The 57,671-nt window shown below is 48.8% G+C and carries 53 protein-coding genes and 2 tRNA genes (2 of these 55 only partly in view); 47 read left to right on the plus strand and 8 right to left on the minus strand.

Annotation, left to right across the window (positions count from 1 at the left end):
• Positions 1 to 674: the 3' end of an ATP-dependent helicase gene (locus BQ7367_RS10680; RefSeq protein WP_072525420.1), read on the plus strand. Its footprint begins 1,159 nt before the window's first position; 674 of the gene's 1,833 nt are visible here — the last part of the coding sequence; its start codon lies off the left edge, out of view; its stop codon occupies positions 672 to 674.
• 47 nt (positions 675 to 721) lie between these two features.
• On the opposite strand, the gene BQ7367_RS10685 is transcribed toward BQ7367_RS10680, so the two are convergent.
• Positions 722 to 1,027, minus strand: coding sequence for a DUF1292 domain-containing protein (locus BQ7367_RS10685; protein WP_072525421.1), 306 nt, complete (start codon positions 1,025 to 1,027; stop codon positions 722 to 724).
• Between the two features lie 174 nt (positions 1,028 to 1,201).
• Here BQ7367_RS10685 and BQ7367_RS10690 point away from each other — a divergent pair, with 174 nt between their 5' ends.
• The 3 genes from BQ7367_RS10690 to BQ7367_RS10700 are packed head-to-tail and all read left to right on the plus strand — an operon-like array spanning position 1,202 to position 4,476.
• Positions 1,202 to 2,200 carry a substrate-binding domain-containing protein gene (locus tag BQ7367_RS10690; RefSeq protein ID WP_072525422.1) on the plus strand — a complete coding sequence of 333 codons (999 nt, stop codon included), beginning with the start codon at positions 1,202 to 1,204 and terminating at the stop codon, positions 2,198 to 2,200.
• Positions 2,201 to 2,213: 13 nt separating this feature from the next.
• Entirely contained in the window at positions 2,214 to 3,977 is a 1,764-nt protein-coding gene (locus BQ7367_RS10695) for an alpha-amylase family glycosyl hydrolase (protein WP_072526184.1), read from the plus strand.
• Complete coding sequence (locus tag BQ7367_RS10700) at positions 3,937 to 4,476, plus strand: DUF5662 family protein (RefSeq protein WP_072525423.1); 540 nt, start codon at positions 3,937 to 3,939, stop codon at positions 4,474 to 4,476. The genes BQ7367_RS10695 and BQ7367_RS10700 overlap by 41 nt, the downstream gene beginning before the upstream one ends.
• A 68-nt stretch (positions 4,477 to 4,544) precedes the next feature.
• Here BQ7367_RS10700 and BQ7367_RS10705 read toward each other — a convergent pair whose 3' ends face one another.
• A complete protein-coding gene (locus BQ7367_RS10705; RefSeq protein WP_072525424.1) occupies positions 4,545 to 5,024 on the minus strand; it encodes an S-ribosylhomocysteine lyase in 480 nt (159 codons plus the stop codon).
• 157 nt (positions 5,025 to 5,181) lie between these two features.
• On the opposite strand from BQ7367_RS10705, the gene BQ7367_RS10710 reads away from it, so the two are divergent.
• From BQ7367_RS10710 to BQ7367_RS10735, 6 genes are all read left to right on the plus strand, one after another.
• Positions 5,182 to 5,826: a histidine phosphatase family protein gene (locus BQ7367_RS10710; protein WP_072525425.1), complete on the plus strand. Its 645-nt coding sequence runs from the start codon at positions 5,182 to 5,184 to the stop codon at positions 5,824 to 5,826.
• Positions 5,827 to 6,112: 286 nt separating this feature from the next.
• The gene (recA, locus tag BQ7367_RS10715) at positions 6,113 to 7,216 is read left to right on the plus strand and encodes a recombinase RecA (RefSeq protein WP_072525426.1); all 1,104 of its coding nucleotides are present in this window, start codon (positions 6,113 to 6,115) and stop codon (positions 7,214 to 7,216) included.
• A gap of 2 nt (positions 7,217 to 7,218) precedes the next feature.
• Positions 7,219 to 7,845 carry a regulatory protein RecX gene (locus BQ7367_RS10720; protein ID WP_072525427.1) on the plus strand — a complete coding sequence of 209 codons (627 nt, stop codon included), beginning with the start codon at positions 7,219 to 7,221 and terminating at the stop codon, positions 7,843 to 7,845.
• Between the two features lie 81 nt (positions 7,846 to 7,926).
• Positions 7,927 to 9,486 carry a ribonuclease Y gene (rny, locus tag BQ7367_RS10725; RefSeq protein WP_072525428.1) on the plus strand — a complete coding sequence of 520 codons (1,560 nt, stop codon included), beginning with the start codon at positions 7,927 to 7,929 and terminating at the stop codon, positions 9,484 to 9,486.
• Positions 9,487 to 9,586: 100 nt separating this feature from the next.
• Positions 9,587 to 10,126, plus strand: a complete 540-nt coding sequence (locus BQ7367_RS10730; RefSeq protein WP_072525429.1) for an NUDIX hydrolase — start codon at positions 9,587 to 9,589, stop codon at positions 10,124 to 10,126.
• 56 nt (positions 10,127 to 10,182) lie between these two features.
• On the plus strand, positions 10,183 to 10,722 hold the full coding sequence (locus BQ7367_RS10735) for a stage II sporulation protein M (protein ID WP_072525430.1): 540 nt from the start codon (positions 10,183 to 10,185) through the stop codon (positions 10,720 to 10,722).
• On the opposite strand, the gene BQ7367_RS10740 is transcribed toward BQ7367_RS10735, so the two are convergent.
• A complete protein-coding gene (locus BQ7367_RS10740; protein WP_072525431.1) occupies positions 10,712 to 12,064 on the minus strand; it encodes a putative polysaccharide biosynthesis protein in 1,353 nt (450 codons plus the stop codon). The two genes, BQ7367_RS10735 and BQ7367_RS10740, sit on opposite strands and share 11 nt — an antisense overlap.
• Before the next feature lie 161 nt (positions 12,065 to 12,225).
• Here BQ7367_RS10740 and BQ7367_RS10745 point away from each other — a divergent pair, with 161 nt between their 5' ends.
• From BQ7367_RS10745 to tpiA, 8 genes are all read left to right on the plus strand, one after another.
• Complete coding sequence (locus BQ7367_RS10745) at positions 12,226 to 12,681, plus strand: RrF2 family transcriptional regulator (RefSeq protein ID WP_072525432.1); 456 nt, start codon at positions 12,226 to 12,228, stop codon at positions 12,679 to 12,681.
• A gap of 18 nt (positions 12,682 to 12,699) precedes the next feature.
• Positions 12,700 to 13,884: a cysteine desulfurase NifS gene (gene nifS, locus BQ7367_RS10750; protein ID WP_072525433.1), complete on the plus strand. Its 1,185-nt coding sequence runs from the start codon at positions 12,700 to 12,702 to the stop codon at positions 13,882 to 13,884.
• 19 nt (positions 13,885 to 13,903) lie between these two features.
• Positions 13,904 to 14,347 (plus strand): Fe-S cluster assembly scaffold protein NifU, encoded by a 444-nt coding sequence (nifU, locus tag BQ7367_RS10755; RefSeq protein WP_072525434.1) that lies wholly within the window; start codon positions 13,904 to 13,906, stop codon positions 14,345 to 14,347.
• Entirely contained in the window at positions 14,347 to 15,429 is a 1,083-nt protein-coding gene (gene mnmA, locus BQ7367_RS10760; protein WP_072525435.1) for a tRNA 2-thiouridine(34) synthase MnmA, read from the plus strand. The genes nifU and mnmA overlap by 1 nt, the downstream gene beginning before the upstream one ends.
• On the plus strand, positions 15,426 to 16,250 hold the full coding sequence (locus tag BQ7367_RS10765) for a histidinol-phosphatase HisJ family protein (protein ID WP_072525436.1): 825 nt from the start codon (positions 15,426 to 15,428) through the stop codon (positions 16,248 to 16,250). The genes mnmA and BQ7367_RS10765 overlap by 4 nt, the downstream gene beginning before the upstream one ends.
• A 188-nt stretch (positions 16,251 to 16,438) precedes the next feature.
• Complete coding sequence (gene gap / locus BQ7367_RS10770) at positions 16,439 to 17,458, plus strand: type I glyceraldehyde-3-phosphate dehydrogenase (protein WP_072525437.1); 1,020 nt, start codon at positions 16,439 to 16,441, stop codon at positions 17,456 to 17,458.
• Positions 17,459 to 17,622: 164 nt separating this feature from the next.
• The gene (locus BQ7367_RS10775; RefSeq protein ID WP_072525438.1) at positions 17,623 to 18,822 is read left to right on the plus strand and encodes a phosphoglycerate kinase; all 1,200 of its coding nucleotides are present in this window, start codon (positions 17,623 to 17,625) and stop codon (positions 18,820 to 18,822) included.
• A gap of 175 nt (positions 18,823 to 18,997) precedes the next feature.
• Complete coding sequence (gene tpiA, locus BQ7367_RS10780) at positions 18,998 to 19,747, plus strand: triose-phosphate isomerase (protein WP_072525439.1); 750 nt, start codon at positions 18,998 to 19,000, stop codon at positions 19,745 to 19,747.
• Between the two features lie 111 nt (positions 19,748 to 19,858).
• Here tpiA and BQ7367_RS10785 read toward each other — a convergent pair whose 3' ends face one another.
• Entirely contained in the window at positions 19,859 to 21,388 is a 1,530-nt protein-coding gene (locus BQ7367_RS10785) for a nuclease-related domain-containing protein (protein WP_159431655.1), read from the minus strand.
• 306 nt (positions 21,389 to 21,694) lie between these two features.
• Here BQ7367_RS10785 and gpmI point away from each other — a divergent pair, with 306 nt between their 5' ends.
• The 4 genes from gpmI to BQ7367_RS10805 all read left to right on the plus strand — a co-directional run bounded on the left by gpmI (position 21,695) and on the right by BQ7367_RS10805 (position 24,995).
• Complete coding sequence (gpmI, locus tag BQ7367_RS10790; RefSeq protein ID WP_072525441.1) at positions 21,695 to 23,233, plus strand: 2,3-bisphosphoglycerate-independent phosphoglycerate mutase; 1,539 nt, start codon at positions 21,695 to 21,697, stop codon at positions 23,231 to 23,233.
• A 152-nt stretch (positions 23,234 to 23,385) separates the two neighbouring features.
• Positions 23,386 to 23,889, plus strand: a complete 504-nt coding sequence (locus BQ7367_RS10795) for a GreA/GreB family elongation factor (RefSeq protein ID WP_072525442.1) — start codon at positions 23,386 to 23,388, stop codon at positions 23,887 to 23,889.
• A gap of 54 nt (positions 23,890 to 23,943) precedes the next feature.
• Complete coding sequence (locus BQ7367_RS10800; protein ID WP_072525443.1) at positions 23,944 to 24,591, plus strand: HAD hydrolase-like protein; 648 nt, start codon at positions 23,944 to 23,946, stop codon at positions 24,589 to 24,591.
• Positions 24,592 to 24,749: 158 nt separating this feature from the next.
• Positions 24,750 to 24,995 (plus strand): hypothetical protein, encoded by a 246-nt coding sequence (locus BQ7367_RS10805; RefSeq protein ID WP_072525444.1) that lies wholly within the window; start codon positions 24,750 to 24,752, stop codon positions 24,993 to 24,995.
• A 71-nt stretch (positions 24,996 to 25,066) separates the two neighbouring features.
• On the opposite strand, the gene BQ7367_RS10810 is transcribed toward BQ7367_RS10805, so the two are convergent.
• Both BQ7367_RS10810 and BQ7367_RS10815 read right to left on the minus strand, forming a co-directional pair.
• Positions 25,067 to 29,314 (minus strand): 2-hydroxyacyl-CoA dehydratase, encoded by a 4,248-nt coding sequence (locus BQ7367_RS10810; protein WP_072525445.1) that lies wholly within the window; start codon positions 29,312 to 29,314, stop codon positions 25,067 to 25,069.
• Positions 29,315 to 29,639: 325 nt separating this feature from the next.
• On the minus strand, positions 29,640 to 31,388 hold the full coding sequence (locus BQ7367_RS10815; protein WP_072524224.1) for an IS1634 family transposase: 1,749 nt from the start codon (positions 31,386 to 31,388) through the stop codon (positions 29,640 to 29,642).
• Between the two features lie 362 nt (positions 31,389 to 31,750).
• Between BQ7367_RS10815 and BQ7367_RS10820 the strand changes: the two genes are divergently transcribed.
• The 5 genes from BQ7367_RS10820 to BQ7367_RS10840 all read left to right on the plus strand — a co-directional run bounded on the left by BQ7367_RS10820 (position 31,751) and on the right by BQ7367_RS10840 (position 36,881).
• Entirely contained in the window at positions 31,751 to 32,596 is an 846-nt protein-coding gene (locus BQ7367_RS10820) for a rhomboid family intramembrane serine protease (RefSeq protein ID WP_072525446.1), read from the plus strand.
• A 79-nt stretch (positions 32,597 to 32,675) separates the two neighbouring features.
• Positions 32,676 to 34,115 (plus strand): pyruvate kinase, encoded by a 1,440-nt coding sequence (pyk, locus tag BQ7367_RS10825; RefSeq protein ID WP_072525447.1) that lies wholly within the window; start codon positions 32,676 to 32,678, stop codon positions 34,113 to 34,115.
• 46 nt (positions 34,116 to 34,161) lie between these two features.
• Positions 34,162 to 35,469, plus strand: coding sequence for a diaminopimelate decarboxylase (locus tag BQ7367_RS10830; RefSeq protein WP_072525448.1), 1,308 nt, complete (start codon positions 34,162 to 34,164; stop codon positions 35,467 to 35,469).
• Positions 35,470 to 35,558: 89 nt separating this feature from the next.
• Positions 35,559 to 35,641 (plus strand) — tRNA-Leu (locus tag BQ7367_RS10835).
• 112 nt (positions 35,642 to 35,753) lie between these two features.
• On the plus strand, positions 35,754 to 36,881 hold the full coding sequence (locus tag BQ7367_RS10840) for an aldo/keto reductase (RefSeq protein ID WP_072525449.1): 1,128 nt from the start codon (positions 35,754 to 35,756) through the stop codon (positions 36,879 to 36,881).
• Here the strand turns inward: BQ7367_RS10840 and BQ7367_RS10845 are convergent.
• Positions 36,859 to 37,488: an HAD family hydrolase gene (locus BQ7367_RS10845; RefSeq protein WP_072525450.1), complete on the minus strand. Its 630-nt coding sequence runs from the start codon at positions 37,486 to 37,488 to the stop codon at positions 36,859 to 36,861. The two genes, BQ7367_RS10840 and BQ7367_RS10845, sit on opposite strands and share 23 nt — an antisense overlap.
• A gap of 137 nt (positions 37,489 to 37,625) precedes the next feature.
• Between BQ7367_RS10845 and polA the strand changes: the two genes are divergently transcribed.
• The 6 genes from polA to BQ7367_RS10875 are packed head-to-tail and all read left to right on the plus strand — an operon-like array spanning position 37,626 to position 44,250.
• Positions 37,626 to 40,241: a DNA polymerase I gene (gene polA / locus BQ7367_RS10850; RefSeq protein WP_072525451.1), complete on the plus strand. Its 2,616-nt coding sequence runs from the start codon at positions 37,626 to 37,628 to the stop codon at positions 40,239 to 40,241.
• Between the two features lie 47 nt (positions 40,242 to 40,288).
• Complete coding sequence (gene coaE, locus BQ7367_RS10855; protein WP_072525452.1) at positions 40,289 to 40,873, plus strand: dephospho-CoA kinase; 585 nt, start codon at positions 40,289 to 40,291, stop codon at positions 40,871 to 40,873.
• A complete protein-coding gene (locus BQ7367_RS10860) occupies positions 40,870 to 41,667 on the plus strand; it encodes an MBL fold metallo-hydrolase (RefSeq protein ID WP_072525453.1) in 798 nt (265 codons plus the stop codon). The genes coaE and BQ7367_RS10860 overlap by 4 nt, the downstream gene beginning before the upstream one ends.
• 17 nt (positions 41,668 to 41,684) lie before the next feature.
• Positions 41,685 to 41,957, plus strand: a complete 273-nt coding sequence (locus BQ7367_RS10865) for an ACT domain-containing protein (protein WP_072525454.1) — start codon at positions 41,685 to 41,687, stop codon at positions 41,955 to 41,957.
• Positions 41,958 to 42,016: 59 nt separating this feature from the next.
• Positions 42,017 to 43,381 (plus strand): PFL family protein, encoded by a 1,365-nt coding sequence (locus tag BQ7367_RS10870; protein WP_072525455.1) that lies wholly within the window; start codon positions 42,017 to 42,019, stop codon positions 43,379 to 43,381.
• Positions 43,382 to 43,392: 11 nt separating this feature from the next.
• Positions 43,393 to 44,250, plus strand: a complete 858-nt coding sequence (locus BQ7367_RS10875; RefSeq protein ID WP_072525456.1) for a DegV family protein — start codon at positions 43,393 to 43,395, stop codon at positions 44,248 to 44,250.
• Between the two features lie 653 nt (positions 44,251 to 44,903).
• Here BQ7367_RS10875 and BQ7367_RS10880 read toward each other — a convergent pair.
• A complete protein-coding gene (locus BQ7367_RS10880) occupies positions 44,904 to 46,229 on the minus strand; it encodes a sodium-dependent transporter (protein ID WP_072525457.1) in 1,326 nt (441 codons plus the stop codon).
• A gap of 430 nt (positions 46,230 to 46,659) precedes the next feature.
• On the opposite strand from BQ7367_RS10880, the gene infC reads away from it, so the two are divergent.
• The 14 genes from infC to BQ7367_RS10955 all read left to right on the plus strand — a co-directional run.
• The gene (gene infC / locus BQ7367_RS10885) at positions 46,660 to 47,154 is read left to right on the plus strand and encodes a translation initiation factor IF-3 (RefSeq protein WP_072525458.1); all 495 of its coding nucleotides are present in this window, start codon (positions 46,660 to 46,662) and stop codon (positions 47,152 to 47,154) included.
• A 58-nt stretch (positions 47,155 to 47,212) separates the two neighbouring features.
• Entirely contained in the window at positions 47,213 to 47,410 is a 198-nt protein-coding gene (rpmI, locus tag BQ7367_RS10890; protein WP_004846382.1) for a 50S ribosomal protein L35, read from the plus strand.
• Positions 47,411 to 47,483: 73 nt separating this feature from the next.
• Complete coding sequence (gene rplT / locus BQ7367_RS10895; RefSeq protein ID WP_072525459.1) at positions 47,484 to 47,840, plus strand: 50S ribosomal protein L20; 357 nt, start codon at positions 47,484 to 47,486, stop codon at positions 47,838 to 47,840.
• A 126-nt stretch (positions 47,841 to 47,966) separates the two neighbouring features.
• Positions 47,967 to 48,986 carry a DUF2804 domain-containing protein gene (locus BQ7367_RS10900; RefSeq protein ID WP_072525460.1) on the plus strand — a complete coding sequence of 340 codons (1,020 nt, stop codon included), beginning with the start codon at positions 47,967 to 47,969 and terminating at the stop codon, positions 48,984 to 48,986.
• A 69-nt stretch (positions 48,987 to 49,055) separates the two neighbouring features.
• The gene (locus tag BQ7367_RS10905; RefSeq protein WP_072525461.1) at positions 49,056 to 49,547 is read left to right on the plus strand and encodes an RNA polymerase sigma factor; all 492 of its coding nucleotides are present in this window, start codon (positions 49,056 to 49,058) and stop codon (positions 49,545 to 49,547) included.
• Positions 49,544 to 50,218: a zf-HC2 domain-containing protein gene (locus BQ7367_RS10910; protein WP_072525462.1), complete on the plus strand. Its 675-nt coding sequence runs from the start codon at positions 49,544 to 49,546 to the stop codon at positions 50,216 to 50,218. The genes BQ7367_RS10905 and BQ7367_RS10910 overlap by 4 nt, the downstream gene beginning before the upstream one ends.
• A gap of 388 nt (positions 50,219 to 50,606) precedes the next feature.
• Positions 50,607 to 51,980 carry a TrpB-like pyridoxal phosphate-dependent enzyme gene (locus tag BQ7367_RS10915; protein ID WP_072525463.1) on the plus strand — a complete coding sequence of 458 codons (1,374 nt, stop codon included), beginning with the start codon at positions 50,607 to 50,609 and terminating at the stop codon, positions 51,978 to 51,980.
• A gap of 94 nt (positions 51,981 to 52,074) precedes the next feature.
• Positions 52,075 to 52,158: transfer RNA gene (locus BQ7367_RS10920), tRNA-Leu, on the plus strand.
• 486 nt (positions 52,159 to 52,644) lie between these two features.
• A complete protein-coding gene (gene ltrA / locus BQ7367_RS10930) occupies positions 52,645 to 54,036 on the plus strand; it encodes a group II intron reverse transcriptase/maturase (RefSeq protein ID WP_072525465.1) in 1,392 nt (463 codons plus the stop codon).
• A 347-nt stretch (positions 54,037 to 54,383) separates the two neighbouring features.
• Positions 54,384 to 56,117 (plus strand): phosphoenolpyruvate--protein phosphotransferase, encoded by a 1,734-nt coding sequence (gene ptsP / locus BQ7367_RS10935; RefSeq protein WP_072525466.1) that lies wholly within the window; start codon positions 54,384 to 54,386, stop codon positions 56,115 to 56,117.
• A gap of 18 nt (positions 56,118 to 56,135) precedes the next feature.
• Positions 56,136 to 56,402, plus strand: coding sequence for an HPr family phosphocarrier protein (locus tag BQ7367_RS10940; RefSeq protein WP_072525467.1), 267 nt, complete (start codon positions 56,136 to 56,138; stop codon positions 56,400 to 56,402).
• Between the two features lie 21 nt (positions 56,403 to 56,423).
• Positions 56,424 to 56,693, plus strand: coding sequence for a preprotein translocase subunit YajC (locus tag BQ7367_RS10945; RefSeq protein ID WP_072525468.1), 270 nt, complete (start codon positions 56,424 to 56,426; stop codon positions 56,691 to 56,693).
• A 15-nt stretch (positions 56,694 to 56,708) separates the two neighbouring features.
• Entirely contained in the window at positions 56,709 to 57,113 is a 405-nt protein-coding gene (locus BQ7367_RS10950; protein WP_072525469.1) for a preprotein translocase subunit YajC, read from the plus strand.
• Positions 57,114 to 57,176: 63 nt separating this feature from the next.
• Positions 57,177 to 57,671, plus strand: partial view of a DeoR/GlpR family DNA-binding transcription regulator gene (locus BQ7367_RS10955; protein WP_072525470.1) — the 5' portion only. 309 nt of this gene lie beyond the right edge of the window; the window shows 495 of its 804 coding nt (coding positions 1-495); the start codon lies at positions 57,177 to 57,179; its stop codon lies off the right edge, out of view.

A 57,671-nucleotide genomic window follows, 5' to 3' on the forward strand; every position in this document is an offset into this window, starting at 1 on the left:
GACTGGCGATGGGGAGGGAAGACCGCAGGGATTTCCTGCGGGTTATGAACCGTCCAAAGCGGTATTTAGGCAGGGACTGTCTGACAGAGGGAGAGCCTTTTTTCGAGGCGGCACGGACGTTTTACTGCGACAAAAACTGGATGCTGGACCGCATCGATCAGTTTGAGTGGGATCTGAAAATGCTTTCTTGCATGGCTCCCTATGCCGCTGTGCAATATATCAGGAAACGGATCGGATATGACGATTTCCTGAAAGACTATGCCTATATCCACAAGTTGGAACTCTCAGTACTCCGGGAAGTGGCCGCAGAGATCACAGAGGCTGCGAAGCCGTTTTCATCCATAGAAGAATGGTTTGGCCACGTAGAAGAATATTCAGAAGCACTGCGGAAAAAAGAGAGAGAAAAAGGCGAGGACGAAAAGGGCGTGCGTCTGATGACGCTTCACGGTTCCAAAGGACTGGAGTTTCATACAGTTTATCTCGTGGGAGCAAATGAAGGGAATATGCCATATAAAAGAGCGGAATCAGAACAGGAGACGGAAGAAGAAAGGAGACTTTTCTACGTGGGAATGACAAGAGCGAAGGAAATGCTCAGGATCTGTTATGTCAGAACAAAAAACGGGAAAGAGGTCTCTCCTTCCCGTTTTGTAGAGGAACTCCTGGAAGATATTTGACAGGAACAGGCGTATGTCCGACATCCCGTCAGGATATTTAGCATGGATCAGTCCAGATCGTCCAGATCAATATCCTCCATGTCAAGTTGTTCCAGCCAGTCGTTGAATACATCGGACACCCGTTCAAATTCATCGTCGTCTTGGATGTTTTCGAGGCCTGGCTCTTCGTCTTCTCCATTGTCAGTTAAACGGTAGAGATACACCTGGCCATCATCGTTGTCTCCACTTTCATCCAGAGGAAGCAGAGCGATATACTGACGGTTGTCTGCCTCAAAGATGGTAAGGACAGCGCACTCCAGTTCTTCATCATTATCCAGTGTCAGAGTGACAGTGAGTGATTCATTTTCGTTCATATGACGTTCTCCTCATAAATGTAATAAATTGTAATAACCTGTATCCTGATGGTATCAGAAAGAAACCGAAAAAGCAAGATGAAACTATCCCGGCAATCTATTGACATTCCTATGAAACAAGTTAGAATGGAAGAGTGGGAAACATCGGAATAATACGGTAAAGGGGTATTTTTGATGAAGAAGACGATGCTCAGGCTTCTGCCTCTTGCAGTGTTTGCGGCAGTGTTTATGGCCGGATGCAAAAAAAATGTGGGAACGCCTGAGGATAATCCGGTAATAGAAGAGCCGACGGAGGAAGAATTGGAACAGGAGGAAAAGACGGACAATCTGTTCGGGTTTACCTGCCCGGATTTGACGGATCCGTTTTATGATACTCTTAAGGAAGCGATCCGGACAGACCTGGAAGAGCAGGGAGGCAGGATTCTGGTAAAAGATGCAGCCCGGGATGCAGACAGTCAGGAAGAGCAGATACGGGAAATGATCGAAGAGGGGATAGACGGGGTTTTCCTCTGCCCGGTAGATCCAGAAAAGATAACGCCGTCCCTGGAGATGCTCAGAGAAGCTGAGATTCCTGTTATCAATCTGGAAACAGAGGTTGAAAACACAGATCTTATCGATGCTTTTATCGGATCCGACAACTATAACGCCGGCCGCGTGTGCGGAGAAGATCTGCTGGAACAGAGACCGGACGGAGGAAGGATCGTGATCGTTGAAAGGTCGGATTCCACCCCTTTGAATGAGAGGATCACAGGGTTTGAAGAGGCAATTACAAACAAAGGGTTTGAAGTAGTAAAACGAATCACGGCGGATGAACAATGTGAAAATGTAAAGGCAAAGATGCAGATACTTCTTTCGGAAGGAGAAGAGTTTGACGCGGTTATGTGCGGCAGTGACCGTATGGCGGTAAAAGTGCTGGAAGCGCTGAACGGGGCATCCTGTAATCCTCTGGTTTACAGTGTAGACGGATCCCCGGAAATAAAACAGGCCCTGGCGGATCCGTTCAGCCCTATGGAGGGAGTGGGAGCGCGTTCGCCCATTAATATGGGTAAGACTGCGGTAAAAGCAGCTTTGGCCTTACTGGACGGCGGTGTTTATGAGAAAGAGTCTTACATAGAAACATTTTTTATCAACAAGGACAATGTTGAGATGTATGGAACGGACGGCTGGCAATGAGAAAGGACAGAAAATGAAGAAAGTGACAGGATGCCCGCAGCCTTTTGGGGCGGCAGTTAACGGGGGGAAAATTAATTTTGCGGTTCAGGTATCTGCAGGGAAAACCTGTGATCTTCTGCTTTATAAAAAAGGGGAAGACCAGCCGGAAACGGTTTTCCCCTTGCCGGAAGAAGAAGGGATCGGAGAAGTCCGTTTTCTGGCAGTGGAGGGGATCGATCCCTCTCAATATGAATATAATTACAGGATAGACGGAAAGGTCTGTACGGATCCCTATGTCCGGGAGATTTCCGGCCGGGAGACTTTCGGCGTGAGAGGCGGGGCGAGGGAGCATCAGATCCGGGGAAAACTGATGTCTTCTTACTATGACTGGGAGGGGGATAAAAGACTACATCTTCCCTGGAATGAAGTAGTGGCCTACAGCCTGCATGTGAGAGGATTTACAAAACACAGCTCTTCAAAAGTCCGCCACAGGGGGACCTATCTCGGGCTCATAGAAAAACTTCCTTATTTGAAGGAGCTTGGGATCAATCAGATTCAGTGTATGCCGGTCTATGAATTTGATGAATGCGCGAAGGCAAAGATTAATTACTGGGGATATGGACCGGCTCTTTATTTTGCGCCCAAATCTTCCTACGCGGCGGGAGCTTCCGCGGTAACTGAGCTGAAGGATATGGTGAAGGCCTGTCACCGGGAAGGAATCGAAGTTGTACTGGAGATGCCATTTACAGAGGGAATACAGGCTCATACTGTAATGGAATGTCTCCGGTTTTATATGATGGAATACCATGTGGATGGATTTGTAGTCAATCCATATATTGTCTCATGGGATATGCTCCGGGAAGATCCTCTGTTAAAAGATATCAAGCTGCTCCGGAAAGACGACGCGTTCCAGAATATCATGCGCCGCTTTTTAAAGGGCGATGAGAATATGGTGAATGATGTCATCGGAGCTTTGAAACACAATTCGGCAGATGACGGAAAGTGCAACTATATGACAGGCCATACAGGGTTCACCCTGTGGGATCTTGTATCCTATGACTGCAGGCACAATGAGGCCAATGGAGAAAATAATATGGACGGGCCGGAGTATAATTACAGTTGGAATTGCGGAGCTGAAGGACCCAGCCGGAAACGGGCCGTGTTAAATCTGAGAAAAAACCAGGTCAGGAATGCTTTCCAGCTGCTGCTGACAGCTCAGGGGACACCCTGCCTTCTTGCCGGAGATGAGTTCTATAATACGCAGAAAGGCAATAATAATGTGTACTGTCAGGATAATGAGACCGGCTGGGTAGACTGGAGCAGGCTGAAGACAGATGATTCGCTCTTCCGCTATGTGAAAGCACTGATCCGTTTTCGGGAGGAACACCCGTGTCTGCGTCAGAAAGAAGAACTAAAAGGCCTGGACCGCACGGCATGCGGCATGCCGGACGTATCCTATCACGGCGAGAGTGCCTGGCAGGTTCAGTCAGAGGTGTCCAGCCGGCAGCTGGGCGTACTGTATTCCGGGTCCGGTGTGGAGGACGGTGAATGTTTCGTGGCGTACAATATGCACTGGCTGCCTCATATCTACGCGCTGCCGTCTCCGGGAAAGAACAGAGAATGGTATCTGGTGTCGGATACGGAAAAAGGAATTCTGAAAGCTCCCTGTCTTCTGGAAGATCAGAAGGCAGTCCGGGTGAAAGAACGCGGAATCTCTCTGCTTGTCAGCAGAGAAAAAGGATCAGACAGGAGAGAACATGAAAGCGATACAACATTTTCGGACGATCACCAGGCATAAACTGCTGGTCATGAAAGAATGCTTCCGGGTCGGACTCTATCGCCAGGGGCTTCTTCATGACCTGTCTAAATACAGTTTTACAGAATTTCGGATCGGATGCAGGTATTATCAGGGAAACCGGAGCCCCAATAACGCGGAGCGGGAGGAGCGGGGACTTTCAACAGCCTGGCTGCATCATAAAGGAAGAAACAGGCATCATTATGAGTATTGGATCGACTATAGCCTGGACGGCACCGGAAAGCTGGCGGGAATGAAAATGCCGGTCCGCTATGTCGTGGAAATGTTCCTGGACCGGATCGCGGCCAGTAAGGTATACAAGGGGGAAAAATATAAGGACAGCGATCCTCTTACATATTATCTGAACGGGAAAGCCGGGGAACTGATGCATCCGGATACACGGATCCTGTTAGAACAACTGCTGTATATGCTGGATGAGCAGGGAGAGGAAAAGACATATCAGTATATCCGGCAGAAGGTCCTGAAAAAGAAGAGACGATGATCCACGGTCCGGCAGGTCCGGAGAAATCGGACCGCCGCCTGACCTCAGACATCTGGGAACGCTGACGTTTATTCCGGATATTGAAGCTGATCTTCCCGGATATGGATCAGCACATCTGAGAGAAATTTCTGTGCCAGATATCTGGCCATGGGCAGGTTCATATCCAGATAATTGCCGCAGTCGCGGGCAGACGCGCCGGGAATCACCCCGTCATAAGAAGCGATGAAGGAAAACATTTCCTGCATCAGGGGGACAATGTCAGAAGACGAGAAGTCTCCGGCCATAAGCAGGTAAAAACCGGTCCGGCATCCCATGGGGCCAAAGTAGAGTATCCGGTCTTGATATGTTTCGTGATTCCTCAGGAAAGTTGCCCCCAGATGCTCTATTGTATGGATCTCGGCAGTATTCATGACGGGTTCCTCGTTGGGGCTGGTCATACGGATATCAAATGTGGTTATGACCGCGCTGTCCACAGTATCCTTTCTGGAGACATAAATGCCGGGGACAAGGCGGATGTGATCCACGGTAAAGCTTGTGATCTTTTTCATAGTCTGCATAATTCCTTTCAGGAGTTCTTTTTTGTCTATTATATCCCTGTACGGGAAAAAGGACAAGGATAATCGGCATTGACGAAAGCGCTGACGGGCGGGTATACTTGGAGGAGCGGAAAATGATCCGTTCAAAGTGTGAGAGGAGACAGATATAATGATGTTATATATTGTACGCCACGGAGAGACCGGCTGGAACCGTATCAGCAGAGTGCAGGGCCACACGGATGTGCCTCTGAACGATCATGGCAGGCGCCTCGCCGAGGAAACGGCAGAGGGTATGAGAGATATTCCTCTGGATCTGGGTCTGACAAGTCCTCTGTCCAGAGCGAAAGAAACCGCGGAAATCATCCTGAGAGGGCGGAATATCCCTCTTCTGGAAGATGACCGGCTGATGGAGATCGGATTCGGGAGTTATGAGGGACTGATCCATGGAGGTGAGGACAGAGATCCCCGAAGCCCTCTGTTTGACCTGTTTTTTACGGATACATACAGATATGTTCCGCCGGAAGGAGCAGAGACTCTGGAACAGCTTTATGAGAGGACAGGAGATTTCCTTCGAGAGATGTGCCAAAGGAAGGATCTGGAAGGAAAAAATATTCTTGTATCCACCCACGGCGCTGCTATGACAGCAATGTTAAACCGTATCAAGAACAGGATGTATACCGGGAATTTCTGGCCGGGAAGCGTGCCGCCCAACTGTTCTGTCACGATGGTTGAAGTAAAAGAGGGCAGGATGGAGATCGTAAAAGAAGGAGAAATCTATTATAAGGAAAAAGTACAGAACCGGAAGTCCGTGTGATGTCTGTTTTCCAGATTTGATAAAGGCAGGATGAAAGAGCAAGGCAATGATTTCTTTCATCCTGTTGTTTTCTCTTTTTTGATGTGTTATGTTGATTTAGGGCATCTCAAAAATCTGTTTTATTATCATCCGGCATTTCATGACATATCCAAAGAAAAGTCCGTTTTAACGTACATGTAAAAATGTATAATCAAAAAGTAAAAATGTTGTTGACATTTTACAAACGATATAATACTATATTAACAGATACGAACAACTGTTCGATATTGAGAAGGAGAATGGAATTATGGCAGGAAATGACGAAAAGAAAAAGGCATTGGATGCGGCAATCGCCAAGCTCGAGAAAGATTTTGGGAAAGGCACGGTTATGAAACTCGGTGAATCAGGCGCTCACGTTGCGGTAGAGACTGTTCCTACAGGATGTCTGAGCCTTGATCTTGCGTTGGGCCTGGGCGGTATCCCCAAGGGGCGTGTTATAGAAATATATGGACCGGAGTCCAGCGGTAAGACAACGGTGGCGCTCCATATGATTGCGGAAGTTCAGAAACGGGGCGGGATCGCAGGTTTTATTGACGCGGAGCATGCGATGGATCCGGTTTATGCGAAAAATATCGGGGTAGATATTGATGAACTTTATATTTCCCAGCCCGACAGCGGGGATCAGGCGCTGGAGATCGCCGAGACGATGGCGCGTTCCGGTGCTATTGATATTATTGTTATCGACTCAGTGGCGGCTCTTGTGCCGAAACAGGAGATCGAAGGGGATATGGGGGACAGTCATGTGGGGCTTCAGGCAAGGCTTATGTCTCAGGCTTTGCGGAAACTGACGCCGGTGATCAGCAAGTCTGACTGTGTGGTTATTTTTATCAATCAGCTCCGCGAGAAAGTGGGAGTAATGTTTGGCAATCCGGAGACGACAACCGGGGGGCGTGCGCTGAAGTTTTACGCGTCGGTGCGTATGGATGTAAGAAGGATAGAAACACTCAAACAAAGCGGAGAGATGGTAGGAAACCGGACCCGTATCAAGATCGTGAAGAACAAGATCGCGCCGCCATTCAAGGAGGCAGAATTTGACATCATGTTTGGAAAAGGCATTTCAAAGGCGGGAGATATCCTGGATCTTGCTGCCGGGATTGATCTGATCAGAAAGAGCGGGGCATGGTATGCCTACGAGGGAGAAAAGATCGGACAGGGCAGGGAGAACGCGAAGGCATATCTGGAAGATCATCCCGAACTGATGGAGGAACTGGACCGGAAAGTGCGTGAACATTACCATCTTACCGGTGGAGAGAAAGAGGATGTACAGGACAGCGGGTCAAAAAGCCCGGCGGCCGGTTCAGAGAAGGGCTCGGCAGCAGATACAGGTCTTTCCGGTAAAGGCGGGAAATAAAAGTGAATGTCACAAAGATAGAACAGGTTACCAGAACGAAATTCAAAGTGTATCTGGACGGAGCGTTTGCTTTTGTGCTCTACAAAGGGGAGCTGTCCCGGTTCGGGGTCTGTGAAGGCCGTGAGCTTCCGGACGATGTGGCAGAGAAGATCCGGCGGGAGGTTATATTAAAAAGAGCGAAATTGCGGGCTATGCATCTGTTGGAGGATATGGACCGTACTGAGGCGGGACTGAGAGAAAAACTCAGGCACAGCCTCTATCCGGAGGAAGCTGTAAACGCGGCCGTAGAGTATGTCAGGTCTTTCGGATATCTGGATGATGCCCGTTACGCGGAGAATTTTATCAGGAGCAGGCAGAAAAAGAAGAGCAGCAGAGAGATCCGGGCGGCGCTTTTGCAAAAGGGACTGACCTGTGAACAGATTGACCGGGCATTTGAGGCCTGCCGCGAAGGAGAAGATGAACATGCCGCGGAGCGGTCCGCGATCCGCGCTGTTCTGGAGAAAAAGAGGTTTGATCCTGCCGGGACTGATGAGGCGGAGATGAGAAAGATATATGGATATCTGGCCCGGAAGGGGTTCGGTTATGATACAGTCCGTCAAGTAATACAAAACTATGATGAGAATGCTTGACATTGTTGTGAAAACAGTATAAAATTTAACTGTTGTATTTAAATATTATGTACAATGAAAATTAAATAAGGAGGTGCTCCTGTGCAATTAAGTTTAGGCTTATGTATAGTAATTGCCGTAGCCCTCGCGTTGATAGTTGGGATCATTTCTCATTTTGTGACGGTTTCCAATCTGAAGAAAAATGCTCAGAGCAAGATCGGAAATGCCGAGGCAAAAGCAAGAGAGATCATCGACGATGCTGTGAAAACTGCTGAGACAACGAAAAAGGAAGCTCTTTTGGAAGTTAAGGAAGAGTCTATCAAGACAAAGAATGATCTTGAGAAAGAGACAAAGGAAAGAAGAGCGGAATTGCAGCGCTATGAAAAAAGAGTGCTTGCAAAAGAAGAAGCAGTGGATAAGCGGTCTGACATTCTGGAACACAGGGAGTCAAAGCTTACAGCAAAGGAAGAACAACTTCGCCAGCGTGAGGCCAGAGCAGAAGAACTGAGTCAGAAACGTGTACAGGAACTGGAACGAATCTCAGGACTTACCTCCGAACAGGCAAAAGAATATCTGTTGAAAACTGTTGAAGAAGATGTAAAGCATGACACTGCGAAAATGATCAGGGAGCTGGAGGCGCAGGCGAAAGAGGAAGCGGACAAGAAAGCGAAAGAATATGTTGTCAACGCGATCCAGAGATGCGCGGCTGATCATGTCGCGGAGACAACGATCTCCGTTGTACAGCTTCCCAGCGATGAAATGAAAGGACGTATCATTGGACGTGAGGGAAGGAATATCCGGACACTTGAGACGTTGACAGGAGTAGAACTGATCATCGACGATACTCCGGAAGCGGTCGTTCTGTCCGGGTTTGATCCGATCCGGCGGGAAGTCGCGAGGATCGCTCTCGAGAGGCTGATCGTGGATGGCAGGATCCATCCGGCCAGAATCGAGGAGATGGTGGAGAAAGCTCAGAAGGAAGTAGATGCCATGATCCGTGAAGAAGGAGAGGCAGCCGCGCTGGAGGTCGGTGTGCCCGGCATCCATCCGGAACTGATCCGGCTTCTGGGCCGCATGAAATTCAGAACAAGCTACGGACAGAATGCACTGAAGCATTCCATTGAAGTAGCACAGCTTGCAGGTCTCCTTGCAGGGGAGATCGGCATTGACGTCAGGATGGCCAAGCGTGCAGGTCTTCTGCATGATATCGGCAAGTCGATCGATCATGATGTGGAGGGATCCCATATCCAGATCGGGGTAGATCTGTGCAGAAAATATAAAGAGTCTGCAACCGTCATCAATGCTGTAGAAGCACATCATGGTGATGTGGAGCCGCAGACACTGGTAGCCTGTGTTGTCCAGGCTGCGGATACGATCTCGGCTGCGCGGCCGGGAGCAAGACGCGAGACCATCGAAACATATACAAACAGATTGAAACAGTTAGAAGAGATTACCAACCAGTTTAAAGGTGTGGAAAAGTCTTTTGCCATTCAGGCAGGAAGAGAGATTCGTGTTATGGTAGTTCCAGAGCAGGTATCTGATGATGATATGGTGCTTATGGCCAGGGATATTGCGAAACAGATCGAGTTCGAACTGGAATATCCGGGACAGATTAAGGTAAATGTAATCCGTGAATCACGGGCGACAGATTACGCGAAATAGCAATGGATCACTAGAAACAGAGAAAAAGGTCAGCCCTTGTCGTAAGACGAGGGCTTTCTTTTTTAGAAGATCAGGATGGGGTATGAAGGAGGAAAATAAAATGAGCGAGAAGATCAGGCGTCTGAAAAGAGAACTGAAATTTAAAGGACAGATTGTTGATTTCTATCAGGATACCATGGAGATCAACGGCGATCACACAGCTGTGTGGGATTTTATAAAACATAGAGGAGCCGCTGCCGTAGTGCCGGTCAGAGAAGACGGAAAGATCCTGATGGTACGGCAGTACAGAAATGCGCTGGAACGATATACTCTGGAGATTCCCGCGGGGGCGCTGGATGCGGAAGATGAGCAGGGAAGAGTCTGCGCGGCCAGAGAGCTGGAGGAAGAGACAGGGTTCAAAAGTCAGGATCTGGACTGGCTTATTACCCTGAGAACAACGGTGGCATTCTGTAATGAGCGGATAGAGGTATATGTGGCGAGAAATCTGATCCCGGCGGAACAACATCTGGATGAAGATGAATTTATTGATCTGAAGGCGTATTCGATTGATGAACTGAAAGAAAAGATCTTTTCGGGCGAGATCGAAGACGCTAAGACGACGGCAGCCCTTATGGCATACGCAGTAAAATACGGAGCATAAATGAACAGCCCCGGCATATAATGAAATATCCATCAGGAATGATTTGAGGAGACGCCATGAAGATATTTCATTCGAGAAAACAGTTCCTTGTTTTTTTCATGCCGGGGTTTCTGCTCGGCATTATTTATGTGAATTTTTTCGCCCGCAAGTATGTGGCTGAGCCCGGGATTTTCAGCGATTATTTTCTAAATCAGTTTCAGAAAGTCCAGGTAGATGCCAGGGAGTATATCTGGTATCTTCTACGGGTGCGGGCGCTTCCTCTGTTTGCCCTTGCAGGGCTTTCCTTTACAAAAGCAAGGAAAATATCGGCCGTGCTGTTTTTAATCTGGACGGGCATATCCGGGGGGATTTTTATATCCATGGGTGTTCTGAATATGGGAATCAGAGGGAGCCTGTTGTGTATGATCGGGCTGCTTCCGCAATTCTTGTTTTATATTCCTGCGTATCTGGTGCTGCTCTGGCACTGCTATACACTCCCGCAAAGCCAGTGGAACCGGCAGAAAATAATATTTGTATCCCTGATGATGTCGGTAGGGATCCTGCTGGAACTGTATGTAAATCCGGTGATCGTAAAAGCGTTTCTGTCTACATTGTAATCTTGTCGGGGCCGCCTGTCAGAGCAGCCCCGAGTTTCTTCCCGCGCAGAAGGACCAGGACTGCCAGACCGGATACGATGAACTGGCTTACCAACAGTCCCCATAGATAGCCCCGGATACCAAATCTGGGAATCGCGATGAAGACACCCGCGATCCGGATGAGAAGTCCGGAAGTATTGATGAAAAACGTGGCTGAAGTTTTTCCGAGTCCGTTGATCGCGCTGGTCAGAGCTGTGTTGGTATACAGAAACGGACAGATCCAGGCAAGCGTAAGAATAAAGTCTCCGGCGGAATTGCTGTGGAACAGGATCGTTCCGATCCATCGCCCGAATATCAGAAAGAACAGACAGCAGGAAAGACCCAGAATGAGGCAGCTGCCGACCGCTTTTTTCAGGAGCCGGGCCATAGCGGGACGATCCTCTGAAGCCTGCGCGGCAGAGACGGCCGGCATGAGTACGGTTCCTACAGAATTTGTTATGGCAGAAGGAAAAAGGATACAGGGCAGTGCCATGCCTGTCAGAACTCCATACAGGCTGAGGGCCTGACTGCTGTCTAGGCCATAAAGTTTCAGACAGGCCGGGATTGAAGCTGCTTCCACACTTTGCAGAAGGGTGACTGCGGTCCGGTTTGCCGTCAGGGGCAGGGAAAGCCGGAAAAGTTCCCGCGTATTTCGGGAGAACCCGTCAATATGAAGGCGCCGCGGAAACAGCCTGCGCCGGGACAGTATGCAAAGAGAGAACATGGCCGTGATCAGCTCGCCTGCCACGATGCCGGCAGCGGCAAGCGCGATAGACGGTGTGTATCCGCTTTTCTGTGTGCAGAAGAAAAATAAAAGAACAAACAGGATCCTCGCGGACTGCTCGATAAGCTGGCTGATCGCAGGAAGCTCGGTCTTTTGCAGTCCGAAGCTGTAGCCGCAGATACAGCTGTGTGCCGCCGCAAATGGAAGAGCATAAGAGATGATAAGGAGCATTTCCGTACACCGTGCGTCTCCGAGAAATGACCGGGCAATGGCGGAAGCATTGTTCTGTATTATAAGTATCTCTGTAATAGAGAGTGTCAGAGTGAGGCAGAGAGCCAGAATAAGAATGTTCCTTGCCTCTTCTTTTCTGCCCAGAGAAACCTTTTCGGCAACCATGCGGGATACCGCTGTCTGGATTCCCGCAGTGCTCAGAGAAAGGCAGAGAGCGTATACCGGGAAGATCAGCTGATAAAGCCCTACATTTTCTTCACCAAACGCGTGACTTAAAAAAATGCGGAAAAAGAACCCCATGACCCGGCTTAGCAGTCCCGCGAAAGTCAGGATCATGGCGCCCCGGAATAATTTATATTTTGCTGGCATACAGGATCACCTCAGAGCAGATATTCCGAAGAAATCTGCCGGCAGACTTTTTACAGCATATGTAAGATTCCGGCTTGACAGAACCGAAAAGGAGTGATATCCTACAGAAGGAAATCCTAGTAAAAGACTAGGGAATAAAATCAGACGGAGAAGGTGAGGTATTGAAACTTTCCACGAAAGGAAGATATGGCCTGCGGGCCCTGATCGATCTGGCCCGGTACAGCGGGGAAGCTCCGGTATCTACAGCTAGTATTTCCGAGCGGCAGGATATTTCTGAACGCTACCTTGAACAACTGATGTCTCTCCTGAAGAAAGCGGAGCTGGTCAAGAGCGTCAGAGGCGCGGGCGGAGGATATATGCTGGCGAAGGACATGGATCATATATCGGTGGGCGATGTGCTCCGGGCTCTTGAAGGCAGTCTGGATCCGGTAGAGTGTGCCGGCCTCGCTCCGGATGGAAACTGTCAGGTTTCGGACAGCTGTGTCACGAAGTATGTCTGGAAGCGGATCAATGACAGTATCAATCAGACTGTGGATGAGATCAGTCTCGGACAGCTGGTAGAGGAGAGCAGGAAGAAAAGCTGCGTGGCATTGGACCGGACAGCTTGTAAAAACTAATACAGGAGGACATATAACATGGAAAAACTGATTTATCTGGATAATGCGGCTACCACGAAGACAGCTCCTGAGGCTGTGGAAGCAATGCTGCCTTATTTTACAGAATATTATGGCAATCCGTCCAGTGTGTATGGATTTGCCGCTTCAAACAAGGAGACCATCACCAGACAGCGGGAGATCATCGCGCAGGTCCTGGGCGCCAGGGCCAACGAAATCTATTTCACAGCGGGCGGTACAGAAGCGGATAACTGGGCTCTTATTGCCACGGCGGAGGCGTACGGCGCAAAGGGGAAGCATATTATTACCAGCAGCATTGAACATCACGCTGTCCTTCATACCTGTGAGTATCTGGAAAAGAGAGGTTATGAGGTGACCTATCTGGATGTTGATGAAAATGGCCTTGTGGATCCGTCGGATGTAGAAGCGGCGATCCGGCCTGATACGATCCTCATATCCATCATGTTCGCAAATAATGAGATCGGGACGATCCAGCCGGTCAAAGAGATCGGAAAGATCGCTCATGAGCACGGAGTATTGTTCCATACAGACGCGGTGCAGGCTTTCGCCCAGGTGCCCATTGACGTGGATGAATGTGGGATCGATATGCTCAGCGCCAGCGGGCATAAACTGAACGGGCCCAAGGGGATCGGATTCCTTTATATCAGAAAAGGAGTTAAAATCCGTTCTTTCATCCATGGAGGAGCACAGGAGAGAAAACGGCGGGCGGGCACAGAGAATGTCCCCGGTATCGTGGGATTGGGGAAAGCGATAGAACTGGCAGCGGCATCCATGGAGGAACGGGCCGGGAAAGAGACCGGGCTTAGAGATTATCTGATCCAGCGTATCGAGAAGGAGATCCCATACTGCAGACTGAACGGTGACCGCGTCAGGCGTCTGCCCAATAATGTGAATTTCAGCTTTCAGTTTATCGAGGGAGAATCCCTTCTTATCATGCTGGATATGAAAGGAATCTGTGCTTCCAGCGGTTCGGCCTGTACATCCGGATCCCTGGATCCGTCCCATGTCCTGCTGGCTATCGGTCTGCCTCACGAGATCGCGCACGGATCGCTGCGCATGACACTGGGAGCTGACACGACGCGAGAAGATCTGGACTATACGGTGGACTGTCTGAAAGAGATCGTGGCACAACTGCGCGGCATGTCCCCGTTGTATGAGGATTTTATAAAGAAGCAGGAAAAATAAGAAAAGGAAGGTGACAGAAATGTATACAGAGAAAGTAATGGATCATTTTCAGCATCCGAGAAATGTAGGAGAAATCGAGAACGCAAGCGGAGTAGGGACCGTGGGCAATGCCAAATGCGGTGATATCATGAGGATCTACCTGGATATTGACGAAGATCAGATCATCCGTGATGTAAAATTTAAAACATTCGGATGCGGAGCCGCGGTGGCTACAAGCAGCATGGCAACTGAACTGGTAAAAGGAAAACATATCCAGGAGGCTATGCAGGTTACGAACAAGGCAGTCATGGAGGCTCTGGACGGGCTTCCGCCGGTAAAAGTTCACTGTTCTCTGCTTGCAGAAGAGGCGATCCACGCAGCTCTGTGGGATTATGCGGAAAAGAACGGAATCAAGATCGAAGGGCTGGAGAAACCGAAATCTGATATCCACGAGGGTGAGGAAGAGGAAGAAGAGGATTACTGATGGAGAGGGTTGTTGTAGGAATGTCCGGCGGCGTGGATTCCTCTGTGGCGGCATATCTGTTAAAAGAACAAGGGTATGACGTGATCGGGATCACAATGCAGATCTGGCAGGAAGAAGACAGCTGCGCTGTAGAAGAGAACGGTGGCTGCTGCGGACTGAGTGCCGTGGAGGATGCCCGGAGAGTGGCGGCCGCTCTTGATATCCCCTATTACGTAATGAATTTTAAAAAAGAGTTTCGAGAAAGCGTGATTGATTATTTCACAGAGGAATATCTGCGGGGCAGGACACCCAATCCCTGTATTGCCTGCAACAGATATGTGAAGTGGGAGGCGCTGCTGCACCGAAGCCTGGCGGTGGGGGCAGACTATATTGCCACAGGGCATTACGCAAGAGTGGAAAAGCTGGATAATGGAAGATATGCCCTGCGTCGTTGTGTTTCGGCGTCAAAAGACCAGACTTACGCCTTGTACAGTCTTACGCAGGAGCAGCTGAAAAGGACGCTTATGCCGGCGGGAGAATATACCAAGTCACAGATCCGGGCCATTGCCCGGGAAAAAGGACTTCCGGTTGCGGACAAGCCGGACAGCCAGGATATCTGTTTTGTGCCGGATGGAGATTATGCGGCATTTATAGAAGACACCGTGTGGAAGACGGCCGGGAAAAAGCTGCCGGATGGAAACTTTGTGACGCCTGACGGCCGTGTGCTGGGCAGGCATAAGGGGATCATTCACTATACGGTCGGTCAGCGAAAGGGACTGGGACTGGCACTGGGACACCCGGTATTTGTGCTGGAAATAAGGCCGGAGACGAATGAAGTGGTGATCGGTACCTACGAAGAGTCGCTGACGCATACGGTCCGCGCAAAACATCTCAGCTTTATGGCGGCAGAAGATCTCCCGGAGCCCAGACGGGTCTATGCGAAGATTCGGTACAATCACAAAGGAGCCTGGTGTATGGCCGAAAAGACAGGACCAGATGAGATTGTCTGTCATTTTGAAGAACCGCTAAGAGCGGTCACGCCGGGACAGGCTCTTGTGCTCTACGACGGAGAGTACGTACTGGGAGGAGGGACTATCGTATGATACGGACAGATACCCATATGCACACGGCATTTTCTACGGACAGCAGCGCCCCTGTGGAGAATATGCTGGACGCGGCGATAGAAAAAGGGCTGGAGTCAGTCTGTATCACGGACCACATGGACCTGGATTTTCCCCCTGAGGAGGGTGCCGGAGAAGGAGCGTTTCTGTTTGATGTGAAGCAGTATTTTGAAACCCTTCTTCCTCTGAAAGACAAATACCATGGAAAACTCGATATAAAGATCGGGATCGAGATCGGTCTTCAGTCCCATCTGGGGGACAGATACAGAGAGCTGGTCCGGGCCTGGCCTTTTGATTTTGTGATCGGGTCCGTGCATCTGGTCCGGGGAATGGATCCGTATTTTGGGAAACTGTTCCAGGGAAGGCCGGACGCGGATGCCTACAGGGAGGCTTTTGTGGAGACGCTTAAGTGCATAGAAGGGGTGGATGATTTTGATGTTCTGGGCCATCTGGATTATGTGGTGAGGTATGGAAAACATCAGGCCCGAGAATACTCTTACAGGGATTTTTCAGACGAGATCGACGCAGTGCTCAGAAAACTCATTACGGATGGAAAAGGGCTGGAGATGAACATGGCAGGAGTCAAGTATGGCCTGGGATTTCCCAATCCCCATCCGGATGTACTTAAGCGTTACCGGGAGCTGGGCGGAGAGATCATTACAGTGGGAGCGGACGCTCACAGACCGGAGCACGTAGGGTATGATTTCCAGCAGGCAGAACAGCTTCTGGAAGCGTGCGGATTCCGGTATTATACAGAATTTCGCGGGAGAAAGCCGTTTTTCCGGCGGATTGGCTCAGAATGATCCGGTACTTTGAGGAAAAGGACTCTGTGTGCCGCAACCATAAAATTACATTTAGGACTTGAATTTTTGTTCTTACTTTAGTACAATTATTCTAGTTGATGAATCCTTAACAATCTTGACATTGTAGGGATTCATTGTCATGACTGCAGAGCAGTCAAATATTTTTTAAATTCTTAGGAGGAATAATCATGGCAGTAAAAGTAGCGATCAATGGATTTGGACGTATCGGACGTCTTGCTTTCAGACAGATGTTTGGAGCAGAGGGATTTGAGATCGTGGCGATCAATGACCTGACATCCCCGAAGATGCTGGCTCACTTACTGAAATATGACTCAACACAGGGCAGATATGCGCTGGCTGACAAAGTTGAAGCAGGAGAGGATTCTATCATCGTTGACGGGAAAGAAATCAAAATCTATGCAAAGGCTGACGCTAAGGAGCTTCCGTGGGGAGAGATCGGCGTTGATGTAGTTCTGGAGTGTACAGGCTTCTATACATCCAAGGCAAAAGCTCAGGCTCATATCGATGCGGGCGCTAAGAAAGTTATCATCTCCGCTCCGGCAGGAAATGACCTTCCGACAATCGTTTATAATGTAAATCATGAGACTCTTACAAAGGATGACGACATTATTTCTGCTGCATCCTGTACAACTAACTGCCTCGCTCCGATGGCGAAGGCTCTGAATGACCTTGTACCGGTGAAATCCGGTATCATGTGTACAATCCATGCTTACACAGGCGACCAGATGACTCTGGACGGACCGCAGAGAAAAGGCGATCTGAGAAGATCACGTGCGGCAGCTGTGAACATCGTTCCGAACAGCACAGGCGCAGCTAAGGCAATCGGCCTTGTTATCCCGGAACTGAACGGCAAGCTGATCGGATCCGCTCAGCGTGTTCCGACTCCGACAGGTTCCACAACAATCCTGACAGCAGTTGTTGACGGAGAGGTTACAGTTGATCAGATCAACGCGGCTATGAAAGCGGCAGCGAACGAGTCTTACGGCTACAATGAGGATCAGATCGTATCCAGCGATATCGTTGGTATGACATATGGTTCCCTGTTCGACGCTACGCAGACAATGGCTCTTCCGGTTGGCGACGGCACAACAGAGGTTCAGGTTGTTTCATGGTATGACAATGAGAACTCCTACACAAGCCAGATGGTAAGAACAATCAAATATTTCGGAAAACTTCTTCAGGCTTAATCCGGAGAAAAAGGACAGGCATTGAAAGGTTGATTCCTGATAATTGACTCACAATGGGGTCCGGTCTTGACTGCAGGACCGGATCCTGTTTTTTTATCACAGAGGCGGGCTTACAGACCCGTCCGAATGAGAATCTCTTTAATAAAATTTGAGGAGGCATTTATATGGCAGCACTTAATAAAAAATCAGTAGATGATATCAATGTAAAGGGAAAAAGAGTTCTTGTAAGATGTGACTTCAACGTTCCGCTTATCGACGGAAAGATCACGGACGAGAACCGTATCGTGGCAGCTCTTCCGACGATCAAGAAACTGATCGCTGACGGCGGCAAGGTGATCCTCTGCTCACACCTGGGAAAACCAAAGGGAGAGCCAAAGCCGGAACTTTCCCTGGCACCGGTGGCAAAGAGACTTTCCGAGCTTCTCGGACAGGAAGTGAAGTTTGCGGCAGATCCGGAAGTGGTAGGCCCTAACGCGAAAGCGGCAGTGGCAGACATGAAGGACGGGGATGTTGTTCTTCTTGAGAATACACGCTACAGAGCGGAAGAGACAAAGAATGGTGAGGAGTTCTCCAAAGATCTGGCGTCTCTTTGCGATGTATTTGTAAATGACGCATTCGGTACAGCGCACAGAGCTCACTGCTCAAATGTGGGTGTTACAAAGTATGTTGACACTGCAGTTGTAGGATACCTGATGCAGAAAGAGATCGACTTCCTTGGAAACGCGGTCGAGAATCCGGAGAGACCGTTCGTGGCAATCCTGGGCGGATCCAAAGTTTCCAGCAAGATCTCCGTGATCAATAACCTCCTGGAGAAGGTAGACACCCTGATCATCGGCGGTGGAATGTGCTATACATTTACAAAAGCACAGGGTGGAAATGTAGGAAATTCTCTTCTTGAGGAAGATTATCTTCAGTATGCGCTTGATATGGTAGAGAAAGCAAAAGAAAAAGGCGTAAAACTTCTGCTTCCGGTTGACGCGGTGGCGGCAGACGCATTCTCTAACGACGCGAATACAAAAGTAGTGGCTCAGAATGAGATCCCGGACGGATGGATGGGACTTGATATCGGACCCGAGACAGCGAAGATGTATGCCGAGGAAGTAAAGTCCGCGAAGACAGTCGTATGGAACGGCCCGATGGGATGCTTTGAGATGCCGAAGTTCGCGGACGGCACAAAGACGGTTGCCGAGGCTCTGGCAAATACAGACGCTGTGACGATCATCGGCGGCGGAGATTCTGCGGCGGCAGTCAACCAGCTGGGATACGGCGACAAGATGACACATATCTCAACAGGCGGCGGCGCTTCTCTGGAGTTCCTTGAAGGAAAAGAACTTCCGGGCGTAGCGGCAGCCAACGATAAGTAAAAAGCTTAGCGAAGCCAAGCCGGCAGGCGCAGGGTGAGCTTAGCGTTTACTTAGTTCGCCGCACTTGGCGATGCATTATGCGAGCCTTAGTAAGGCGAACATACCCGGGCTTAGCGAAGCCAAGCCGTCAGGCGGAAAGCTTATCAGAATTATATAAATTTTAGGAGAAGAGAAAATGGCAAGAAAGAAAATTATCGCAGGTAACTGGAAGATGAACAAGACTCCCAGTGAGGCAGTGGCTCTTGTAGAGGAGTTAAAGCCGCTTGTGGCAAATGAAGAAGTTGACGTAGTGTTCTGTGTTCCGGCGATCGATATTGTTCCGGTGGCTGAGGCTGTCAAAGGGACAAATATCCAGGTGGGAGCCGAGAATATGTACTTTGAGGAGAGCGGTGCCTACACAGGCGAGATCGCTCCGAACATGCTTGTGGACGCAGGCGTGAAATATGTTGTTCTGGGACATTCTGAGAGAAGGGACTACTTTGGAGAGACAAATGAGGATGTGAACAAGAAAGTCCTGAAAGCTCTTGAGCATGGAATTACTCCGATCATGTGCTGTGGCGAGTCTCTGGAGCAGAGAGAGCAGGGCGTGACCATGGACTTTATCCGTCAGCAGGTAAAAGTCGGGCTTCAGAATGTGACAGCTGATCAGGCGAAGACGATGGTCATCGCCTACGAGCCGATCTGGGCGATCGGGACGGGCAAGACAGCTACCACAGAGCAGGCGGAGGAAGTATGCAAAGGCATCCGGGAATGCATCGCTGAGGTTTATGATCAGGCGACAGCTGACTCGATCCGCATCCAATACGGCGGATCCGTAAACGCAGGAAACGCGGCGGAACTGTTTGCTCAGCCCGATATTGACGGAGGCCTTGTAGGCGGGGCTTCCCTGAAAGCGGATTTCGGAAAGATCGTAAACTATAAATAACGGAAGGAAATTAAGAAGCTCAGCTGCAGCAGCTGAAAAGAAGATGCCCCGCGCGGATGGACCGCTCGGGGCATCTGTTATAGGATTGGAATTCCTTACGGTATGCCGGGATCAGAGGTCACCGGCAGGATCATATTCCATTGAGTCCAGGGTTTCTTTTACAGTCCCATAGACCACGGAAGTGTAGAATTTGCAGATCTCAAAGAAAGGTTTGGCATAGGAGGCAAACTGGCGGCTTTTTTCGTTTATCTCAAAATTGGACACTATGATCTTTTTTACCCAGTTCTCCACATCATAACCCAGAGCGGGCCTGTTGTTTTTCTGTATAATATCTGCAATCTTCTCGATCTCTTCCTCGGAAAAGACAATAGGATGCCGGCGGATCTCATTGACGATCTCAGAACTTCTCAGCACGATATTGGCAGAGTTGTTCTGGATGTTTACTGTATTATTGGCAAAGGCAATGATAGAGTGCGCCTGGATCCAGGAGCCGGATGTATTTCCGAAAGCTTCATTTACGACTGTTTCCACTCCGTGCAGATGCCGTACATTCTGGCTTGATATGGATCCCAGGGGTGTAAATTTCCCGTTCCGCATGACCTTCTTCCAGCGGCCGTCCTGGTCGATGGCGATGCTGTAGCTCCCGCTGCTTCCGAGATTTTTCACCTCGATGATGAAGAGACCATAGGGGGAGACGACGATGAGATCTGACTCAACGGACTGGCCATTCACCTCCAGGCGGATATTGGGAAGTACTTTCATCTGATTCCGGTAAAACTCAAACTCTTTTAACACAGTCTCTTCGCCTTCCTGGCCCAGACGGGTACCTTTCACATCGGCGTTAAAGTCCTCACTGGCAGTCTGATAGGCGTCATACAGGTTTTTCAGCTCCTGGAACGCGGGGCCTGTCAGGCCCTTGTACAGCCCGGGGAGCCGGATATGGAGCTGCTTGCCTATGATCTTGGATTTCCATTGCCTGGATCTGAAGAAAGATTTTTCTATTCCATAGCGCACGATCAGTTTTTTACGCTGAAGCCTGCGGAAATACCGGGTCCCGTAGGGGACCTGCTGCAGTGTTTTACGCATTTCTCTGACGGCTTCCAGATATTTTTCCCGGATGTGGTTGGGCATGTTCAATGTATCATCAGAGATATTCCTGAGATATCCGGCCACTTCCGGATCCTGGGCATTGATAATATCCTGGATGGCAGCGCCGTTCATACAGTTTTCCGCGTCAAAGGGAGAATATGTAAGATCAGGAGAGGGATAACTGTAGAGCCGGTCAACCGTGGACAGGATCACGCCAAAAGCATTAACCCGCCTTTCCGGAGGAGTACCCTGCTGTACATCTTTGCGAAGGATTTCCGAATCGATTCCGTATTTTTTCAGGATTTCATAACATTTCCGGTCATTTTCATTCTCCGGGCGGTACGACTGCTGAATCTTGCGCAGTTCGCGCTGATACTTTAGGCCCGAAAAAAGGCCGTGGCTGTTCCCGCTCTGGGCTGTATATTCCTTTTCCTGCTGTCTGATCCGGTCATTCTCTGCCAGGGTATAGTAGGAACGGCCATATGACCTGTAATCCAGGCTCTCAGACAGATTCTGCAGATCTTTGAAAATTGACACATTTATGTTGTTCATTTTATCCTCCTCATCTGATACACTCTCTGTAAAATAAAAAATGAGCCCCATCAGGCCCTTTTTGTTATAGAGGGCGAGGTCGTGACCCCACCCCTGTAGCCAATGGTCAATTAACTACATGCTTTGATTATAAAAGAAACAGAGATATGTGTCAATCTTTTATCAGAGATTAATGACATTTTTATGCAGTATTTTTATGCAGGAATGATCCGTACCGCGGTTCTGTCTTGCAAAACATTTCCAAAACGGTTACAATAGGTAACGGAATGTTAAACTTTTCATTATATAAAATAAGGAGATATGGATATGAGTAAGAAACCTACTGTATTGATGATATTAGACGGCTATGGGCTCAGGAACGACCCCAGGGGCAACGCTGTCGCGGAGGGAAAGACACCGGTCATGGACAGGCTTATGGCTGAGTGCCCGTTTGTAAAAGGAAATGCCAGCGGGATGGCAGTGGGACTTCCGGAAGGCCAGATGGGAAATTCTGAGGTCGGCCATCTGAACATGGGCGCAGGCCGCATTGTCTATCAGGATCTGACCAGGATCACAAAGGCGATCCAGGACGGAGATTTCTTTGAGAACAAAGCGCTTCTCGCGGCATGTGAGAATGTGAAGAAGAACGATTCCGCGCTCCATATGTGGGGCCTTGTGTCAGACGGGGGCGTACACAGCCATAATACGCACATTTACGGGCTGCTGGAACTGGCCAAGAGACAGGGGATCGAGAAGGTCTATGTCCACTGCTTCCTGGACGGACGTGATACGCCGCCGGCATCCGGAAAAGAGTATGTGGAAGAACTGGAAGCCAGGATGAAAGAGATCGGCGTGGGACAGGTCGCTACCGTGGCCGGACGTTACTATGCGATGGACAGGGACAACCGCTGGGACCGTGTAGAGAGAGCGTATAGGGCGCTGGTCAGAGGAGAGGGCGTTGAGGCGGCCTCTGCCACGGAAGGGATCCAGGCTTCCTATGACAATGACAAGACAGATGAATTTGTGGAACCCATGGTGATCGTGAAGGACGGGGCGCCGGTGGCCACAGTGAAAGACGGAGATTCGGTGATCTTCTTTAACTTCCGCCCGGACCGCGCGCGAGAGATCACAAGGGCATTCTGCGACGATGATTTCAAAGGCTTTGACAGAGGCCCCAGAGTAAAGACGACCTATGTCTGCTTCACAGATTATGACGTGACCATAGGGAACAAGCTGGTGGCGTTTGAAAAAGAAGAGATTACGAATACCTTCGGAGAGTTCCTTGCCGCTCATGGACTGAAACAGGCGCGTATCGCAGAGACAGAGAAATACGCCCATGTCACATTTTTCTTCAACGGCGGCGTAGAGGAACCCAACCCGGGAGAGGACAGGATCCTTGTGAAATCACCGAAGGTGGCAACTTATGATCTGAAGCCGGAAATGAGCGCATACGAAGTATGCGACAAACTGGTAGAGGCCATCAAGTCCGGAAAATATGATGTGATCATCATCAATTTCGCCAATCCGGATATGGTGGGACATACCGGAGTCGAATCAGCGGCCATCAAGGCTATCGAGGCGGTGGACGAATGTGTCGGCAGGGCAGTAGATGCTGTAAAAGAAGTGGACGGCCAGATGTTTATCTGCGCAGACCACGGAAATGCAGAGCAGCTTATCGATGAGGAGACAGGAGAACCATTTACGGCGCACACGACGAATCCGGTGCCGTTTATCCTGGTAAACGCGGATCCGTCCTATAAGCTGAGAGAAGGCGGATGCCTGGCGGATATCGCGCCGACCCTGATCGAGATGATGGGAATGGAACAGCCGAAGGAAATGACGGGAAAATCCCTGATCATAAAATAGTCTTACAGTTTGGAAATGACCCTGTTCGGGCATAGAGCGGGCCGGGAGGGTTTTCTCACCGGAAGATGATAGGACAGAGGCATCGGAAATGTTCCGGGCCTCTGTCTTTTCAGGCCGGATCTGCCGCAGGCTGAAGGAGGATATTGGAAGAAATGGGCGAACGGTTGACAAAGAGCGATGTAGAAAAGATCCAGGCTGAGATCGAGCATCGGAAAGTGGTGAAGAGAAAAGAGCTGATTGAAGCTGTAAAAGAGGCGCGCGCTCACGGAGATCTCAGTGAAAATTTTGAATACCATGCGGCGAAAAAGGAAAAAAACAGCAACGAGAGCCGGATCCGCTATCTGGAGAGAATGCTGAAGACGGCAGTGATCGTGGAGGATCATTCGAAGGAAGATGAGATCGGGCTGAACAATACCGTTGAAATCTACTGTGAGGATGACGGTGAGGTAGAAACATACCGGATCGTAACTTCTGTCAGGGGAAGTTCGCTGAACGGGCTGGTCAGCATTGAGTCGCCTGTCGGGAAAGCTCTCCTGGGGCACAGAGAAGGAGACCGGGTGTATATAAAAGTAAATGATGATTTTGGATACTATGTAGTCGTGCGGAAAGTGATAAACACACAGAATGAAGAAGGAGATCAGATCCGCAGTTATTGACAGAACAGTACTCAGGCCGCACAGAAGGCGCGGCACAGACTAAAGGAGGATATCATGAAATTTACAACTGCAATATTTGACCTGGACGGGACGATCACAGATTCAGCGCCGGGTATATTGAAAAGTCTTTGTTATATGATGGAAAAGCACAGGATTCCCGTGCTTCCGGAAGAAAAACTTCGTCTCTTTATCGGGCCTCCTCTGAGAGAATCGCTTCCGGAAGTATTCGGGTTTGGTGAAGAGAAGATCGAACGCATGATAGAGACTTATCAGGAATATTACAGCGACAAAGGAATATTTGAATGTACAGTTTTTGAAGGTATGCCGGAGGCTCTTCAGAAGCTGAAAGATTCCGGCGTGCGTATTTTGATGGCCACCGCAAAGCCGGAAAAATTTGCCAGGATGGTTGCGGAGCATTTCGATCTTGCAAAATATTTTGACTTTATGGGAGGCGCCTGTATGGATGAGAGCAGATCCAACAAGCATGAAGTGATAGAATATGTTCTGGGATCCTGTGGAATTACGGATCGAACCGGCATCGTTATGGTCGGAGACCGCGCGCATGATATGACAGGGGCTCAGAAATCCGGGCTTCACACTCTGGGAGTGGCATACGGATACGGAAGCGCGGAGGAGCTGCGCGGCGCGGGAGCTGATATGCTGGCAGCCTCACCACAGGAAATCCCCGGCCTTATTCTCTGATATATCTGATTTTTTGAAAAATTTTTACAGAAATTTATCGGTGCATCAGACATAATTTTTACATTCTCTGCCTATAATAAAGCTGAAAACAGGATACTTATAAACAATTCATTGGTTTTGATATTTGAAAAATATTCAGCAGAAGAAGGGGAAAGAGAATGTACAGAGGATTATGGAATTTTATTACACGATATATGGATGACAGTCACGCGGTGCCGGTGTTTCTTCCTGTTATGATTATAGGATGGACCCTGATCGGCGTGGCTGCGGGCCTTATCTGGTGTATTTTCACAGGCTCGGGAGTCCTTCAGTCTCTGGCGGATCTGATCTGTGCCGGCGGATATGCGGGACTCATACTGGGACTGTTTGGAGGGTCCTTTTTCCTTTACAGGATCGGTGTCTGAAATGAAAAAAGAAATTTTGCGAAAAGATTCCCTGCCGGGAAAGAGCCGGCAGGGAATCTTTTTAAAATTCTTTATTTCTGTGCCTCCAGATTTTTAAACGCTGTGGACAGCATCAGTTTGATCCTGTTCAGCTGGTTTACTTCACTGGCGCCCGGATCAAAGTCAATGGCCACGATATTGGATGCAGGGTGCAGCCTGCGCAGCTCTTTGATAACACCCTTTCCAACCACGTGATTGGGAAGGCAGGCAAAAGGCTGTGTGCAGACGATATTTTCCGCTCCGCTGTGGATCAGCTCCAGCATCTCTCCGGTCAAAAACCAGCCTTCTCCGGTCTGATTTCCGATAGATACGATATCGGAAGCCATTTTAGCCAGATCCTCAATATGGGCCGGAGGCGTAAAGTGCCGGCTTGCGGCAAACGCTTTGGTTGCCGGAGCTCGCAGCCATTCTACTGCCCGGATACCCAGATTTCCGACCAGCGCCTTGGATTTTTTGAATCCCAGGTGTGAAACTTTGAAATTCTGGTTGTAGAAGCAGTACTGAAGGAAATCGATCAGGTCAGGGACCACGGCTTCCGCTCCCTCGGCTTCCAGAAGGTCTACCAGATGGTTGTTGGCGGCCGGGAGGAATTTTACCAGGATCTCTCCGACAACGCCAACGCGGGGCTTTTTAATGTCCAGGATTTCAATGTTGTCAAAGTCCCGGATAATATCACGGCAGAGTTTTTTGAATTTCCTGCGGGAAGGATATCCCTCAGAGACAAACTTTTTGCATAGTTCCGCCCATTTGCGGTGAACAGCATTAGTAGTCCCGGGAACTGCCTCATAGGGCCGCATCCGGTATACACATTTCATAAAGATATCCCCAAACACCGCTGCGTAGGCAATACGTACCGCCAGAGGAAGCGTGATCTTAAAGCCGGGATTGGACTCAAGGCCGCTTAAGTTGATGGAAATGACCGGGATATGCCCATAACCGGCCTTTTTCAGAGCGCGCCGGATAAATCCGATATAGTTGGAAGCGCGGCATCCGCCTCCTGTCTGGCTGATGATGACCGCGAGTCTGTCAGTGTCATATTTTCCGGACAGGATCGCGTCCATGATCTGTCCGACTACAATGAGGGACGGATAGCAGGCGTCATTGTTTACGTACTGGAGTCCTACGTTGACAGCCTGACGGTTGTCGTTGGGCAGCACCTCAATCTTATATCCGGCCGCGCGAAAGGCCGGTTCCAGAAGCTCGAAGTGGATGGGAGACATCTGCGGGCAGAGGATCGTATGGGTTTTTCGCATCTCTTTTGTAAAGGGAACCTTTTCAATAGACGCGGGCCGGATGGTGCGCTCGGTTTTTTTCTGTTCCCGTACCCGGATGGCGGCCAGGAGAGAACGTACCCGGATGCGGGCCGCTCCCAGGTTGTTTACCTCGTCGATCTTCAGGGTTGTGTAGATCTTGTCGGACCCGGTAAGAATGTCTGCCACCTCGTCTGTGGTGACCGCGTCCAGGCCGCAGCCAAAAGAGTTGAGCTGGATCAGATCCAGATTTTCAGTTGTTTTTACATAATTAGCAGCGGCATACAGCCGGGAATGATACATCCATTGATCCATGACGTTCAGAGGACGTTCTACCTGGTGGAGATGGGAGACGGAGTCCTCGGTCAGTACGGCAATATTATAGGAAGTGATCATTTCCGGAAGACCGTGATTGATCTCCGGATCAATGTGATATGGACGCCCCGCCAGAACAATACCCCGGTTTCCCGTCTCGTTGAGGAACCGGATAGTCTCTTCTCCTTTGGCGCGCATATCCTGACGGCATGCGGCAAGTTCCTCCCATGCAGCGTGGACAGCGTCTCGTATCTCTCTGTCCGGGATGGAAAATTTCGGACCGAGTTCCTCGATCAGACGGTAAGAGATGGTCTCTTCGTTTTTCAGAGAAAGGAACGGATGGATAAAATCTATCTGTCCCTGGACAATAGCGTCCATGTTATTTTTAATGTTCTCCGGGTAGGATGTGACGATAGGGCAGTTGTAGTGGTTGTTGGCCTCTTCAAATTCATTCCGCTCATACGGAACAGAGGGGTAGAAAATATGTTTGATCCCTTTGTTGATCAGCCACTGTACATGCCCGTGAGCCAGCTTTGCCGGATAGCACTCGGATTCACTGGGGATGGACTCAATGCCAAGCTCATAAATCTTTCTGGTGGAAGAAGGAGAGAGGACCACCCGGAATTTCAGTCTTGTGAAGAATGTAAACCAGAACGGATAATTCTCATACATGTTCAGTACCCGGGGGATACCGATGACCCCGCGTGATGCCTCTTCCTCCGGGAGGGGCTCATAGTCAAAATAGCGGTGGAACTTGTAGTCGAACAGATTGGGCATTGTATTTTTGGATTTTTCTTTCCCGAGACCCCGTTCACACCGGTTCCCGGTGATGAACTTCCTTCCGCCGCTGAAATGATTAATAGTCAGACGGCAGGTGTTGGTACAGCCGCGGCATTTTGTCATGGTGGTAGAGTACTCCATATCTTTGATCTCATCGATTGAGAGCATGGTCGTGCCCTCGCATTCGACATAGCGCTCTCTGGCAATCAGAGCGGCGCCGAAAGCGCCCATGATCCCGGCAATATCCGGACGGATCGCCTCGCAGTCCGCAATCTTTTCAAAGCTGCGAAGGACTGCGTTATTATAAAAGGTTCCTCCCTGGACAACAATGTGTTTTCCCAGCTCGGAGGCACTGGAAACTTTGATCACCTTAAACAGGGCATTCTTGATGACAGAGTAGGCCAGTCCCGCGGAAATGTCTGCCACAGATGCGCCTTCTTTTTGCGCCTGTTTTACCTTGGAGTTCATAAATACGGTACAGCGGGTCCCCAGATCGATGGGATTCTGGGCGTAGAGTGCCTCATGAGCAAAATCTTCCACGGAATAATTCAGTGATTTCGCGAAAGTTTCGATAAAAGAACCACAGCCGGAAGAGCAGGCCTCGTTGAGCTGGACACTGTCTACGGTCTGATTTTTGATCTTGATGCATTTCATATCCTGGCCGCCGATATCCAGAATGCAGTCGACATCCGGTTCGAAGAACGCAGCCGCGTAATAGTGGGCTACAGTCTCCACCTCGCCCTCATCCAGCATCAGAGCGGCCTTGATCAGAGCCTCTCCATAGCCGGTTGAACAGGAGTGGACGATCTCCACACCTTCCGGGAGCTGGCTGTAAATATCTTTAATGGCGGTTATGGTGGTCCCCAGGGGATCTCCGTCGTTATTGTGGTAGAAGGAATAAAGAAGGGTTCCGTCTTCGCCTACCAGAGCGGCCTTGGTCGTAGTGGAGCCGGCGTCGATGCCAAGAAAAGCTTTTCCCCGGTAAGTGGCAAGGTCTTTGACAGGGACCTGATGCTTGGCGTGACGCGCGGTGAATGCTTCATATTCCGCGTTTGTGGCAAATAGAGGCTCCAGCCGTTCTACTTCGATGTCCATCTTGATCCTGCCGGCCAGGCGGTTCTGCAGCTCCTTAAGTGCCATGGGAACATCCTTTTTGGAATTCAGGGCAGATCCGATGGCTGCGAACAGGTGAGAGTGATTGGGCGCGATAATGTGCTCGTCATCCAGTTTGAGTGTGCGGATAAAAGCCTGACGCAGCTCAGGCAGAAAGTGAAGAGGACCTCCCAGGAAGGCAACGTGCCCCCGGATCGGCTTGCCGCAGGCAAGTCCGCTGATAGTCTGATTGACTACGGCCTGAAAAATAGAGGCGGCCAGATCCTCACGTGACGCCCCGTCGTTGATCAGCGGCTGGATATCGGATTTGGCAAACACGCCGCACCGGGCCGCGATCGAATAGAGGGCTTTGTAATTTTTCGCGTATTCATTCAGACCGGAAGCGTCGGTCTGGAGCAGAGAAGCCATCTGATCGATGAAGGAACCTGTACCGCCGGCACAGACTCCGTTCATTCTCTGTTCTACATTACCTCCCTCAAAATAGATGATCTTCGCGTCTTCACCTCCAAGCTCTATGGCGACATCCGTCTGAGGCGCATAGTCCTGCAGGGCTGTGGATACGGCGATCACTTCCTGGACAAAAGGAATTCCCAGGTGTTTTGCGAGCGTCAGACCGCCGCTTCCGGTAATGACCGGAGAAACCTGGATCGGCCCCAGTTTATAGAGAGCACGGCCGAGAAGATCTGACAGTGTCTCCTGGATATTGGCAAAATGACGTTCATAGTCGGAGAAGAGTACCTCCTTGTCCTCGTCCAGAATTGCAATCTTGACTGTAGTGGAACCGATATCGATCCCAAGAGTATGTAATTCTTTCAGATTCATTGTATAATCTCCAATCTTCTGTAGTAAAATTTATATGAGTTCTTACTTATTTAATGTGTCTTTCTGTTTTGCAACAATTTACATTATACGACAGGAATTTTAAAAAGACAATTGTTATTATTATGCGGGATTTGAAAATAATTCCGGGTCTTATAGATATTTTATATAAAGATTGTGTGAAAGTCAGGTAAAGCTATAACAACTGTTTGACAAACAGTTTTGTGAACGGTACAATCCCATCTTTGACAGTTGAAAGAGTAAAAAGAGGCTACAAACCCAGTAAATATGGGCGTTGTAGCCTCTTTCGGTCTTGCATCGATATGTGCTATATTTTGTCTCTTTCCAAAACTTTTGTATTTTTAATGAGAGTGCGCATGGAGGTTTTGGTAATGATCTCATAATCCGTACGGAAACCAAAAACCTGGTGCAGGGTATCTGTAAGTTCTGTACGGGTGTAAGAGGGGATATAACCGCCGGCAGAAGATAAAAGGGTCATCTTCATGGAACGCAGGGTTTGGATGAGTTGATTACACGTATAGTCCTCTCCAACAGCCTTTTCCAACAGCCGATACACGGTCAGGCTGAGATAGCAGGTCATGAAATGGGCTTTGATGTGGTCTTCTGTACGGACAAAGGCTGGGCGGGAGCCGAGATCCTCTTTCATGATGCGGAAGTTTTCTTCGATCTGCCAACGCTGCCGGTTGATCCGGATGATCTCACTTACCTCTCCCTCTAGATTGGTCACTACGGCATAAAACCCATCATACATCGCTTCTTTCTCGATCTGTTCCCGGTCAAGGGCATAGATTGTTTTTTCAGCGATCTCCCCATCCGCCGTAACCGTAGTGGCTTTTATAAAACGCATAGGATCATTCGGGTTTTTGCTCTTTCGTTTCTTCCCCGCGGAGGAGAAAAGTTTTTGCGCCCGTTCAATCTGGCCTTCCCGGATCCTTCTTTGGTAAGCGGCGTATTTCGGGGAATAGGTAACGATCAGAGTCTCATCCATATCTGCTGTCACAAGAGGGTATTCCTTATAATAAACAGAGTTGTAGGTCTCTTCATCCGTTTCATCCAGTGTGCGAAGGTCAATAAACTTTTTGGAACCTATCTTGCGGAACTGCGTGGGATCCATCGCGATCCTCCGTTCATCCTCTTTCATTTTTTTCAGAGAATGTGTGATCACATAGGCTCTGTTAGCGAAACTGTTGAAGCGGCGGTTATTCAGAGAACCCAGCCCGCTATCCGAACAGAAAATAAATTCGCTGCAGTTGAAATCCCGGATGATCTTCTGCTCTAATGGCTTCAAAGTTGTCTGTTCATTCTGGTTCCCGGGGAAAATATCGAAAGACAAAGGGATCCCGTCCGCATCCATGAACAAACCCATGGTCACGATCGGATTGGGACGATGTTCCTTGCTTTTGCCGTATCTGCGCAGTTCGTCCTCCTGTTCGATCTCAAAATAAAAGTTTGTGCAGTCGTAGTACAGGATTTTTTTGTTCCTGGGAAGGACAAAGTTGGAATTCTGGTAGAGTTCACTCTGTATAAAATCGGATTCCTCAGCAAGGACGGAAAGGGCACGGTAAACATCCTGTAAGGAGTATTTTGGCGGTTCCAGCAGGGTCTTGCAGTACGCATAGCTTTCCCGCTTGCTGGAGGGATGGAGAATACGGGCATAGATCAGGTCTGTTAAAATGGCGTGGAGATCATACAGATATTTATGGCGGCCTTTGATGGAACGGCAGATCTTATCCAGGCGAAGTTGGGTAACAAGGGACTGGAGAAAGAGATATCCGATGTTAAAAAGGCGCTGCTCATTTGGGGCGATACGTGCTCCCTGAGAAAAATCTATAGAAACTTTCCCGTTTTTCTGATTATAGAGTTCTGTTTCTTTTCGTGCTTCGTTTTTAGCCCATGCCAGCATCATATCTTTGTCTCCGTCAAACTGAGCGATGAGATCGTTAAATTTTCCGAGTTTTTTATAGATACGGGAAGATGATTTTCCATCCTCTTTCCGAAACGATTGATAAATATATACATCTTTATTATTTTTACTGCCTGTAATAGCGATATACATGATAAAAAACGCCTCTCTTTTCTTTTTATTATAACACACTATTACAAACAAGTACAGAGAAAAACATAAAATTTGACAAAAAAATGCAGGCTTTATGCGGCCTGCAAGGTATTTTTGATTTATTCAACTGTAAAACTCCCGTTTCTGTTTTGCAACAATTTACATTATACGACAGGAATTTTAAAAAGACAATTGTTATTATTATGCGGGATTTGAAAATAATTCCGGGTCTTATAGATATTTTATATAAAGATTGTGTGAAAGTCAGGTAAAGCTATAACAACTGTTTGACAAACAGTTTTGTGAACGGTACAATTGTATCGGTATAAAAACAAAATCTGGAAAGTAAGGAGAAATAACATTTGAACTGGCTTGACAAATTAGAGAGAAAAATGGGACGTTTCGCGATCCCGAACCTGACAGTGTATCTTCTGGCAGGCTACGTGATCGGTTTTATTACCATGTATCTGATGCCGGAACTGATCAGCTGGCTTACTCTGGAACCGGCTCTGATTTTGCGGGGACAGGTGTGGAGGATCATATCCTGGGTGCTGGTTCCACCGGCTACGGACCTGATTTCTCTGGTGTTCCTTGTACTGCTTTATTATTCACTGGGAACAGCTCTTGAGCGTACCTGGGGGACTTTTAAGTATAATGTATACATTTTTTCGGGTATCCTGTTTACAGTGCTGGCGGTATTCGCTCTGTATGGTGTGTTTTACTTCATGTATGGTGTGGAGATCCCCCTGTCATCGATCGGACTTGTGAGCACAAACTATATTACGATGTCCATTTTCCTTGCGTTTGCGGCAATTTATCCGGACATGGAAGTCCTGTTGTACTTTATCCTGCCCATTAAAATGAAGTGGATGGCGCTGGTATATGCCGCTTTGGCCGGATACTCGTTCATAACAGGCGGGATTGTGACCCGTGTAGCGATCGGGGCGTCACTTTTGAATTTTATTATTTTCTTCCTTTCTACGAGAAATCTGCGACGGTATTCACCAAAAGAGAGAGCAAGAAAAGCCAGATTTAAAAAGCAGTCCGCGCCTCACATGCATTATGAGGGCGGCGCTAAGCACCGCTGCGCGGTATGCGGCCGCACGGAACTGGATGATCCCTGCCTGGAATTCCGTTTCTGTTCCAAATGTAACGGAAATTATGAATATTGCCAGGATCATTTGTTCACTCACGAACATGTAAAATAAATGGCGGGACACACAGACCAGATTCATCCTGGAAGATATGATATATAGAAATAGTTGATGTAAGGAGAGGGCTTATCTTATGAAAAAAACAAAAGTAGTCTGTACAATGGGACCTAATACGAATGACAGAGAACTCATGAAGAAACTCATGGAAAACGGAATGGATGTGGCCCGTTTTAACTTTTCCCATGGTGATCATGCGGAACAGAAGAGCAGAATGGACATGCTGAAAGAACTCCGTGAAGAACTCCATACCAACACAGCTATCCTGCTGGATACTAAGGGACCGGAAATCCGGACGGGTATTCTCAGAGACGGGAAAAAAGTTATGCTTGAGAACGGAGCTTCCTTTACTTTGACCATAGAGGATGTGATAGGGGACGCTCAGAAAGTGTCTATCTCGTATGAAGGCCTTGTGGAAGATGTGGAACCCGGGAAAACGATCCTGATCGATGACGGGCTGATCGGACTGGAAGTAGTGGCTAAAACAGAGAAGGAGATCCACTGTGTTGTGGTCAATGGCGGTGAGCTGGGAGAAAGAAAGGGAGTCAATGTCCCGAATGTGGCAGTCCGTCTGCCTGCGATCACAAAGAAAGACAGAGACGATATCCGCTTCGGAGTGGAGCAGGGCATTGATTTTATTGCGGCTTCTTTTGTAAGAAACGCAGAATGTGTCCTGGAAATCAAGGCATATCTGAAAGAACTGGATGCGCCCTACACACCTGTCATCGCCAAAATAGAGAACGCGGAAGGAATCCGGAATATCGATGAAATTATCCGCGCGGCAGACGGGATCATGGTGGCCCGAGGTGATCTGGGCGTAGAGATCCCGGCGGAGGAAGTACCTTATCTGCAGAAGATGATCATCCAGAAATGCAACAATAATTTTAAGACAGTTATTACTGCCACACAGATGCTGGATTCCATGATCCGCAATCCCCGTCCTACCAGAGCTGAAGTGACAGACGTGGCGAACGCGGTTTACGACGGAACAGATGCGGTGATGCTCTCCGGAGAGACCGCTCAGGGCAAATACCCACTGGAAGCGCTGCAGATGATGGTCCACATCATTGAGAATACAGAGCAGCATCTGGATTATGACATGATGCTGGAAAAAGCAGGAAGCCATCTGAAGAAGAAAGGATTGTCCAGTGCTATCGGATATTCTTCGGTGCTGGCTGCCTCTAATCTGAATGCCAGATGTATCATTACTCCTACTGTGTCCGGCGCGACCACCAGAGTGATATCTGATTTAAGACCCAAACAGGATATCCTCGGGATCACTCCAAATGAGCGTACGCTGCGGAGAATGTCAATCTACTGGGGAGTAAGGCCGCTGAAGTCAACACAGCTGAATTCTACAGATGATATCTGCAACGCGGCTATTGAACTGGCAATTGTGAAGCAGTATGTGGAATCAGGGGATGTGGTTGTTCTGACAGCAGGTGTTCCCTCGACAAATGTCCGGCAGGAGCACAGTACAAAGAGCAATATGATGAGGATCGCTACGATCGAATAATATCCGGATCGAAAGAGATCCGAAACTACTTTAAGGAGAGACATTAATGAACAAAAGACCGTTTGTTACAAAGGAACAGATCCAGGAGATCACAAAAACATATCCTACCCCTTTCCATATCTATGATGAGAAGGGGATCCGGAAGAATATGGAGGCTTTGAGAGACGCTTTTTCATGGAATCCCGGATTTAAAGAGTACTTTGCGGTAAAAGCGACTCCCAATCCGTTCCTGATCAAGATTCTGAAGGAGTACGGATGTGGCTGCGACTGCTCTTCGTACACGGAGCTGATGTTGTCTGAGGCCGTGGGAATTACCGGACATGATATTATGTTTTCTTCCAATGACACACCGGCGGAGGACTTTGTTTTGGCGGACCGCCTTGGCGGGATCATCAATCTGGATGACATCACCCATATTGAATTTCTGGAGAAAGCGATCGGCCATATCCCGGAAACGATCAGCTGTCGTTTTAATCCGGGCGGACTGTTTAAAATTTCCAATGATATCATGGATAATCCGGGTGACGCCAAATATGGCATGACTGCAGAACAGCTCCTGGAGGCCTATAAGATCCTGAAGGCCAAAGGAGCGAAAGAATTCGGCCTCCATGCGTTTCTGGCCAGCAATACAGTGACCAATGAGTATTATCCCATGCTGGCAAAGATCCTTTTTGAGCAGGCGGCGCGTCTGTCAAAAGAGACTGGAGTACACATAAAGTTTATCAACCTTTCCGGAGGGATCGGCATTCCCTACAGGCCGGATCAGGAACCAAATGACATCCGGGTCATCGGAGAAGGAGTGCGGAAAGCCTATGAAGAAGTACTAGTTCCCGCCGGAATGGGAGATGTGGAAATTTACACAGAACTGGGACGATATATGATGGGACCATATGGCTGTCTTGTCACCAAAGCGATCCATGAAAAGCACACACATAAGGAATACATCGGGGTAGACGCCTGTGCGGTAAATCTGATGCGTCCGGCCATGTACGGGGCATATCACCACATCACAGTGCTGGGGAAAGAGAATGCGCCCTGTGATCATAAATATGACGTAACCGGCTCTCTTTGTGAGAATAATGATAAGTTTGCTGTTGACCGGATGCTTCCGAAAATTGATATGGGAGATTATCTGGTGATTCATGATACAGGGGCTCACGGATTTTCCATGGGATACAATTATAATGGCAAACTGAAGTCTGCAGAGCTGCTCTTAAAAGAGGACGGCGGTGTGCAGCTTATCCGCCGGGCAGAGACGCCGGCAGACTATTTTGCCACATTTGACTGCTTTGAGATCGGCAGGAAACTGACCGGGCAGGCCGGTGAACTGGGCAAGGAGCGGGCCGTGATCTGACAAAACCCGGTATAAACGGGAAAAATGTTGTTGCAATGAATTTTCTCAAGTGATATAATCAAATCTGGCTTCCAACGGAAGCCGGGCGTGCGGAAGTGGCGGAATGGCAGACGCACAAGACTCAAAATCTTGCGTAGGTGACTACGTGTGGGTTCAAGTCCCATCTTCCGCATTCTTATAATAGACAGTCTTTTTAAAACAGCCTTCCAGACCGGAGGGCTGTTCTGTTTCAGGCAGATAAAATTCCGGAGCCTGTATGACGGGCAGAAAAGGAGGAAATGGAAATGATCTATCGAAAATTTCAGGATCACAGAATAGCAGCCTTGGGGTTTGGATGTATGCGCCTTCCCTTAAGCGGCAGTGCAGAATCTGATATCGATGTGGAACAGACACAGAAAATGGTGGCTTATGCCATGGACCATGGGATCAATTATTTCGATACCGCCTGGGGATATCACAATGGAAATTCTGAGACCGTGATCGGGCGGACGCTTGGCCGTTATCCAAGGGAGGACTATTATCTGGCTACCAAATTTCCGGGTTATGATCTGGTAAATATGCCCAAAGTCGCTGAAATTTTTGAACGCCAGCTCAAGAAGTGCGGGGTGGAGTACTTTGACTTCTATCTTTTTCATAATGTATGCGAGATGAACATTGACGCCTATCTGGATGCGAGGTATGGCATTATGGACTATCTTCGTAAGCAGAAGGCGGACGGACGTATCCGCCATCTGGGATTTTCTACTCATGGAAGCTGTGAAGTTATCCGGAGATTTCTTGATGCCTATGGCAGTGAGATGGAGTTCTGTCAGATTCAGCTGAATTATATAGACTGGCATTTTCAGAAGGCAGAGGATACGGTTCATCTGCTGAAAGAGTATGATCTGCCGATATGGGTAATGGAACCTCTGCGCGGGGGACGTCTGGCAGCACTGGATGATGACAACACTGCGCGCCTGCGCGCCATGCGGCCGGATGAGACTGTTCCGGCCTGGGCATTTCGTTTCCTGCAGTCCGTACCGGAGGTAACAGTTGTATTGTCCGGCATGTCCGGAATGGAACAACTGGAAGCGAATGTCAAGACATTTGAACATGAAAGGCCGCTGAGCGCTGCTGAACAGACGGAGCTGCTGAAAATCGCCGATGACATGATCAGAGAAGTTCCCTGTACTGCCTGCCATTACTGTACCTCCCACTGTCCAAAGGGTCTGGATATTCCGGCCTTGATAAAGCTGTATAACGAGCATGTTTTTACAGGAGGAAACATTCACATTTCCATGGCGCTGAACACGCTGCCTGCAGAGAAACAGCCTGCGGCCTGCATCGGCTGCCGCAGCTGCGAGAAAGTCTGTCCGCAGCAGATCAAGATATCTGAGATACTGGCGGATTTCACTGCCAGGTTGAAAGGATAAGCGGCAGTTCCCGGAAAGAACGAATCTTTCTCTCTGCTTCCGGCACATCGCCGAAGCCATATTCCGCAAACAGGAACGGGATTCCTGCTTCCCGGCAGGCTTCGGCATCGCCTCTGGTGTCACCGACATAGATAGGGGACACCAGACTGTTCCTTTTCATCAGCTTCAGAATCGTCTGGCCTTTCGAGGTAAGGGTGTCTCCGAAACAGAGATGATCTTTGATATACGGCTGGAGACCGGTGACGCTTAACATGGTCTCTATATAGCCTGCCTGACAGTTGCTTGCGATATAAAGAGGGTACCTCTCAGACAGAATTTTGACAGTCTCCTCCACTCCATCATAGAGTGTGCCCGGATGCTCTTTCAGATAGGTGTTTTCAAAACTGCAGCAGTGCTCCAGGATCTCCATGCGCTTTTTAGGAGGAAGGGAAGGAAAGAGCGCATTGCCGATGTCAGTCATTGTCTTCCCGAATAACTGGGTCAGAGTCTTTCCGTCCATAGTAAGATCCACGGACGGGTATTCCTTCAGTATAATATTCCAGCACTTTGCCACAGGCTCTACGGAATTCCAGAGCGTGCCGTCCACGTCAAAAATAATACTGTCCATATCTGTACTTCTCCTTAGTCTTAAATATGATTTCTAATATGATAAAACTATCCTTAATGATACCATAAAAACAGCCTTTAAAAAAGAAGTTTTTTAGTGTATACTTTAGTAATGGCTATGGACGGAGGAAATTTCTGATGAAAGAAAAGATCGTACTGATAGACGGACACAGTATTTTAAACCGGGCATTTTACGGAGTGCCTGACCTGACCAATTCAGAAGGACTGCATACCAATGCGGTTTATGGATTTCTTAATATCATGTTTAAGATTCTGGATGAAGAAAAACCAGAATATCTGACAGTTACATTTGATGTCCATGCCCCTACATTTCGGCATGAGATGTTCGCGGAGTATAAAGGAACAAGAAAACCGATGGCGGAGGAGCTTAGGCAGCAGGTGCCGGTGATCAAAGATGTCCTGAAGGCAATGAAGATTGAGATCATCGAAAAGGCCGGGCTGGAAGCGGACGATCTCCTTGGGACGATCTCACGCCTGTGTGAGAAAAAAGGGCTGGATGTATCCATCATTTCCGGGGACAGGGATATGCTCCAGCTGGCGACAGAACAAGTAAAGATCCGGATTCCGAAAACGAAGCAGGGAAGGACGGAAGTGGAAGACTACTATGCCTCTGATGTAGAGAAAGTATACGGGGTTACTCCAAAAGAGTTTATAGACGTAAAAGCTCTGATGGGAGATACTTCTGACAATATACCGGGGGTGCCGGGAGTCGGTGAGAAGACTGCGGTCAAGATCATACAGGAATATAGATCCATTGAAAATGCCCATGAACACGTGGATGAGATCAGGCCGCCCAGAGCCAGCAAAAATTTGAAAGAATACTGGGAACAGGCAAAGTTAAGCAAAGCTCTGGCCGAGATCAACACGCACGCTGAGATCGACTTTGATCTTGCGAAAGCGCGCCACGGGAATCCATATACAAAAGAAGCCTATAATCTTTTCCAGCGGCTTCAGTTCAAGAATATGCTGAGCCGGTTTGACGTGGAGGTATCTGTCAATGATATTGAAAGCTCCTTTTGCGAGGTGACAGACAGAGCTAAGATCGATAACATTTTTGCGGAGGCGGCACAGGCAGAGTGTGTAGGAGCGGCATTGTCAAAGGATGCCGGAAACGTCCTTCCGCTCTTTGCCCATCCTTCCGGATTTGGAAGAATCGCGATTGCCTACGGGACTGATAAGATCTATACGATTCCCTGTGATATGGATACGGATATGGACTATCTTTTTGAAAAGCTGTCCGAAGTGGCTGAAAGAGCGGGATGCTTTTCTATGTGCGGGTTGAAAGATGCGATGTCCAGTATTACCGGCATCCGGAAGGAAAACGGATTTGATGTGGTCGTGGCGGCATATCTGCTGAATCCGCTGAAGAGTGACTATAATTATGAGGATGTGGCAAGGGAACAGCTGGGGATCCTCATAGACGACAAAACAAATGATGCCGGAAAGGCCTGTTACGAAGCATATACCGCGTATGCGTCTGTCAAACCCCTGTGGGAAAAACTGAGAGAAACAGGGATGGAGCGGCTGTTCCGTGAGATTGAGATGCCTCTTGTTTTCACGCTGTTCGACATGGAACAGGCGGGAGTGAAGGTAGAGGCGGAAGCGCTGAAGATTTACGGAGATCAGCTGGGGGAACGGATCGTAGAGCTGGAAAAGGAAATTTACTCGCTGGCAGGGGAGCAGTTTAATATTAATTCGCCCAAACAGCTGGGAGTGATTCTTTTTGACAAGCTGGGGATGCCCCACGCTAAGAAGACAAAGACCGGATACTCTACGGCTGCGGATGTCCTGGACAAGCTGGCGCCGGACTACCCGATCGTAGCAAAGATCCTGGAATATCGCCAGCTGACAAAACTGAAATCAACCTATGCGGACGGCCTGGCCGCATATATCGGAGAGGATGGAAGGATCCACGGAAAGTTTAATCAGACAGTCACAGCTACCGGGCGTTTAAGCAGTACAGAACCCAATCTGCAGAACATACCGGTGCGTATGGAACTGGGAAGACTTATACGAAAAGTATTTGTCCCCAAAGAAGGCTGTGTGTTTGTGGATGCAGATTATTCTCAGATCGAGCTGCGCATCCTGGCCCACTGCTCCGGTGACGAACAGCTGATCCAGGCGTACAGGGAGGCCAGGGACATCCACCGGATGACAGCTTCCCAAGTATTCCATACTCCTTTTGATGAAGTGACGGAACTTCAGCGGCGCAACGCCAAGGCGGTCAATTTCGGGATCGTGTACGGGATCAGTTCGTTCGGGCTGAGCCAGGATCTGAGTATCACCCGGAAAGAAGCGGCTCAGTACATCGAACATTATTTTGAGACTTACCCGGGAATCAAAAAGTTCCTGGATGACTCTGTCGCAGGGGCGAAGGAAAAAGGATACGCAATTACCCTTTTCGGCAGGCGCAGGCCTGTGCCGGAGCTGAGATCCAGCAATTTTATGCAGCGGAGTTTCGGAGAGAGAGTGGCGATGAACGCTCCGATCCAGGGAACAGCCGCGGATATCATCAAGATCGCGATGATCCAGGTCCATGACGAGCTGAAAAAGAGAAACATGAAGTCCCGGCTGCTTCTGCAGGTCCATGACGAGCTGCTCATTGAGGCGGACGAGTCTGAAGTGGAAGAAGTGAAATCCATCCTGAAGGACAAAATGGAACACGCGGCAGAGCTTTTGGTTCCCCTGATCGTTGACATGCATACCGGAAAGAACTGGTATGAGGCAAAGTGACACAGAACAATATCCGATACCGGGGAACATAAAAAGGAGAATCAGAGATGAAAGTGCTGGGGATCACAGGAGGTGTGGGTTCCGGGAAAAGTCAGATCTTGAATTATCTGAAAGAAATCCGGGGCGCTTATATCTGCCAGATGGACGAGACAGCCAGGAAGCTGCAGAAAAAAGGGACAGACTGTTTCCGGCGTATCGTAGAGCAGTTCGGGACGGGGATCCTGGCAGAGGACGGAGAACTGGACCGCGTCCGGCTGGGCAGTATCGTGTTTTCTGATGCTGGCAGCCTGGAGACCCTGAACCGGATCGTCCATCCGGAAGTAATCCGTCATGTACGGCAGGACATCGCGCGGCAGGAGAAAGAGGGAACAAAGCTTTATGTCCTTGAAGCGGCCCTTCTTCCTGACGCAGGCGCGGAACTCTGCAATGAGATCTGGTATATATACACAGAGGAGAATATCCGGCGCCGGAGGCTGAAGATGTCCCGGGGATATACGGATGAAAAGATCACACAGATGATCGCGTCACAGCCGTCGGATGAAGAATTCCGACAGGCCAGCACCGTTGTCATTGACAACAGCGGTTCTTTTGAAAATACAAAGAGACAAATAGGAGAGAGATTACGATCATGAGAATGTGCAGCATTGCCAGCGGGAGCAGCGGCAACTGTATCTATGTGGGCAGTGATGATACTCATCTGCTCATAGACACAGGGATCAGCAGAAAACGGATCGAGGAAGGATTAAGACAGCTGGAGATCAAGGGGGAAGAGTTAGACGGTATTCTGATCACCCATGAACATTCCGACCATATCCAGGGGCTCGGAGTGTTCAGCAGGAAATATGAAATACCTGTCTACGCCACCCCCGGGACGATCGAAGGGATCCGGAGTTATTCCGGGCTGGGGCGCCTGCCTGATGGCCTGCTCCATCCCATACATACAGATGAACTGTTCCTGCTGGGTGATGTAACGGTCAGCCCCTTTGCTATCTCCCACGATGCCAATGAGCCTTCCGGATACCGTCTGGAATGCGGAGGAAAATCGGTCGCAGTAGCGACAGATCTGGGGAAATATGATGATTATACAGTGGAGCATTTAAAGAATCTGGATGCGGTCCTTCTGGAGGCAAACCATGATATCCATATGCTGGAAGTGGGAGGTTATCCCTACTATTTAAAACAGCGGATCCTGGGGGACAAAGGGCACCTGTCAAATGAATTGTCAGGGCGGCTGCTTTGTGATATACTACATGATAATCTGAAGCACATCGTTCTGGGACATCTCAGCAAAGAGAACAATTACGCGAAACTTGCCTATGAGACGGTCAAGCTGGAGGTTACACTCTCGGACAATGATTACAGAGGGGAAGACCTGGATATGTTTGTTGCCGGCAGGGACACTGTTTCAGATATTATTATGGTCTGACCATGGAGGAAGAAAGAATGAAGAAATGTATTGTTACCGTACTTGGAAAAGATACAGTAGGGATCGTTGCCAGAGTGTGTACTTATCTCGCGGATAACAAGATCAATATCCTGGATATCTCCCAGACAATCATCCAGGGATATTTCAACATGATGGTGATCGTGGATGTGTCGGGACTCCAGAAAGATTTCACCGTTCTCTGCGATGAGATGGAGAAACTGGGGGAGGAGATCGGCGTGGTTATCCGCTGCCAGAGAGAGGAAATATTTGAGAAGATGCACAGGCTGTAAATTGGGAGATTTTACAGGATATAGCCTGATATAACAGGAAGATTGCGAGGATACGGACTATGATCAACATGTATGAAGTGTCAGAGACAAACAAGATGATCGAACACGAGAATCTGGATGTTCGTACGATCACGCTTGGCATCAGCCTGCTGGACTGCATTGACTCTGACCTTGAAAGACTGAACCGGAAGATCTATGAGAAGATTACAGAGACCGCGAAGGATCTTGTCGCTGTCGGACAGGATATTGAGAAGGAATTTGGGATTCCCATTGTGAATAAGAGGATCTCCGTTACCCCCATCGCTCTGGTGGGAAGCGCAGCCTGTAAGTCGCCGGAAGACTTTGTTTCCGTGGCGCGGACGCTGGATATGGCAGCGGAGAAGGTAGGGGTCAATTTTATCGGAGGATATTCCGCGCTGGTTTCCAAGGGAATGACAAAAAGTGAGGAGAACCTGATCCGGTCTATACCACAGGCGCTGGCAGAGACGGAGCGCATTTGCAGCTCTGTGAACGTAGGATCCACTAAGACCGGTATCAATATGGACGCGGTACGCCTTTCGGGCGAGATTGTCCGGGCTACCGCGGAAGCCACCAAGGAGAGAGATTCTCTGGGCTGCGCGAAACTGGTGATCTTCTGTAACGCGCCGGATGACAATCCATTTATGGCGGGAGCATTTCTTGGCGTAACAGAGGCAGACGCTGTGATTAATGTGGGGGTCAGCGGCCCGGGAGTCGTAAAAAAAGCACTGGAAAAAGTCCGGGGCAAAGGATTTGAAGAACTGTGCGAGACGATCAAGAAGACAGCTTTTAAAGTGACCCGGGTCGGTCAGCTGGTGGCCGGAGAAGCCTCCGAGCGTCTCGGCATCCCTTTCGGAATCGTAGATCTCTCCCTTGCGCCCACCCCGGCTGTGGGGGACAGCGTGGCGGAGATTCTGGAAGAGATCGGGCTGGAGAGGGTCGGAGCTCCCGGCACGACAGCAGCGCTGGCCATGCTCAACGACCAGGTAAAAAAAGGCGGCGTGATGGCCTCATCCTATGTAGGAGGACTGAGCGGCGCATTTATCCCGGTCAGTGAGGACCAGGGGATGATCGATGCCGTACATGCGGGATCTCTGACTCTGGAGAAACTGGAGGCCATGACCTGCGTCTGCTCTGTGGGACTGGATATGATCGCCATTCCGGGCAGAACAAGCGCGTCAACCATAGCCGGTATCATCGCTGATGAAATGGCGATCGGCATGGTAAACCAGAAGACGACAGCGGTCCGTCTGATCCCGGTGATCGGAAAAGATGTGGGTGATACCGCCGAGTTCGGCGGCTTGCTGGGATACGCTCCGATCATGCCGGTCAATGAATTTGGCTGCGAAGCATTTATAAACAGAGCGGGGCGGATTCCTGCTCCGATCCACAGTTTTAAAAATTAGGGAGAAGAAAAATGGGAAAAGTAGCGATCGTAACTGACAGCAACAGCGGGATCACGCAGGACAGGGGAAGGGAGCTGGGGATTTATGTCCTTCCCATGCCATTTTTTATCGACGGAGAACTGTTCCTGGAAGATATCACTTTATCACAGAAAGAATTCTATGAAAAGCTGGGCGCGGATTCGGATATCTCCACATCACAGCCATCCCCGGGGAGTATTATGGAATTGTGGGACAAGGCTCTGAAAGAATACGATGAGATCGTGTGCATTCCAATGTCCAGCGGGCTGAGCAGTACCTGTTACACAGCCATGTCCCTGGCCAAAGACTATAAAGGAAAGGTGCAGGTAGTAGATAATCAGAGGATTTCCGTCACGCAGGAACAGTCCGTGTATGACGCAATGCAACTCCGCGATGAGGGAAAGAATGCGGAGGAGATCAAAACCATTCTCGAGAAAGAGAAGTTACAGGCAAGCATCTATATTACGGTAGATACGCTGAAATATCTGAAAAAAGGCGGTCGGATCACCCCTGCGGCCGCGGCGCTCGGAACGGTGCTGAACCTGAAGCCCGTACTCCAGATCCAGGGGGAGAAACTGGATGCCTTTGCGAAAGTCAGAGGCTGGAAAGCAGCCAAAAGGACAATGCTGAATGCCATTGAGAAAGACCTGAATGAGCGTTTTGCCGAGGTGAAGGAAGATATGGTACTTGGAATGGCATATACCTGCGCGGAAGAAGAAGCAAAGGAATGGAAGAAAGAGATCCAGGGCAAATTCCCCGGGTATGAGATAGTGGAAGGTCCTCTCTCCCTGAGCGTGGCATGCCATATCGGACCGGGTGCCATGGCAGTGACCTGTATGAAGAAATTGTAAATCTGAGTTTGACGAGGGATTCAGGAGACGCCGGGGAGGATGGATAAAGGTTAGGGAATAGAAAAAAGCTGGTATCCAAAAACGTATTCTGCGGCGACAGAATGGGTGTCCCCGTCTCCGTTCCAGAATCCGGGAAAAACATAAAGGGACTTAGAGCCCGCCTAAATACAAAGCAATCCGATGAGCAACTCGCGTTCGCTCAGACAATCTCATCGGATTGCTTAACGGCGGATCCTAAGTCCCTTAAGTTTTTCCGGCGGATTCCTCCAAAGTCGTCGGTCCACCCATCTGCCGCTGCAGAAAGGTGCTTCCGACTGGTACTCTTTCCCTCCCCTGCGTTTCGTCCATCCCTTCCGGCGTTAAGATTCAACCCCTGTCAATCTCGCGATTAGAAAGTAAGACGAAAGCGGAATGCTATTGGAGAAAAAGACATTTCCGTTCAAATCGCGAGGTTGTTGAGGAGGGGGGAGGACAGGGAGCCGAGGGAAGGAAGAGGTGTCCATCGAGGGCCGTGCAGCAACGCCGGCATTTGGGGCGCGTCCTTTGCGCCCTTATGTGCCGCTGCGTTGCAGCCCCGAGCGAAAGCGTGCCCGAGATGGATATCCTCTTCCTTCCCCGGCGACCACACCCACCACTTCAACAAACTCAGATTTTTATCCTATGCCGCCATAGAAGATCCCAAGTATATATACAAGTGCGGCCACTCCGCAGAATACATATTTTGTCATTGGTTCAAACCATTTCCCGATGGTACGGCTGCGGCCAAGCTGTGCAGCATTGCGGGCAAATCCGCTGCCACAGATCCAGAACATGGTGACCCCTGCTAGGAGTGCGCCCAGTGGAATGACATAGATGGAAATGCTGTCCATCCATGGACTTAACAGATCTCCCTCCACGAAGATGCCGATGACAGCGGTCACCGTGCCGACTGCCGCAATCGCTGTGAGCCTTGACCAGCCCAGCCGTTTCTGCAGCGCTTCCACGGGACTTTCCAGAAGATTCATAAGAGAAGTGACTCCGGCAAAGAGGACGGCAAGGAAAAACAGTATCGCGAATGCCTGCCCAAAGGGGATGCTTTTGATTACGGACGGAATGGTGATAAAGAGAAGACCTGGCCCGGAGTTGGGTTCCATGCCATACGCAAATACGGCGGGAATGATGACAAGTCCGGCCAGAAGGGCGGCAAACGTATCGAAAAATGCCACATATTTTGCGCTGCTGACCACATCTACATCTGACTTCAGGTAACTGCCGTACACTACAGTTCCGCTGCCCGCAAGGGAGAGAGAAAAAAATGCCTGCCCCATGGCGTACACCCAGGTCCTCGGATCTGCCATCGCGGACCAGTCCGGTTTGAAGAGGTAAGAGTATCCCGGCGCGGAGCCGTCAAGAAAGGCGACTCTGACAGCGAGGAAGAGAAAAAGGATAAAAAACGCAGGCATCATCACTTTGTTTACTTTCTCAATTCCACGGGAGATTCCGAAAGACATACAGATCAGTACAAGAATCAGGCCCAGCAGATGCCAGGGAATACTTCCGAAATTTCCGGAAAGGCCGGAAAATACAACAGAAGGGTCATCGCGGGTCATGATATTTCCGCTGATGGAATCGGCAAGATATTTCAGGATCCAGCCGATGATGACGCTGTAGCCGATGGCGATCCCCAGAGATCCGATGACCGGGATCAGGCCGATAAAAGATCCGAGCCGGGAATTTTTCATTTTAAAAGCCTTTTTGAAGGCTCCCAGAGGGCCGGACTGCATGGCCCGTCCAAAAGCCATTTCCCCGATCACCCCTGAAAATCCGATGATCAGGACAAACAGGATATAAGGGACGAGAAAGGCAGCGCCTCCAAATTCACCGATGCGGTAGGGGAACATCCAGATGTTCGCCATCCCTACGGAACTGCCGATACAGGAGATAACAAATCCCCACTTGTTATTAAATTTGTCTTCTGTTATTCTATAGTCAGATTTCATACTTTACAATCTCTCTTTCCTTTTTCCGTTTTTTCTCAGTGTACAAACCTTGCCCTTACGGGGCGCCAGTACACGGCCTGTGAGGCGGAAGCAGCACTATTATAGCATGGATCAGCCTTCGGGGAAACTGAAAATATGCAGGAGGTTAAAAAGTTGGAGGAGAGATATTGACAAAGGAAGACAGATGTGGTAAATTATTTTCTGCGTGAGGCAAAAAACAAAGTAGAGTATCCACTCTCACCATAGCACAATCGGGTGACTATTGGTCTGATATTGATTTATCGGTTCTCTTGTTTCTGCGTTTTCCGGACAGAAGAGAACGGTTTTATTGATTGTCGGGTGGATATGATATTCACTCGTTTTTTTGTGTTTTCGCATAAGAAACCTGAAGGAATTCATTTGACGGAGGTATACTACAATTAGCGATTTAATGATTAACGAGCAGATCAGAGACAGGGAGATCCGTCTGATCGGCGCGGATGGGGAACAGTTAGGTATCATGTCAGCCCGCGAGGCCATGAAAATCGCTCAGGAAGCAGAGCTTGATCTGGTGAAGATCGCGCCTATGGCAAAACCGCCGGTCTGCAAGATCATTGATTACGGTAAGTATAAATACGAGCAGACAAGAAAAGAAAAAGAGGCGAGGAAGAAACAGAAGACGGTGGAGATCAAAGAAGTGCGTCTTTCACCGAATATCGACACCAATGACCTGAACACCAAGATAAATAATGCCAGGAAATTTATTTCCAAAGGCAACAAGGTAAAGGTCACGCTTCGTTTTCGGGGAAGAGAAATGGCGCATGTCCAGCAGAGCAGACATATCCTTGACGATTTCGCGGAAACGCTTGCGGATATCGCGGTGGTTGAGAAGCCGGCCAAGATGGAAGGCAGAGCCATGAGCATGGTATTGACTGAAAAGCGTTAATGGAGATATGTCCACGATGAAGAACCGGTAAGGCAGCACAATAAAGGAGGAAATCATCATGCCAAAGATCAAAACAAATAGAGCGGCAGCAAAGCGTTTTAAAAAGACAGGTACAGGAAAACTGAAAAGGAATAAAGCTTACAAGAGCCATATCTTAACGAAAAAGTCAACAAAGAGAAAAAGAAATCTCAGACAGTCTACGATTACAGATGCAACAAATGTAAAGAACATGAAGAAGGTTTTACCGTATCTGTAAAGTGTATCAGTCTGGCTATATGCCGGGTGGAGACGGTTACGGATAACTGGTTTTGATGAAGGAGGATTAAGAAATGGCAAGAATCAAAGGCGGAATGAACGCTAAGAAGAAACATAACAGAACACTGAAGCTGGCAAAAGGATATAGGGGAGCTCGTTCCAAACAGTACAGAGTGGCAAAACAGTCTGTCATGAGAGCTCTTACATCTGCTTACGCCGGAAGAAAGCAGCGCAAGCGTCAGATGAGACAGCTCTGGATCGCGCGTATCAATGCGGCCGCAAGAATGAACGGACTGTCATACAGCAAGTTCATGCATGGTCTGAAGCTGGCGAATGTTGATATGAACAGAAAGATGCTGGCAGAGCTTGCGGTAAATGATAAGGAAGCATTTGCCACACTGGCTGCTCTTGCAAAAGAGAAAGTGGCGTAGTAAAATAGAAACAGGAAGCCCGGTCCCGGTTGGGATTCGGGCTTTTTCTCTTTTTAGTGAGAAATGAGATGAGTATGACAGGCCTTTAGAAACTGAGGGGAAATAAGAATACGGGGAGTATCAGGTATGAGAAATCACGAAGTGACGCAAAGGCAGCCGCTGCTTGACGGACAGGGAAGGATCAGTGAGCCGGGATGGGCCAGGAGCCCTCTGTGGGAATATGACAGGAGCAAGATCACTGCTCCGGGATTCCGGATCAAGGAGTGGGATTACTATCTGGTAATGAATCAGGAATACGGAGCGGCATTTACTTTGTCTGATAACGGGTATATGGGTGTGCAGTCAGTGTCTCTTTTGAATTTTAAGGAAAAATGGGAACATACGGAAACGGTTGTGACTCCCTTCCCGATGGGAAAAATGAGGATGCCTTCCTCCTCGGGGAGCGGAAATATTGTTTTTCATGACAGACGGCTTAGAATGGAATTTCGTGTGGAACCCGGGAAACGGATGATATCCTGTGATTTCAGAGATTTTTATCAGGGGAAACCGTTTTTCTGTGAGATTTCCCTGGAACAGCCGGATATGGACACCATGAACATCGCTACTCCTTGGAAGGGGAAGAACGCATTTTATTACAATCAGAAGATCAACTGTATGCGGGCGGAAGGATATATGTCCTATGACGGCCGGACTTACTGGTTCAGCCCTCAGACGGATTATGGAACTCTGGACTGGGGAAGGGGTGTTTGGACATACGACAATACATGGTACTGGGGATCCGGGAATGGCACACTGGGAGAAAAGCCTTTTGGATTTAATATCGGATGCGGATTTGGAGATACGTCTGCCGCTACAGAGAACATTTTGTTCTATGACGGGACCGGACATAAATTGGATGACGTTTTCTTCCATATTCCGGAGGACGATCTCATGAAATCCTGGACATTTACTTCCAGTGACGGCAGGTTCGAGATGGCGTTCGAGCCGGTGCTGGACCGGTCTGCCAGGATGTCCGCGTTTATTGTTTCTTCCGATCAACACCAGGTTTTTGGAAAGATGAGCGGTAAGGCAGTGCTGGATGACGGAAGGTTTATTGAACTGAAGGACTTTATGTGTTTTGCAGAAATAGTTCACAACAGATATTAGGTGTTCTGTTCATTTTCCTGTAACATTTTCCGGCTCTGTGAGTTGATAGAGTGAAGGGAGGACAGGAGAATGGATATAGAACAGATCTATGAACAGTATTTCAGAGATGTCTACCTGTATCTGCGAGGTCTGTCCGCTGATGCCGGCACGGCGGAGGAGCTTGCGCAGGAAACGTTCATGAAGGTTATGAAGTCTCTGGATTCTTTTGACGGATCAAAGGATATCAGAGCATGGCTGTTCGTGATCGCGAGAAATACATATTACAGAGTCTGCAGGCGAAGACATGTGTATGCGGAGGACGGACAGCCGGAGGAAATGCCGGATGGCCGCCCGGGCATCATAGAACAGCTTGCGGATGGGGAGAGTGCTTTTCTTATCCATCAGTTCCTCCATGAAATGAGAGAACCTTACAAGGAAGTATTCAGTCTTCGCGTTTTCGGAGAACTTTCTTTTGAGAAGATCGGAGAGCTTTTCGGAAAAAGTTCCGGATGGGCGCGGGTTACTTTCTACAGGGCGAAGAAAATGATTCAGACATATATGGAGGAGATGAACCAGAAATGAAAAAGATCAACTGTAATATTATCCGTGATATGCTTCCGCTGTATCTGGATGATGTGGTATGCGACGATACAAAAGAGCTGGTGGAGGAGCATCTTCAGTCCTGTTCTGGATGCCGGAAAGAAGCTGCCTGCATTAAAAAGGATGTGGTCCTTCCGGCCAGCAGGGCTCAGCGGTTTGCAGAGGCGGAAGTGCTGAAAAAGATCAGGAACAGGATTTCCAGAAAAAAAGTGATCGTTTCCATATGTACAGCGCTGGCTGTGCTGGCTGCGGTATTGGGGGTGTATGCGCTGTTGGTTTTTCCGAAAAGTATCATACCGTATGAGGCGGGAGAAATATGGGTGGAAGAAGTAGAGGTGGGAGATTCAAAGTACCTGTATCTTTCTTGTGACTCACAGGATAAAGAAGGATATGTCGGCCATGACCCGATAACAGTACAGACGGATGAAGGAGAAAAGACGATTGTGATCGCGTATTATTACAGCACGCCATGGTCAAAATATGTGCGTCCTCTTTTCGGAGATGACGGGAGTGAGAATTTGACGGTATTAGGCAGCGCAGACGAGATCGATGCAGTTTACTATGGACAGTTTGAACCTGTGGATGAATTTTATCAAGATCCCTCCTCCGTGCTTGAAAAGGCTGACAAGATCTGGAGCGCTCAGAAAGATTAAGAAGAGACGGAGTAAAAATTTCAAAAAAAGTGTTGACATCTTTTTTGCAAAGTGCTAAAGTTCTCTTAAACCGATGAGGAAGAGCAAGTAACTTCAATGAGCTGCTTCACAGAGAGCCGCAGGCGGTGGGATTGCGGTATGTCAGACATGAGGTGAATGGGCTTCTGAGGGCGAGCTGAACGTGAAAGTAGGCAGGCCGGAGAGAGTACTCCGTTATCAAAGGACGCATATGTTGGTATGCATGAGTGGGTGTAAGATTTGCACCAAGCTGGGTGGCACCGCAGGAGTTATATGAATAATGGCTCTTGTCCCTGCAATAATTTAATTGTATGGGACGAGGGCTTATTTTATTGTATGGAAGGTTCGAGTCCCGGAAAGGAGAAGCAGCATGAGCGAAAAAAAGATCCCCTACAAAATCTATCTTGAAGAAAGTGAGATGCCGACGACATGGTATAATGTCCGTGCCGATATGAAAAATAAGCCGGCACCACTTTTAAATCCGGGTACCTTAAAGCCAATGACAGCAGAAGAGCTGGATGGAGTATTCTGTGAAGAGCTGGTGAAGCAGGAGCTGGATAATGACAACCGATACATTGAGATACCGGAGAAGATCCGGGACTTTTATAAAATGTACCGGCCGTCTCCACTTGTCCGGGCTTATTGTCTGGAAGAGAAACTTCAGACTCCGGCAAAGATTTACTACAAATTTGAAGGAAACAATACGAGTGGGAGTCATAAGCTGAATTCCGCGATCGCGCAGGCATTTTATGCCAAGGAGCAGGGGCTCAGAGGCGTTACCACAGAGACAGGAGCAGGACAGTGGGGGACGGCGCTATCTATGGCATGCGCTTATCTGGATCTGGACTGCAAAGTGTTTATGGTAAAATGCTCTTATGAGCAGAAGCCGTTCCGCCGTGAAGTGATGAGGACTTATGGGGCCAGTGTTACCCCGTCTCCGTCAGAGACCACAGAGGTCGGCAGAAAGATCCTGAAAGAGCATCCGGGGACGACAGGAAGCCTGGGATGCGCGATTTCCGAGGCAGTAGAAGTGGCTACACATACCGAAGGATACAGATATGTTCTGGGGAGTGTATTGAATCAGGTCCTTCTTCATCAGTCGGTCATCGGAGTGGAGACAAAGACGGCTCTGGATAAGTACGGTGTCCGGCCGGACATTATCATCGGCTGTGCCGGAGGAGGGTCTAATCTGGGCGGACTGATCTCTCCGTTTATGGGAGAAAAGCTCAGAGGAGAGGCTGATTATCAGTTTATTGCCGTGGAGCCGGCATCCTGTCCGAGTCTGACAAGAGGTGTATTCGCGTATGATTTCTGCGATACCGGAATGGTTTGCCCGCTGGCAAAAATGTATACTCTTGGAAGCGGATTCATCCCGTCCGCGAACCATGCCGGCGGCCTCAGGTATCACGGAATGAGTTCAATTCTGTCTCAGCTTTATCATGATGGATATATGGAGGCGCGCGCAGTAGAGCAGACGGCAGTGTTTGAGGCAGCGGAAAAGTTTGCCCGGGTGGAAGGTATCCTTCCGGCTCCGGAGAGCAGCCACGCGATCAAGGTCGCTATTGATGAAGCCTTAAAATGTAAAGAGACAGGGGAAGAGAAGACGATCCTCTTTGGACTGACAGGGACCGGATATTTTGATATGTATGCATATGAGAAGTTCCACGACGGTAAGATGAGCGACCATATTCCTACAGATGAGGAACTTCAGGCCGGGTTTGCGGGAATCCCGAAAATCTCATAAACGGCTAAAAAACTGTTGACATTTTCTTCACGACATAGTATTATATCACTTGTGGCCGACAGCGAAAGGCCTGTCGGCCACATTTATATGGAATGCGGAAGTGTCGGAACTGGCAGACGAGCAAGACTAAGGATCTTGTGACATTCGTGTCGTGTGGGTTCAAGTCCCATCTTCCGCATAATAAAAAGTCTTGAGTTTATCAAGACTTTTTTTTGTGGTTGTGCGCCTGGCGGCGCACGTTTCTAACGGGTGAAAGTCCCGAATCCGCCCGGTAGCGGGAAGGATATAGCCGAAGGCAAGGGTGTTGCAGGTGACTGCAAATCTGAAGGAAGCCGGATGTGGGGAACCTACTAACCCACGGGCAAACCTCTGGTCTGACGGACAGAAACCGTATAGAAGGCTGTGCATGAGGGTAAGTCTGCAACACAAGATGAAGCCCGATAGCTACACGGAATCATGTGCAGTAAATGCGGCAGATGGATGGAGGGAAAGAAACGTGTGGTACCCAGGGAGATCTGTATGGAACGCTCCGAAAGGAGTAACCGTTATCAGGAGATAACGCTGAACATACAGAAGTCAGCAGAGGCCATAGTAACTGTTTTTTTAGTGAAGGGCCGAATCAATAGGAGTTCTTAGTACGACTGGGAAAGGAGGAATGGGCAGGATGGGTACAGAAAACAAAGAAAGCTGCTCACAAAGAGATAGCGCGGAACGCAAAGGGTATGTGAGAGCGCACCGCTCATTCAACCGGATATGGAAGGAAAGGGACAGTGCAGAGCCAGACATCTTAGGTAAGATACTGGACAAGAATAACCTAAACCGGGCTTACAAAAGAGTGAAGGCGAACAAGGGAGCGGCGGGAGTCGACGGGATGACCATCGAAGCGGCACTGCCATGGCTGAGGGAACATAATCAAGAATTGACGGAGAGAATCCGAAGGGGGAAATATACCCCATCTCCGGTCAGACGTGTGGAGATCCCGAAGCCGGAGGTCGGGATACGAAAACTCGGAATCCCTACCGTCATTGACCGTATCATCCAACAGGCAATGCTCCAGCAGCTCATGCCAATCTATGAGCGGTTGTTTTCGGAGGACAGTTTTGGCTATCGACCGGGAAAAGGGGCAAAAGACGCTATTTTCAGGATAAAAGAGTACATCGAACAGGGCTATAGCAGGGCAGTCGTCCTTGACCTGTCGAAGTACTTCGATACGCTGAATCACACAATCCTCTTGAACCTGCTGAGAAAGCAGGTCAAAGACGAAAGGGTCATACAGATGGTAAAGCGATACCTGAAAAGTGGAGTGATGGAGAACGGTGTTGTAACAGAGACAAAGGAAGGCACCCCGCAGGGAGGAAATCTATCCCCACTCTTAGCAAACGTGTATCTGAATGAATTCGACTGGGAATTTCGCAGACGGGGCGTGCCGTGCATCCGCTATGCAGACGATATCGTACTGCTGGCGAAAAGTGAGCGCGCGGCGGAACGCCTGCTGGAGAGCAGTACGAAATATCTGGAAGAAACGTTAAAGCTGAAAGTGAACCGGGAAAAGAGCCGGACAGTCAGCGTGTTCGCAATCCGAAATTTTAAGTTCCTTGGCTTCTGTTTTGGGAAGAACGGGAAAGGGCTCTATATCCGTGTCCATGGGAAGTCATGGAAGAAAGCCAAGGAGAAACTGCGCCAGCTCACTTCCCGGAGCAGATGCGGGAGTATCATCCGAACGATGGAAAAGATAAAAGTCTACATGAGAGGATGGCTGAATTATTACGGGACAGCGGACATGAAGAAGAACATCGAAGGCCTGAACGGATGGCTGTACCGGCGGATACGGATGTGTATCTGGAAGCAGTGGAAACTGCCTAAGACCAGAATGAGGAAACTGATAGGACTGGGAGTGTACAGCCATTATGCGGCAACGATAGTCTACGACCGCAAAGGATACTGGTTTAATGCAGGAAACAAGGCGGTCAACTGGGCATTAAGTAAAGAAAGACTGATAAACTGGGGCTTTTATGACTTAGCCGTAGCCTATCAGTCTCTGCACGTCAACTATTGAAAGCGCCGGATACGTGAACCGTACGTCCGGTGCTGTGAGAGGACGGGAGCTAATCACTCCCTCCTACTCGATTTTATGAGACATGCGGATGAGATAAGGAAAGAAAGCTTCAGATAAAAATTGTCCAGGTGGAGCAGGCAGAGTGATAAATAGTAAGAAAAATTATAAAAAAATTTATCTATATTTCACAAAAAAAATCTTTTTTTTTCTATATCTGATAATACAAAAATACTTGCTGAAAATGATAAAAAGTGATAAACTTTAATAAAAAGTGAGAATGAAATGAGAAATTACTAGTAGTTTCGTGTAACAACCAGTCAGAAAATGTAATTTTAGAAGGTGTAAAAATGAAGGTGAAAGGAGTTTCCACCTCTCCTCAGATCGTAATCGGAGAGGTTATGAAGTATGTTCCTTTTACTTGTGATGCAGAGGTTCGCAAGTATGAAGGAGAGGATCCGGAGACGGAAATCGGGAAATATGAAAGCGCAAAGGCAAAAGCCGCGGAAGAATTGCAGAATCTCGGGAATTTTTTAAAGGCGAAAAATTCTTCAAATGCTGATTTTGTTGATGCCCACAGAGAGATACTAAATGACCCGTCCATTGACGCGGAAGTCCGGCAGATGATCCGGACAGGCTCTTATTATGCTGACGGCGTGATTGCGGCGATCTTTGACCAGTACAGCGAATTGTTTGCGAAGAATAAAAATGAACTGATCAGAGAGAGAGCTTCCGACCTGCAGGATGTAAAGATGCGCCTGCTCCGCTGTTACTATGGCGAACCGGAAAAAAATCTGGCAAAACTTGACAAGCCATGCGTTATTGTAACTGAAGAATTATTTCCGTCTGATACACTGTGTATGGATACTTCCAATATCAAAGGGATCATAACAGAACGCGGAAGCCTGACTTCTCATACCGCTATCATAGCAAGGACTCTGAATATCCCGGCTCTTCTCGGGGCGGAAGGAGTTATGAGAGCGGTGAAGGACGGCGGCTGTGTTGTGCTTGACGGCACAGCTCAGGAAGCCGTCATAGGTGCAAAGGCCGGGGAAATTGAAGCATATTCTGAAAAGGCTGTGAAGGTCGAAAAGGATATGGAGATTACCAGACTCTATTATGGAAGAGAGCCGGTTACTTCCGACGGCACGAAGATTGATCTGAGGATCAACATCGCATCTGCGGAGTTTGATAAAACAGAGAAAGTATCCTGCCTTGACGGGGTAGGACTGTTCCGGAGCGAATTTCTGTATCTGTCAGCAAAGGCACTTCCGTCGGAGGAAGAACAGTTTGAGGCGTACAGGAAAATTGCCGAGATTTTCCGGGAGAAGCCGGTAGTATTAAGAACTCTGGATATCGGAGGAGATAAGCAGGTGCCCTATATGGAACTGCCAAAAGAAGATAATCCGTTTTTGGGAAACAGAGGACTTCGTCTCTGCCTGAGCAGAGAGGAGATTTTCCGGACGCAGCTGAAAGCCGCTCTACGTGCTTCGGCGTATGGGAATCTGATGCTGATGTTTCCGATGGTAACATCCATTAATGAGTTCCGGGCTGCCAGAGATATCATCAGAGATGTCATGAGAGAGCTGGACGAAGAAGGAATCGCTTATAATAAGGAAATAAAGACAGGTATTATGATCGAGGTGCCATCGATCGCTTTGATCGCTGACCGCATTATCGATGAGATTGATTTTGCCAGTGTGGGAACAAATGATCTTTGCCAGTATCTGTGCGCGGCTGACAGGATGAATCATGCTGTAAAAGATTATTATCAGGATTACCATCCGGCAGTTTTCCGGGTATTGAAAAATCTGGTCAATGTTTTTGCCGGTACGGGGAAATGTCTGAGTATCTGTGGGGAACTTGCGGGTGATCCTCTGGCCATTCCGCTTCTTGCCGGGCTGGGCATCCGGACATTAAGCATGAATGATACCTCGATTGCGCGGGCAAAACGTATCATTTGTAATATCAGCCTGGCAGATGCCGAGAAACTCGCCTCGGAAGTGCTGAATATGACATCAGACAGAGAGATAGAAGAACGGCTTCATAAATTTCATGATAAAATTCAAGAAAAACAAAATTAAGAAAGGACGGTGTTTATCATGTACTCAAAACAGATCAAAGTCGTAAATCCGACAGGGCTTCATGCGAGACCGGCTTCTCAGCTCGTCTCAAAAGCTAACACTTATTCATCAGCTATCATGCTGCGCAGGGTCGATGAAGAAAGCGAATACAATGTGAAATCTATTGTCATGCTGCTCGCTCTCGGACTTGGGCAGGATGAAGAGGCGGTCCTCTCCGCGGAAGGGGAAGACGAGGTTGCTGCAGTGAACGAGCTGGCTGAATATATCGAGTCTCTTACAGAATAAGTTTAGGAAAGGATGTAATTTATGCCAACCGAGATATTATATCAAGTTGTAGCCCTGATACTTCTAATTGGCCTGTTGATTTTTGGGATCATTCTGCCGGAACATTTTCGGAAGAAAAAGAGAAATAGTGAACTGAATTCCATAGTGCCGGGAGATAAGATCATTACCCAGCAGGGGATCAGAGGCACGGTGGAGGCGGTAGAGAAAGAGCTTCTTACCATCGTCTGTGAACCGGACGGTATACGCCTTCAGATCGCACAGTGGGGTGTGCGAAGTAAACAAGGATCATAAGCATAAGGAGTCGTTATGGGTTATACATTACTGTTTTTTCTAATACTGATGATCGCTGTGAATTTCGTGGTCGTCCGGCCGCACAGAAAGAGTTTTAACAAGAGGGCCATTATGCTCAACAGTGTCAAGGCGGGAACGATCGTCTACACGGTGGATGGTATAAGGGCTGAGGTTGACGCCGTAAACAGAGATGTGATAAGCTTAAATTGTTATCCGGACGGCGTGAAACTTCTCGTTGAATTAGAAGCGGTTGACAGAATTGAGAATTATGATGAGGAATATGCCCGCCATCTGATGGATGCGAAGATTCAAAAAGGACGCGAAAAATACGGAAAGCGTGTTGCTTCGAGAAAGCCCAGAAAGCGGGGATTCATGAAAGGACGAGGAGAAGACAGCGGAGAAAATGCACAGAATCTATAGCGCCTGACTGGAGCGTGCAGCCCGGTACTGCAAATTTTTTAGATGTGAATTGGAGAAATGAATATGGAAGGACAACAGGGAAAAGATCGGAATCTCACCTACTATGCCGTGGAACGGCAGAGCCGTATCCTGGACTATATCAATGAGTCAAAGCGTGTCAGCGTTAACGACCTGGCAGAGTATTTTCATGTCAGTCCGTCTACGATAAGGAATGATCTTGCCGTCCTGAAGAAAGATGGACAGATCCGTCGTACGCACGGAGGTGCTATGGCACTGTCCATAAGTAAAGTGGGACTGGAAGAGAGCATGGATGACCGTTTGACGAATAATATGGCCGAGAAAGAAAAAATTGCAAAACTGGCCAGTGATCAGATCGATGATGGTGATACGATCGCGCTTCTTGCGGGAACAACGATCTTTTCGCTGGCCAAATACCTTGTAGATAAGAAGAATCTGACAATCGTTCTGAATGATCTTCAGATCGCGTGGTGGCTCAATGAACATACGACCCACAGGCTTTTTATCGTAGGAGGATTTGTAAGAAATAAATTCCACTGT

The sequence above is a fragment of the Clostridium sp. Marseille-P3244 genome (assembly GCF_900120155.1).
GTDB lineage: Bacteria > Bacillota > Clostridia > Lachnospirales > Lachnospiraceae > Mediterraneibacter.

What these genes read in the sequence shown, in the direction of transcription:
- BQ7367_RS10700 (WP_072525423.1), top strand. Translation starts at nt 3,937, where the DNA reads ATGAAAGCGATACAACATTTTCGGACGATCACCAGGCATAAACTGCTG.
- BQ7367_RS10870 (WP_072525455.1), top strand. Translation starts at nt 42,017, where the DNA reads ATGATCAACATGTATGAAGTGTCAGAGACAAACAAGATGATCGAACAC.
- BQ7367_RS10815 (WP_072524224.1), bottom strand. Translation starts at nt 31,388, where the DNA reads ATGTATATCGCTATTACAGGCAGTAAAAATAATAAAGATGTATATATT.
- BQ7367_RS10915 (WP_072525463.1), top strand. Translation starts at nt 50,607, where the DNA reads ATGAGCGAAAAAAAGATCCCCTACAAAATCTATCTTGAAGAAAGTGAG.
- BQ7367_RS10795 (WP_072525442.1), top strand. Translation starts at nt 23,386, where the DNA reads ATGGGCGAACGGTTGACAAAGAGCGATGTAGAAAAGATCCAGGCTGAG.
- pyk (WP_072525447.1), top strand. Translation starts at nt 32,676, where the DNA reads ATGAAAAAAACAAAAGTAGTCTGTACAATGGGACCTAATACGAATGAC.
- BQ7367_RS10875 (WP_072525456.1), top strand. Translation starts at nt 43,393, where the DNA reads ATGGGAAAAGTAGCGATCGTAACTGACAGCAACAGCGGGATCACGCAG.
- BQ7367_RS10695 (WP_072526184.1), top strand. Translation starts at nt 2,214, where the DNA reads ATGAAGAAAGTGACAGGATGCCCGCAGCCTTTTGGGGCGGCAGTTAAC.
- recA (WP_072525426.1), top strand. Translation starts at nt 6,113, where the DNA reads ATGGCAGGAAATGACGAAAAGAAAAAGGCATTGGATGCGGCAATCGCC.
- BQ7367_RS10800 (WP_072525443.1), top strand. Translation starts at nt 23,944, where the DNA reads ATGAAATTTACAACTGCAATATTTGACCTGGACGGGACGATCACAGAT.
- BQ7367_RS10840 (WP_072525449.1), top strand. Translation starts at nt 35,754, where the DNA reads ATGATCTATCGAAAATTTCAGGATCACAGAATAGCAGCCTTGGGGTTT.
- BQ7367_RS10810 (WP_072525445.1), bottom strand. Translation starts at nt 29,314, where the DNA reads ATGAATCTGAAAGAATTACATACTCTTGGGATCGATATCGGTTCCACT.
- gpmI (WP_072525441.1), top strand. Translation starts at nt 21,695, where the DNA reads ATGAGTAAGAAACCTACTGTATTGATGATATTAGACGGCTATGGGCTC.
- BQ7367_RS10845 (WP_072525450.1), bottom strand. Translation starts at nt 37,488, where the DNA reads ATGGACAGTATTATTTTTGACGTGGACGGCACGCTCTGGAATTCCGTA.
- BQ7367_RS10860 (WP_072525453.1), top strand. Translation starts at nt 40,870, where the DNA reads ATGAGAATGTGCAGCATTGCCAGCGGGAGCAGCGGCAACTGTATCTAT.
- ltrA (WP_072525465.1), top strand. Translation starts at nt 52,645, where the DNA reads ATGGGTACAGAAAACAAAGAAAGCTGCTCACAAAGAGATAGCGCGGAA.
- ptsP (WP_072525466.1), top strand. Translation starts at nt 54,384, where the DNA reads ATGAAGGTGAAAGGAGTTTCCACCTCTCCTCAGATCGTAATCGGAGAG.
- BQ7367_RS10830 (WP_072525448.1), top strand. Translation starts at nt 34,162, where the DNA reads ATGAACAAAAGACCGTTTGTTACAAAGGAACAGATCCAGGAGATCACA.
- nifS (WP_072525433.1), top strand. Translation starts at nt 12,700, where the DNA reads ATGGAAAAACTGATTTATCTGGATAATGCGGCTACCACGAAGACAGCT.
- BQ7367_RS10900 (WP_072525460.1), top strand. Translation starts at nt 47,967, where the DNA reads ATGAGAAATCACGAAGTGACGCAAAGGCAGCCGCTGCTTGACGGACAG.
- BQ7367_RS10775 (WP_072525438.1), top strand. Translation starts at nt 17,623, where the DNA reads ATGGCAGCACTTAATAAAAAATCAGTAGATGATATCAATGTAAAGGGA.
- BQ7367_RS10940 (WP_072525467.1), top strand. Translation starts at nt 56,136, where the DNA reads ATGTACTCAAAACAGATCAAAGTCGTAAATCCGACAGGGCTTCATGCG.
- BQ7367_RS10740 (WP_072525431.1), bottom strand. Translation starts at nt 12,064, where the DNA reads ATGCCAGCAAAATATAAATTATTCCGGGGCGCCATGATCCTGACTTTC.
- polA (WP_072525451.1), top strand. Translation starts at nt 37,626, where the DNA reads ATGAAAGAAAAGATCGTACTGATAGACGGACACAGTATTTTAAACCGG.
- rpmI (WP_004846382.1), top strand. Translation starts at nt 47,213, where the DNA reads ATGCCAAAGATCAAAACAAATAGAGCGGCAGCAAAGCGTTTTAAAAAG.
- BQ7367_RS10865 (WP_072525454.1), top strand. Translation starts at nt 41,685, where the DNA reads ATGAAGAAATGTATTGTTACCGTACTTGGAAAAGATACAGTAGGGATC.
- BQ7367_RS10905 (WP_072525461.1), top strand. Translation starts at nt 49,056, where the DNA reads ATGGATATAGAACAGATCTATGAACAGTATTTCAGAGATGTCTACCTG.
- BQ7367_RS10735 (WP_072525430.1), top strand. Translation starts at nt 10,183, where the DNA reads ATGAAGATATTTCATTCGAGAAAACAGTTCCTTGTTTTTTTCATGCCG.
- BQ7367_RS10880 (WP_072525457.1), bottom strand. Translation starts at nt 46,229, where the DNA reads ATGAAATCTGACTATAGAATAACAGAAGACAAATTTAATAACAAGTGG.
- gap (WP_072525437.1), top strand. Translation starts at nt 16,439, where the DNA reads ATGGCAGTAAAAGTAGCGATCAATGGATTTGGACGTATCGGACGTCTT.
- nifU (WP_072525434.1), top strand. Translation starts at nt 13,904, where the DNA reads ATGTATACAGAGAAAGTAATGGATCATTTTCAGCATCCGAGAAATGTA.
- BQ7367_RS10765 (WP_072525436.1), top strand. Translation starts at nt 15,426, where the DNA reads ATGATACGGACAGATACCCATATGCACACGGCATTTTCTACGGACAGC.
- BQ7367_RS10710 (WP_072525425.1), top strand. Translation starts at nt 5,182, where the DNA reads ATGATGTTATATATTGTACGCCACGGAGAGACCGGCTGGAACCGTATC.
- BQ7367_RS10705 (WP_072525424.1), bottom strand. Translation starts at nt 5,024, where the DNA reads ATGAAAAAGATCACAAGCTTTACCGTGGATCACATCCGCCTTGTCCCC.
- BQ7367_RS10785 (WP_159431655.1), bottom strand. Translation starts at nt 21,388, where the DNA reads ATGAACAACATAAATGTGTCAATTTTCAAAGATCTGCAGAATCTGTCT.
- BQ7367_RS10690 (WP_072525422.1), top strand. Translation starts at nt 1,202, where the DNA reads ATGAAGAAGACGATGCTCAGGCTTCTGCCTCTTGCAGTGTTTGCGGCA.
- rplT (WP_072525459.1), top strand. Translation starts at nt 47,484, where the DNA reads ATGGCAAGAATCAAAGGCGGAATGAACGCTAAGAAGAAACATAACAGA.
- BQ7367_RS10685 (WP_072525421.1), bottom strand. Translation starts at nt 1,027, where the DNA reads ATGAACGAAAATGAATCACTCACTGTCACTCTGACACTGGATAATGAT.
- BQ7367_RS10910 (WP_072525462.1), top strand. Translation starts at nt 49,544, where the DNA reads ATGAAAAAGATCAACTGTAATATTATCCGTGATATGCTTCCGCTGTAT.
- tpiA (WP_072525439.1), top strand. Translation starts at nt 18,998, where the DNA reads ATGGCAAGAAAGAAAATTATCGCAGGTAACTGGAAGATGAACAAGACT.
- BQ7367_RS10945 (WP_072525468.1), top strand. Translation starts at nt 56,424, where the DNA reads ATGCCAACCGAGATATTATATCAAGTTGTAGCCCTGATACTTCTAATT.
- BQ7367_RS10950 (WP_072525469.1), top strand. Translation starts at nt 56,709, where the DNA reads ATGGGTTATACATTACTGTTTTTTCTAATACTGATGATCGCTGTGAAT.
- BQ7367_RS10805 (WP_072525444.1), top strand. Translation starts at nt 24,750, where the DNA reads ATGTACAGAGGATTATGGAATTTTATTACACGATATATGGATGACAGT.
- BQ7367_RS10730 (WP_072525429.1), top strand. Translation starts at nt 9,587, where the DNA reads ATGAGCGAGAAGATCAGGCGTCTGAAAAGAGAACTGAAATTTAAAGGA.
- coaE (WP_072525452.1), top strand. Translation starts at nt 40,289, where the DNA reads ATGAAAGTGCTGGGGATCACAGGAGGTGTGGGTTCCGGGAAAAGTCAG.
- mnmA (WP_072525435.1), top strand. Translation starts at nt 14,347, where the DNA reads ATGGAGAGGGTTGTTGTAGGAATGTCCGGCGGCGTGGATTCCTCTGTG.
- infC (WP_072525458.1), top strand. Translation starts at nt 46,660, where the DNA reads ATGATTAACGAGCAGATCAGAGACAGGGAGATCCGTCTGATCGGCGCG.